We start from the raw sequence: 57,234 nt of genomic DNA, 5'->3' as shown, positions 1-57,234 counted from the left end.
ACGGGATCTGCTTCGACCAGGGCGGTGGCTGTCAGCCGCTGGTGATCGCCGACATCACCGGGGTGGAGCTGCGCTACGGCCGGCTGGTGATGGACAACGTCTACGGCAGCGAGAACCAGGCCCTGACCCTGCCGGTGCGGGCGGAGTACTACGACGGTACGGCGTTCCGTCAGAACCGGCTGGACAACTGCACCGACTACACCGCCACCGACGTCACCCTGAGCGCCACCGGGGCCGGCCTGAGCGGCGGCGGTGTGCTGGCGGACGGTGCCGGCAGCCTGACCCTGGCCCCACCGGCCTCACCGCTGGACGCGCTGGCGGAGTACCAGCTGCTGTTTCCCCACTACATCCAGTGGTACTGGCAGCGGGATCGGTCCCAGGATGCCGTGGGTCGGCAGTGTTTCGACAGCGACGACACCACCCAACGGCTCTGTAACCCAAAAGCTCGGGTCACATTTGGTCGCTATCGGGGACATGACAAGGTCATTTATCGGAGAGAAATTCTTTCTGAATGAACGATCTCGGTGGCGACTTTACCCACCGGGGAGGAAGCGGAAAAACTTTGGCGGAACGCCAACTTCCTGACGCTTTCCCCAATAAGGCGATCCGCCCCGCAAGCCAGAGTAGATGCGGCTTGTGGATGGGCGAGGGCATTGGTAAAGTTAGCTGATTTTCCGCATCTCCCACTGAATTCACTTACGGGTCTGGTACATGTTTAAAAAAGTTCGTGGTCTGTTTTCCAACGACCTCTCCATCGACCTGGGTACGGCCAACACCCTGATTTACGTAAAAGAACAGGGGATTGTTCTGAATGAGCCCTCCGTGGTCGCCATCCGCCAGGAGCGTGCCTCCGGGCCCAAGAGCGTGGCTGCCGTAGGGCATGAAGCGAAGCAGATGCTGGGCCGGACTCCCGGCAACATCACCGCCATTCGGCCGATGAAGGATGGGGTGATCGCCGATTTCTACGTCACCGAAAAAATGCTGCAGCACTTCATCAAGCAGGTGCACAACAACGGTGTCTTCCGCCCCAGCCCCCGAGTGCTGGTGTGCGTGCCCTGCGGTTCCACCCAGGTGGAGCGCCGGGCCATCCGCGAATCCGCCATGGGCGCCGGCGCCCGTGAGGTGTACCTGATTGACGAGCCCATGGCCGCCGCCATCGGTGCCGGCCTGCCGGTCTCCGAAGCCACAGGTTCCATGGTGGTGGACATCGGTGGCGGGACCACCGAGGTGGCCATCATCTCCCTGAACGGCGTGGTCTACTCCTCCTCCGTGCGGGTGGGTGGTGACAAGTTCGACGAAGCGATCATCAACTACGTGCGCCGCAACTACGGTTCCCTGATCGGGGAAGCCACCGCCGAGCGCATCAAGCACGAGATCGGCTCCGCCTACCCCGGTGACGAGGTGCGTGAGCTGGAAGTGCGTGGCCGCAACCTGGCCGAAGGGGTGCCGCGCAGCTTCACCCTCAACTCCAACGAAATTCTCGAAGCCCTGCAGGAGCCCCTGTCCGGCATCGTCAGCGCGGTGATGACCGCCCTGGAGCAGTCTCCGCCGGAACTGGCCTCCGACATCTCCGAGCGCGGCATGGTGCTGACCGGCGGTGGCGCCCTGGTCAAGGACCTGGATCGCCTGCTGCAGGAAGAGACCGGGATCCCGGTGGTGGTGGCCGACGATCCGCTGACCTGCGTGGCCCGCGGTGGCGGCAAGGCACTGGAGATGATCGACATGCACGGTGGTGATCTGTTCTCTGACGAGTAACGGATTGCCCCGCCGATGAAGCCCTTTTTCCTCCGTGGCCTCTCTCTACAGTACCGCCTGCTCTGGGCGGTACTGTTTTGCTTGGCGCTGGTGCTGCTGAACGACAAGCTGGCTCCCGCCCGCGCCACCCTGACCACCCTGGTCAGCCCCATCCAGTACCTGGCGGCGATGCCGTCGCTGCTGCTGGACAACCTCTCCCGCAACCTGGCCTCCCGAGACTCCCTGCTGGCGGAAAACGACGCCCTGCATCAGCAGCAGCTGCTGATCAGTGAGCGCTTGCAGCGCCTGGAGCACCTGGAGCAGGAGAACCAGCGGCTGCGTACCCTGCTCGACTCCCCCTCCCGCTACGACTCCCGCCGCATGGTGGCCGAGGTGATGAGCGTGGACCAGGACCCCTTCAAGCACCTGGTGCTGATCGACAAGGGCAGTCGCCAGGGGGTGTACCAGGGCCAGCCGGTGCTGGACGGCAAGGGCGTGGTGGGGCAGGTGATCGAGGTAGGGCAAACCACCGCCCGGGTGCTGCTGATCTCCGATCTAACCCACGCCATCCCGGTGCGGGTGGCCCGCAACGATGTGCGGGCCGTGGCCCACGGCTCCGGCCGCAGCGACACCCTGGAGCTGTCCCACGTGGCGATGAACATCGACATCCAGGTGGGGGATTGGCTCAACACCTCGGGGCTGGGGGGCCGCTTCCCGGAGGGCTACCCGGTGGCCCAGGTGACCGAGGTGGAGCGCACCGAGGGGCAGACCTTCGCCCTGGTGCGGGCCGAGCCCAGCGCGGATCTGGACCGGCTTCGCTATCTGCTGCTGTTGTGGACCGAGGAGGCCCCCGATGAGTCCTGAGCGCGCCTCCGGTCGCCTGTTCCTCTGGCTGACCATATTGATCGCCCTGCTGCTGCAGGTGATGCCGCTGCCGCCGGCGGTGGCCGCCGCCCGGCCGGACTGGGTGCTGCTGACCGTGATCTACTGGGTCCTGGCCCTGCCGCACCGCTTCAATATCTTCTCCGCCTGCCTGGTGGGGGTGGTGCTGGACATCCTGGTGGGGGGCACCCTGGGGGTGCGGGGCCTGGCCCTGTCCATCGTCGCCTACCTGGTGGCGCTGCAGTACCAGAAGCTGCGCCACTTCGCCCTGATCCAGCAGCTGCTGGTGGTCGGTTCCCTCTCGCTGCTGCTGCACATGCTGGTGTACTGGGCCGAATACCTGGGCAACCCCGCCATCACCATCGACTGGGTGTACCTGCAGCCGGTGCTGATCACCCCGCTGCTCTGGCCCTGGGTGTTCTGGCTGCTGCGTCGGACCCGTCGCCGACTCAAGATCCGCTGACATGACCCAACTCTACCTGGCCTCCTCGTCCCCCCGCCGCCGCCAGTTGCTGGCCCAGCTGGGGTACGAGTTCGAGGTCCTGACCCCTGAGATCGACGAAACCCCCTGGCCCGGCGAGGCCCCCCAGGATCTGGTGGAACGCCTGGCTCGGGAAAAGGCCGAAGCGGGATTGGCCCTGGCAAAAGCCCCGCTGTCGGTACTGGGGTCTGATACCATAGTGGTACTTGATAACCGGATCCTCGGTAAACCCCGGGATCGCGCTGACGCCCTGGCCACCCTGGCAGCCCTGTCGGACCGCGAGCACCAGGTGATGACGGCGGTGGCCCTGGCCACGGCCCAGGGCACCCGGGCGACCTTGGTCACCACCCAGGTGCGCTTCTGCGCCCTGACAGCAGAGCAGATCCAGGCCTACTGGAACAGTGGCGAGCCGGCGGACAAGGCCGGCAGCTACGGGATCCAGGGGCTGGGGGGCAATTTTGTCCGCGCCATCCAAGGCAGCTATTCGGCGGTGGTGGGCCTGCCGTTGGTGGAGACCCGGGAACTGATTGAATCCAACTGAACCCCATGGGCATGGGCGGAAGAGTGTTTGGGGAGGCATGGTGCCATCACAAGGAGCCGCAGCGGAGCTGCTGATCAACGTAACCCCCACCGAGAGCCGGGTGGCTCTGGTGGAGCATGGCATGCTGCAGGAAGTGCACCTGGAGCGCCGCAGCCGCCGCGGCATCGTCGGCAACATCTACCGGGGTAAGGTGACCCGGGTGTTGCCCGGGATGCAGGCGGCGTTCGTCGATATTGGCCAGGAGCGGGCCGCCTTCCTGCACGCCTCGGACATCGTCCCCCACACCGAGTGTGTCGATGAGGAGGACGCCCGTGCCTTCCGCGCCGAGGACATCGTCTCCCTGGTGCGCCAGGGCCAGGACATCATGGTCCAGGTGGTCAAGGACCCCCTGGGCACCAAGGGCGCCCGCCTGACCACCGACATCACCCTGCCCTCCCGCTACCTGGTATTTATGCCCGGCTCCGCCCACGTGGGGGTGTCCCAGCGGGTGGAGGACCCGGCGGAGCGCGAACGCCTCAAGTCCATCGTTGGCCAGTTCGTCGACAAGGACGGTGGCTTCATCATCCGTACCGCCTCCGAGGGGGTGTCGGAGCTGGAGCTGGCCCAGGACGCCGCCTTCCTGCGCCGGGTGTGGCGCAAGGTGACGGAGCGACGCAAGCGCCCGGGCAAGTCGGTGTCCCTGCTCTACGAAGAGCCCTCCCTGCCCCTGCGCATCGTCCGCGATCTGGCCACCCGCACCCTGGATCGGGTCCAGGTGGACTCCGGGATCAGCTACGAGGCGCTCAAGGAGTTCGTGGCGGAGTTCATGCCCGAGGTCAGCGCTGTGGTGGAGCACTACCGGGGCAAGGCCCCCATTTTCGACCTGTTTGACGTGGAGAACGAGATCCAGCGGGCGCTGCAGCGCAAGGTGGAGCTCAAGTCCGGTGGCTACCTGATCATCGATCAAACCGAGGCGATGACCACCATCGACATCAACACCGGCGCCTTCGTCGGCCACCGCAACCTGGAAGAGACCATCTTCAACACCAACCTGGAAGCCACCCAGGCCATCGCCCGCCAGCTGCGCCTGCGCAACCTCGGTGGCATCATCATCATCGACTTTATCGACATGGTTTCCGAGGAGCACAAGAACCGGGTGCTCCACAGCCTGGAGCTGGCCCTGGGCCAGGACCGGGTGAAGACCAGCATCAGTGGCCTGTCCCAGCTGGGGCTGGTGGAGATGACCCGCAAGCGCACCCGGGAGAGCCTGGAGCACGTGCTGTGCGGCGAGTGCCCGGTGTGCCGGGGCACCGGCCAGCTGAAAACCGTGGAGACTGTCTGCTACGAGCTCTACCGGGAGATCATCCGGGTCGACCGCGCCTACGACGCCGACGAGTTTGTCGCCTACGTGGCCCCGGCGGTGCAGGAGATCCTCGAGGGCGATGAGGCCCACAGTCTGGCGGAGCTGGAGGTTTACCTGGGCAAGCGGGTGCGGATCAAACCCGAGCCCCTCTACGCCCAGGACAAGTTCGACGTGGTGATGATGTGACCCTGACGCGACTGGGGCACGGCATCGGCAAATGGTGCTGGTACAGTCTGGCCGCGGCGCTGGTGACCCTGGCGCTGCTGGTCAGCCTGGTGCGTACCCTGCTGCCGGAGCTGGACACCGTGCGTCAGCAGCTGATCGACACCATCGAGCAGCGCTACGGCATCGAGCTGGATATCGCCCGCCTCGGCGCCGGCTGGGAAGCCAGCGGCCCCCAGTTGACCATCTACGGCCTGCGTCTGGCGCCCCAGCCGGATCTGCCCATCTCCCTGACCATCGCCGAAGCCCAGTTGCAGCTGGACTTCTGGCCCAGCCTGCTGAACCTCTCCCCCTACCTGGACCGGGTCGCCATCGACGGCGTGGAGCTGGGGATCAACCTGCAGGAGCGCCCGGACCGGGACGACCCCGGCCGGCTCACCCCCCTTGAGGATCTGCTGCTCAAGCAACTGGGCCGGCTCTCCATCGAGGATCTCACCGCCCGGGTGCTGGTGGGGGATCAGGCCCTGGCCCCGGTCTACCTGGCCAGCCTCAACTGGAAGAACCAGGGCGGTCGTCACCTCGGTGAGGGGCGGATCTACCTGGACGAGGCCAAGCGGGAGGACGAGACCCTCACCCTGGCCCTGGAGCTCAACCGTCACTTCGACGGCCGCCTGTTTGGTCGGGCCTACCTCAAGGCGGCCCAACTGGACATCGGCGACTGGCTGGCCCGCCAATTGAACGACAACCCCTACGCCTACAGCGGCGTGCTCAACCTGGAGGCCTGGGCCAGCCTGGATCACCAGGGGCTGCGCAACGCCATGGTGCAGTTTGGCCACAGCGCCCTGAGCTGGCAGCACCAGGGGGAGCAGACCCTGGCACTGGAAAGCGGCACCCTGCAGTGGCAACCGCACAGCGCCGGCCATGGCTTTGCCGGAGAGCTGGTGGCCCAGGATCTGGCCATCGCCAGTAATGGCGAGCCCTGGGCCCCCCTGGGGCTCTGGCTGCGCCATCAGGGGGAGCAGTGGGATCTCTGGATGGACGCGCTGCCCGCCGGCGGCCTGGAGCCGCTGTTCGGGCTCATCCCCGGGGTCAGCGAAACCAAGCTGACCGAACTGCTGGCCCTGAATCCCTCAGGCACCCTGGGGCCCCTTCGGGTGCAGCAGGACCAGGGCCGGCTGCAGGCGCGTCTGCCTTTCGAGCAGCTGGCCTGGCACGCCGCCGGCAGCCTGCCCGGGCTGACGGCCCTGGACGGGGTGGCCCAGTGGCAGGGCGACTGGGGCTGGCTCAGTCTGCCGGAGCAGCCGGTCACCCTGGATTGGCCCGAGCAATTCAAAGCCCCCATCGCCCTGGACCGCCTGGCTCTGACCGCTGAGTGGCTGCCGGGAACCGACGGGGGCCAGTTGCGTCTGCCGGAACTGGCGCTGGAAAACCCGGATCTGGCCCTCAGCCTGCGGGCCGCCCTGGGCCTGCCCCGGGAGGGGGACGCCCGGTTGCAGCTGTACAGTGACCTGGACCTGAAACGGGCCGGGCAGGCGGACAACTACTTCCCCCGCAAGGCCATGGGCGCCGGCTTGTCCGACTACCTGGGTAAAGCGCTCAAGCAGGGCCACAGCGATAACGCCCAGGTGCTCTGGCACGGGGCGCTCAAGCAGTTTCCCTACGCTCAGCAGCAGGGGGTGTTCCAGGCCCGCTTCGACATGCAGGATCTGGAGTTCGATTTTCTCAAGGACTGGCCGGCGGTCAGCGAGGGGCTGCTGGAGGCCCAGTTCGAGAACGCCCGCATGGACCTGTGGTTGCACCAGGGGCAGTTGGGGCCGGTGGCGGCCCAGGGGGCCCACGTGGCGATCCCCAGCCTCAGCAGCCAGGCGGTGCTGGAGATCGCCGCCAGTGTGATGGCCAACGGCCCGGACGCCATCGAGGTGATGGCGGACACCAATCTGGCCGGCAGCGTGGGGGCCACCCTGGAGGTGGTGAAGATCCCCGAGCGGGTGCCGGTGGCCCTGGACATGAGCTTCCCCCTGGGCACCAAGGCCAAGGAGACCCAGATTCAATCCGTGCGCGGCCGGGTGGCGTTCTGGGACAGCGCCATCGAGATCGCCCCCCTGGCCCTGACCCTGGCCCAGACCCGGGGTGAACTGCGCTTCCACAACAGCGACATCCAGGTGCACGGCCTGCAGACCCGGCTCTACAACCAGCCCTCCGAGCTCTCCATTGTTGGCGGCAAGGCGGACGGGGCTTACGCCGTGGACATCGACCTGGCCACCCGTTGGCAGATGTCCCGGGTGCCCGAGGCGCTCAGCACCCCGGTGGATCCCTTCCTGATTGGCGGCGCTCCCCTGGGGGGGGAGATCGCCCTGCGCTTCGGCGAAGAGGGCCTGCAGTACCAGGCGGAGTTGCGCTCCAACCTGGTGGGCCTGGCGATGGAGCTGCCGGCCCCCCTGGGTAAAGAGGTGGAAACCGAGCGGGATCTGCGCCTGGCGGTGACCGGTGACACCCGTCAGGCCGAGGTGCTGGCGCGGCTCGGCGGCCAACTGGAGTTCCACGGCGACATGCAGCTGGAGCGGGGCGGCGGCTTTCGCGCCTACCAGGTGGCCATGGGCACCCCGGCAGCCCTGCCCACCCTGGATGGCGGCTACCTGGAGTGGCTGAGCCCCGAGGTGGCCCTGGACGACTGGGAGCCCCTGGTGTCCGCCTTTGCCAACTTCACTGGTCGGGCCAAGCGGGAGACCACCTGGTTCCCACCCCTCAAGCAGGTGGCCGTGCAGAGCGACAAGATGACCCTCTACGGCCTGGACCTGGGCCAGGGGCAGCTGCAGGGTGCCCCGGGGGAAGCGGGCTGGCAGCTGCAGGTGGACAGCGACAACCTGGCCGGCCAGGTGCAGTTCAGTGGGGATCTCCGGGAGCAAGGGATCCGCATCGACGCCGAGCACTTCAGCCTGGCCAAGCCCGAGGGGCGGGGTGAGGGCAGTCAGCCCGCAGCGCCTAAGGGCTGGATCCAGCGCATGCCCCGGCTGGAGATGGACATTGCCAAGCTGACGGTGGCCGAGATGCCCCTGGGACGGGCGGAGCTGACCGCCCGGCCGGATGGCGACAGCTACTTTGTGGAGCGACTCAACCTGACCCAGGGTGGCCACAGCCTGCGGCTCACCGGTCGCTGGTCGCCGGAGCACGAGCTGAGCCGTTCCCAGTTCCAGGGCCAGATCCGAAGCCCCGACGTGGGGGATCTCTCCCAGCGGCTGGGGATCACCCAGAGCGTCAAGGACTCGGATCTGCGCATGGGGTTTGAACTGGCCTGGCCGGGGGCGCCCTGGGAGCTGGAGCTGGCGGAACTGGACGGCCAGCTGGATTACCGGCTGGGCAAGGGCCACCTGGATCAGATGTCCGATAAAGGCGCCCGGTTGCTCTCCATCTTCAGCCTGGAGTCCCTGCTGCGCAAACTGTCGCTGGATTTCTCCGATGTGTTCGGCAGCGGCCTGCACTACAACCGCTTTGCCGGCTCCATCCAGATCGACGATGGTGTGGTGCAGACCGACGACAGCGTGATGGACGCCGTGGCCGGCACGGTGCGGGTCACCGGCTGGACCAACCTGACCAACCGGGAGCTGGATTACCACATCGCCTTCTCCCCGGCCTTGACCTCCAGTGTGCCGGCGGTGGTCTTTATGAGCACCGGGGCCTGGACCATCGGGCTGGGGGCCTTTGCCGTCAGCAAGATGCTGGAGCCGGTGCTGGAGGTGATCACCCAGGTGCGTTACCACCTGACCGGCACCCTGGACGAGCCCGTATTGAACGAGGTGGATCGCACCAAGCGGGCGATCCCCCTGCCTGAGCAGCAGGAGGCCCCCACCGAGGCGGAGGTCGAAGCGCTGCAGGAGGCGATCCTCAAAGCCCTGGACGAGCCGGAAGCCGTCCCCGCCGACCCGGTCGGCAGTGAACCCGAAGGAGCCGTGGACCATGACCTGTCACCTGATCCAGATGACCAGCCAGCCCAGCCCGAGGGCCAACCTGAGCCGCCTGCGTCAGCTGCTGGCGCCGCTCAAGGGGCGGGCTGAGCCCCAACTGGTGGTGCTGCCGGAGTGCGCCCTGTGCTTTGGCACCGAAGGCGGGTGGGCGGCCCTGGCGGAACCCTGGCAGCCGGATGAGCCGGAGCGGGCGCCGATGCAGCAGGCGTTGTCCCAGCTGGCCCGGGAGCACGGCGTTCACCTGGTGGCCGGCACGGTGCCCATCACTGCCGAGGACGGTCGGGCCTACGCGGCGTCTTTGGTGTTCGGTCCGGACGGCGCCTGTCTGGGCCGCTACGACAAGATCCACCTGTTCGATGTCGACGTTGAAGACGACACCGGTCGCTACCGGGAGAGCACTCACACCCACCCGGGCCAGGGGCTGACCCTGGTCGACACGCCCCTGGGCCGTTTGGGCCTGGCGGTGTGTTACGATGTTCGCTTCCCGGAGCTGTTCCGGGCCCTGGCCGAACGGGGGGCGGAGATGATCGCTCTGCCTGCGGCCTTTACCGAGCCCACCGGCCAGGCCCATTGGGACACCCTGGTGCGGGCCCGGGCCATCGAGAATCAATGCTTCCTGCTGGCCGCCGGTCAGCAGGGGCAACACGCCAACGGTCGGCGCACCTGGGGACACTCGATGATCGTCGATCCCTGGGGCCGAGTACTGGCCCAGTTACCCCACGGCGAGGGTCTGGTTTCGGCCGAGCTGGACCGGGCCGAACTGGCCCGGATCCGGGCCAAGCTGCCCGCGCTGTCCCATCGTCGCTTGCCACTCGGCTCGGCGAACCTTGGAGAATGAATACGTGAGTTACGATACCGTTGCCGCCGCCCTGCTGAGCCCCTCCGGACTGGATGAGGGCGCCCTGAATCAGGCGCTGGCCCAGCTGCACCACCACCGTCTGGACTACGCCGACATCTACCTGCAGGCCAGTCGCCACGAGTCCTGGGTGCTGGAGGACGGCATCGTCAAAGAGGGCAGCTTCAACATCGAAACCGGTCTTGGGGTGCGCGCCATCAGTGGCGAGAAGACCGGCTTTGCCTACGCCGATGAGATCAGCCCCCTGGCCCTGGAACAGTCCGCCCAGGCGGCCCGGGGCATCGCCGCCGCCGGCGGCGAGGGCCGGGTTAAGGCCCTGGCGAAGCGACATGCCGAGGCCCGCTATCCGGCGGTGGACCCCCTTTCCAGCTTGGGCTCGGACGCCAAGCTCAAGCTGCTGCAGGAGATGGACCAGTACGCTCGTGGCCTGGATCCCCGGGTCAGCCAGGTGATCGCCAGCCTCAGCGGCGTCTACGAAGAGGTGCTGGTGGCGGCGTCCGACGGCACCCTGGCCAGTGACATCCGCCCCCTGGTGCGCCTGAACTGCTCGGTGATCATGAGCGAAGGGGATCGCCGGGAGCGCGGCTCCGCCGGCATGGGCGGCCGCTACGGCTATGACGCCCTGCTGGCCCTGGACAGCGACGGCAAGCTCAAGGCGTTCGAGCTGTGCCGCGAGGCGGTGCGTCAGGGCAGCGTCAACCTGGAGGCCGGTGAGGCCCCCGCCGGCGAGATGCCGGTGGTGCTCGGGCCGGGCTGGCCCGGGGTGCTGCTGCACGAGGCGGTGGGCCACGGCCTGGAGGGGGACTTCAACCGCAAGGGCTCCAGCCTCTTTGCCGGGCGCATCGGCGAGCAGGTCGCCTCCGAGCACTGTACCGTGGTGGACGACGGCACCCTGAGCGGCCGTCGTGGCAGCCTCAGCGTCGACGACGAGGGCACCCCGGGGCAGTACAACGTGCTGATCGAAAACGGCATCCTCAAGGGCTACATGCAGGACAAGCACAACGCCCGACTGATGGGGGTGGCCCCCACCGGCAACGGCCGCCGGGAGTCCTACGCTCATCTGCCGATGCCGCGGATGACCAACACCTACCTGTTGGCCGGGGAGCACGAGCCGGAGGCGATCATCGGTTCCGTGAAGCGGGGGATCTACGCCCCCAACTTCGGCGGCGGCCAGGTGGACATCACCAGCGGCAAGTTCGTGTTTTCCGCCTCGGAAGCCTACCTTATTGAAAACGGCAAGCTGATCCGGCCGGTCAAGGGGGCCACCCTGATCGGCAACGGACCCGAGGCGATGAAGACCATCTCCATGGTGGGCAACGACCTCTCCCTGGACAAGGGGGTGGGGATCTGCGGCAAGGAGGGCCAGAGTGTCCCCGTTGGCGTGGGCCAGCCCACCCTGAAGCTGGACCGCCTCACCGTCGGCGGCACCCAGTAACCCCTCAGGGATCCAAATCGAAAAGCGAGCCAGCCGGCTCGCTTTTTTTGTTGTAAGTTCAATATTGTAGGAGTCGGTTGTTGCGCCGGATCCCGGGATCCGGATAATGAGTTAGAGTAAATGCTCTAGTTTCGCATGCAAGGAGTCCCCATTGAGACTGTCGATGATGCTGGTGTGGCTGCTGGCCTCGGGGATCGGCGCGGCCCAGGCGGCCCCCCTGACCCTGTCCGATGCCTGGCAGCGACTGCAATCCGCCAGTGATCTGCTTAAGGCCGAGCAGCTGGCCACCGATAGGGCCCGTTCCGAGCGCGAGGTGGCCGGTGCCCTGGGGCACCCCCAGTTGGCGCTGTCCGGCACCTATGCCTACCTGGACGACCCCATCGCCCTGGATCTCAACCCGGCGCTGCCCGGGTTTCCCATCCCCATCCCCACATTGCCGTTGACCGAACGGGACATCTACCGGGCCTCGCTGGTGGGCAGTTGGCCCATCTACGCCGGCGGGCGGATCCAGGCGGCCCAGGCGGTCAAGCAGGCGGAGCTGGAGGTGCGCCTGCAGGAGCAGGAGATCCAGCGCCGTGAACGCTTTACCGTGCTGGTGGAGCGCTACTTCGGCCTGCAGCTGGCCAGCCAGAACCTGGCGCTGCACCAGAGCCAGGTGGCCGCCCTGGAGCGCCACCTGACTAACGCCGAGAAACTGGAGGGCCAGGGGCAGATCGCCTCGGTGGAGCGGATGAACGCCGCGGTGGCGGTGGATCAGGCCCGCATCGCCCGTGCCCAGGCCGAACGTCAGCACAGCCTGGCCCAACGCGCCCTGGACAGCCTGCTGCAGCTGTCCCAGGTGGCACCGGCCACCCGGGATGCCATCCCCGACGCGCCCCCCACCCTGGCTCAACTGCAGCAGGGGATGGCCCGCAGCCACCCGGCTCTGGCGCTGTTCGACGCCAAGACCCGCCAGGCCCAGGGCAGCATCGCCGCCGAGCGGGGACGCTACAAGCCGGAGGTGGGGCTGTTCGGCAGCTACACCCTGGCGGAGGACAACAGCATCCTGTCGGAGCTGGAGCCGGAGTGGCTGGTGGGGGTCCGGGTCCGGGTGCCCCTGTTCAGCAACGACGGTCGGGGGGACCGGGTGCGGGCCGCCAAGAGCGCCGAGCTGGAAGCCCGCCATCGCAAGGCCCAGACCGAGCAGGACCTGGAACTGCTGCTGGCCTCCCAGTACGCCAACCTGGAGCAGGCCCGTTACGAACTCAACGCCCTGGACAGCGCCGAGCGCCTGGCCCGGGAGAACCGCCGCCTGCGTGAACTGGCCTTCCGCCAGGGGCTGGGGACCTCCCTGGAGCAGGTGGACGCCGATCAGCGCCTGATGGAGGTGCAGCTGGGCAAGGCCCGGGCCCGCTACCAGTACCTGGTGGCCCTGGCCCAGGTCACCACCCTGGGTGGCGATCTCGAGCAGATGATCAACTGGATGGAACCCCAATGAAGAAGACCACACTTCCCCTGGCGGGCGCGGCAGTGCTGCTGGCGGCCCTGAGTGGCTGGGCCATGTATCAGGCCTACCAACCCGTGCCCTACCGACTGCAGGGGCAGATCGAGGCCCGTCAGTACCACGTCTCCTCCAAGGTGCCCGGCCGGGTGGCGGATCTCCAGGTGCGCCGTGGCGATCCGGTGTCGGCCGGGGATCTGCTGTTCTCCCTGGAGAGCCCGGAGCTGGAGGCCCGCCTGCAGCAGGCCCGGGCCGGGGTGAGGGCGGCAGAGGCGATGGCGGCGGAAGCCGATGCCGGGGCGCGGACCCAGCAGATCCAGGCCGCCCGGGACGATTGGCAACGGGCCCTGGCGGCGGCCAACCTGCACCAGGCCACCTACGAGCGGGTCCAGGCGCTGTTCGATGACGGTGTGGTGGCGCGGCAGAAGCGGGATGAGGCCTACGCCCAGTGGCAGGCTTCCCAGTACCAGGCCAGCGCCGCCGAGGCCCTCTACCGGATGGCCGAGGAGGGCGCGCGCACCGAGACCCGCCAGGCCGCCGAGGGGCAGGCGGATGCGGCCCGTGGCCAGCTGGCGGAGGTGCAGGCGGTGCTGGCGGACAGCCAGATGCGGGCCCCCCGAAGCGGCGAGATCGCCCAGGTGCTGTTGCAGGAGGGGGAACTGGCCCCCCAGGGCTTCCCGGTGGTGACCCTGGTGGACATGACCGACGCCTGGGCGCTGTTCCAGGTGCGGGAGGATCGCCTGGCCGACTTCCCCGAGGGGGAGCGACTGATGCTGACCATCCCGGCGCTGGCGGCTGCCTATCCCTTCGAGGTGGTGTACCGGGCGGTGCAGGGGGAGTTCGCCACCTGGCGGGCCACCGAGAGTGGTGCCGATTTCGACATGCGCACCTTCGAGGTGGAGCTGCGTCCCGAGGCGCCGATCCCGGGACTCAGAGCCGGGATGACCGTGCTGCTGGGGGAGTAAGCCTTGGCCACGCTGCTCCAATGGCTGCGCCGCGACCCCTGGCAGGGGGGCCTGCTGCTGGTGGCCCCCTGGCTGCTGGGGGGGCTTTTGTACGCCATCTTCAGCGCCCGGTCGCCGGTGGAGCTGCCGGTGGCCTGGGTGGACCTGGACCACAGTGCCCTCTCCCGTGAGCTGGGCCGCAAGCTGGTGGCGGCTCCGGCGGTGAACCTGGTGGCCCAGGCGGACTCGGCCGAGGCAGCCCGGGCCCTGCGCCGGGGCGAGGTCTACGCCCAGGTGTTGATCCCCGCCGGCTTTGCCGCCGATCTCCACCACGGCCTGACTCCCACCCTGGATGTGCGCTACAACGGCCAGTATCTGTTGATGGGCAAGCGGCTCAAGGCCCCCATCCAGCTGGCGCTGGCGGACGCCTTACAGGCCCAGGGGGCCCTGTCGGTGCTGGCCCAGGGGCTGCCGGCCCAGGCGGTCGGTGCCCAGGTGGCCCCGGTGGCGATCCAGCTGACGGCGCTGAACAACCGGGGCATGGACTACGCCGCGTTCCTGCTGCCCGGGCTGTGCCTGGCGATCTGGCAGATCCTGGTGCTGTTCTCGGTGCTGAATCTCTATTTCTCGCCGCCGGGACCCCATCCCGGCCGCTACCTGGCCTGGGTGCTGCTGATCCAGTGGGGCTGGGCCGGGGTGGGCATTGTTCTGATGCGCGCCCTGCTGATGGTGCCCGAGGAGGCGCCCCTGTGGCCCCTTTGGTTGGCGCTGCTGCCGCTGATGGTGCCCCTGGCCACCCTGGCGCTGGTGCTGGTGCGCACCGGCCGGGAGTCGGCCCAGTTGGTCAGCAGCGGCGCGGCCCTGCTGACCCCGGCGTTCACCTATATGGGCCTGACCATGCCCAGTGCCAGCATGCCCACCCTGGCCCAGTGGTGGGCGGACATCATCCCCTCCAGCCACTACCTGCCCCTGCTGCAAAGCTACCGTGGCCTGGGCACCGCCCCCTGGCTGGATCTCTGGCCGCTGCTGTTGCCCCTGCCCCTGGCCTGGTGGTTGTGGAGGAGATTGCCATGAGTGACTGGCGCGCCCTGTGGTGGCACGAGTTTCGCCAGCTGTGGCGGGACAAGGCGCTGCTCATCACCTTCTTTGCCGGGCTGGGACTCTACCTGGTGCTCTACCCGGCGCCCTACCTGCATGAGGTCACCACCGAGCAGCCAGTGGTGGTGTGGGATCAGGACCAGTCGGTGGCCAGTCGCGCCCTGGTGCGTGCCGTGGGCGCCACCCCCGGGGTGGCCATTGTCGAACGGGTGGGCTCCCTGGCCCAGGCCCGGACCCAGGTGCTGGCGGGCGAGGCGGCGGGCATGATCTGGCTGCCGGAGGGGTTCGAGTCCGAGCTGCGTCGCGGCCTGCAGGCCCAGGTGGTGGTGGCGGCCAACGCCAACCACTTCCTGCCCTACGGCACCATCGCCGAGTCGGTGGCCGAGGCCAGCACCGTGCTCTCCGGCCAGGTGCGCCTGGTGCGTCAGGTGCTGCTGGGGGACGGCTTTGCGCTGCAGAAAAGCCGGTTGGGGGGCGTTGAACTGAACGTGGTGCCCGCCAGCAACCCGGGGCTGGGCTACCTGGATTACGTTCTGCCGGGGCTGTTCGTGCTGATCCTGCACCAACTGATGCTGATCTGCGCCGCCCTGGTGGGCACCGGCCGCTGGGGACGATCGGGGCCCTGGCGCCGGGCCTCCGGGATGGGGCTCTACGGCCTGGACCTGGCGCTGCTGGTGCCCCCCTTTGCCCTGGCGGCCTGCTGGTACCTGGGGCCGGCGCTTAAGTTCTACGGCGTGGCCCTGCTGGGCCCGCTCTGGGCCCTGTGGAGCCTGCTGCTGCCCTTCCTGCTGGCCACCGCCTCGCTGGGGGTGGCCCTGGCCAGCCTGGTGACCCGCCGGGACTTGCTCAGCCAGGTGCTGGTGCTCAGCTCCATGCCGCTGCTCTTTATCGCCGGCTTTGTCTGGCCGGTGGAGGCGTTGCCGCTGCCGCTGGTCGCCCTGTGGGGGCTGGTGCCGGCGGAGCCGATGATGCAGGGGATGATCCGCCTGAACCAGCTGGGGGCCGCCCCCTCGGATCTCTGGCCCCAGTTGGTGACCCTGTGGGGCCAGGCGCTGGCGTATGGTGTGCTGGCGGTGTTGGGGCTGCGCCGCCGCCTGACGATCGCCGGCGAGCCACGATGAGGAGGGGCGCCGCAGCGCCCCGAGGGGTCAAACTTCGAGAGCGCTGCGCAGCAGTTTGAATAGCTCCCGGGCGGACTTGGGCGGCTTGTTCTCTTTCTGCTCCTTGGCGGCCTGGCGGATCAGCTGGCGCAGCCGCTGCATCTCCTCGGCCAGGGCCGGGTGCTCGGCCAGCGCCGCCTGCAGGGCATCGTTGCCGCCGGTAAGCAGCTGGTCCCGCAACTGCTCCAGCTTGTGGAACTCGGCGGTGGCCTGATTGTGCTTGTTGCGGATCCGGTCCAGGGCCTCCTGCAGCGGCTCGGGATCCCGGCTGCGCATCAGCTTGCCGATGTACTGGACCTGGCGGCGGTACGCCTCGTGCTTGCCCTTGATCTTGTGGGCCAGGGCGAAGGCGTACTCCAGATCCTCATCCATCGGGATCTTGGCCAGCTCCGCCTTGGTCAGCCCCAGCAGGTCCTGTCCCAGCTGCTGCAGCGCTTCCGCCTCCCGCTTCAGTTGAGTCTTGCTGACGAAATCGTCGTCGTAGTTGTCGTCGTAATCGACCATGGTGCACTCCGGGGGGCGGTAAAAACCGTCATTTTACCAGAAGGTCGCGGCCGGGGCGGGGGAATGTTGCCGGGCCGGGACGCCGCTGTCGCACTTTGCTATCCTGTCCGCTTCATGACTAGATGAGCATTCCAATCGATGAGCGAGCCGTTAGCGCAACAGAAAACGATCCTGGAGCAGGCGGTGGCCTGTGCCCTGGACGCCGCCAAGGGGCTGGGGCTGGATGGCGCCGAGGTGGCGATCCACAAGCAGCAGGGCCTGTCGGTCTCCACCCGCATGGGTGAAGTGGAAACCGTGGAGTTCAACAAGGACGGTGCCCTGGGGATCTCGGTGTTTCGTAACGGCGCCAAGGGCAACGCTTCCACCTCGGATCTCTCCACCGAGGCGATCAAGGCGGCGGTAAGCGCCGCGGCCACCATCGCCGCCCAGACCACCGCCGACCCCCACAATGGCCTGGCGGATCCGGCGCGGATGCCGACGGCGCTGCCGGAGTTGGATCTCTACCACCCCGAAGCCTTCACCCCGGAGCAGGCCGCCGAGATGGCGATTCGTTGCGAGCAGGCGGCCCTGGCCAGCGACCCCCGCATCGTCAACTCCGACGGCGCCAGCTTCAACAGCCACGAGGGGATCAAGGTCTACGGCAACAGCCACGGGTTTATCGGCAGCTACGCCAGCTCCCGCCACAGCCTCTCCTGCGTGGTGATTGGCCAGGATGAGCAGGGGATGGAGCGGGACTACGATTACACCGTGGCCCGCCGCTTCGCCGATCTGGCCGGCCCGGAGCAGGTGGGTCGCCAGGCGGGGGTGGACACCGCCGCGCGCCTGTCGGCCCGCAAGATCGACACCTGCGAAGTGCCGGTGCTGTTCAGCGCCGATCAGGCCAGCGGCCTGCTGGGCCACCTGGTTGGGGCGATCTCCGGCTCCAGCCTCTACCGTGACGCCAGCTTCCTTAAGGACAGTCTGGGCACCCAAATCTTCCCCGACTGGCTGTCCATCGAGGAGAACCCTCATCTGCGCCAGGGCCTGGCCTCCGCCCCCTTCGATGGCGAAGGGGTGGCCACTGAGCGCCGAGACATCGTGCGGGACGGGGTGCTCGGCAGCTACCTGCTGACCGCCTACTCGGCGCGCCGCCTGGGCCTGACCAACACCGGTCATGCCGGGGGGATCTACAACTGGCGGGTCAGCCCCAACGGTGGCGATCTGGCGGCCATGCTGAAACAGCTGGGCACCGGTCTCTATGTCACCGAACTGATGGGTCAGGGGGTCAACGGGGTCACCGGCGACTACTCCCGAGGCGCGGCCGGCTTCTGGGTGGAGAACGGCGTCATCCAGTACCCGGTGCACGAGATCACCATCGCCGGCAATCTGCGGCAGATGTACCGCAACCTGGTGTCGGTGGGTTCCGAGCTGGACCCCCGACACAGCCTGCAGAGCGGCCCCATCCTGCTCGAAGCGATGAAGATCGCCGGCAACTGAGCCTGGCTGTACACCGTCCGCGCCGCCCTCGAGGCGGCGCGGTTGTATCTGGCCCCCGGGTTCGCTAGCGTGACGGAGTGGGGCCGGCTAGGGCCCAACTGACACCGCACTCAAGGAGGGAACTCGTGCGACGCCTTATCTTGTTGTTCAGCCACCTGGCGGCCCTAGGAGCCGGGGTGGCCCTGGGGATCTATCTGCTGCCCATCCTGGCGGCCCCGGTCGGGCCGGCCCCGTCGGAGCTGGCCCAGGTGGAACGCCGCTACCAGGGCAGCTTCGACCGTGACCGCCAGGACAGCGACGCCCTGCACTGGGGCGAGGGAGCTATCTGGCTGGATGAGCACCAGGTGGCGTTCCAGGGGGCGATGGCCCCGGGACCGGCCTACCGACTCTACCTGTCGCCGCAGTTTGTCGAAACCGAGGTGGACTTCCTCCACCTGCGCGACGAGATGGCCTACGTCGGTGAGATCCGCAGCTTCGACGCCTTTATGCTGGACCTGCCCCAAGGGGTGGACCCGGCCGACTACGGCACCGCGGTGATCTGGTGCGAAGCCTTCGACCAGTTCATCTCCTCCGCCCGCTACCAGTGAGCTGGGCTATGCTTTAGCGCGGTATCGCTAAGGAGCCCAGACTCATGACCCCCTCCCTCTATGACCGGCTCGGCGGCAGCGACGGCATCCGAGCCATCTGCCGGGACCTGGTGGCCCTGCATCGGGCCAACCCCCGCATCGCCCCCCGCTTTGCCGAGGTCGACCCGGACGCCCTGGGTGAGAGTGCCGCCCGCTTCTTTATCACCGGCAGCGGCGGCCCGGCCCTCTACGAGGGGCCGGACATGGTGGCGGTGCACCAGGGGATGAACATCGACGGCGAGGAGTTCCTGGCGGTGCTGGACGACGCCCTCCAGGCGCTGAATCAGCAAGGGGTGGGCCAGCGGGAGCAGGAGGAGGTGTTGTTCATCCTCTACAGCCTAAAGCCCCAGGTGATGATGCTCTAAACCCCAAGGTGCCCTCTGGTGTCCATGGTGAACCCCGCTCCCCGCCGCCTGGGCTGGCTGACGGTGGTCCTGCCCCTGCTCACCACCCATCTGTGTTATCTGGTCAGCCTGTGGGAGGGGTGGATCCCCCCCTGTAACCCCTACTGGTCCGATTGCGTCAGCATCAGCAGCACCGGGCGCAACGGCAGCGCCTACCTATTGTTCAAATCCGGCATGCTGCCCACCTGTCTGCTGCTGTTCCTGTTCTGGCGCCACACCCTGCGCTGGCTGGCGGCCCTGGCCGCCCCCCGCCACCGAGCCTGGCTGGTGCTGGCGCTGCTGGCCTCCCTGGCCCTGGCCACCTACACCCTGACCCTGGGCCACGGCACCGGCTACTTCCCGGTGATCCGGCGCACCGGGGTGGCCCTGTTCATCCTCGGCACCTTTCTGCTGCAGGTGTCGGTGGGGGACGCCCTCTACGGCAGTGACCGACTGGCGGAACGGGGGCAGCGGCTGCTGGCCATGAGTACCCTGATCCTGGCGATTGCCCTGCTGACCCTGGTGTTGGATCTCTGGCTGGGGCCGGGCTATGACCGCTGGGAGAACGCCTTCGAATGGTGGCTGTTTTTGCTGCTGAATCTGCACCTGCTGGGGATCCTTCGTGCCTGGCAGGTCGATCCCGGGGAGCCATCGGACAAAGTGAGGGTCTAAGATCCCCATTGGGGGAGCGCCCGTAGAAAGGGCAGCCACACTCCCTCGGAGGGCGCAGTATGTTTACCCTGTTTCTGAGCCTGATCGGCCGCATCATCGGCGCGGTGATCCTGGCCACCACCATGACCCTGACACCCCACCTCAGCCAGGCAGACCCCTTGTCGGCCCTGCGCTGGCACCACAGAGCCCTGCTGGTCTTTGCGCCGACCCATTCCGACCCCGAGTTCGTCACCCAGGGGGACTGGCTGTCCCAGATGGAGCGGGGCCTGAGGGAGCGGGATCTGCTGGTGTTCCGTGTGGTGGGGGAGTCAGTGGAGATGGAGGGGCGCCTGCTGAGCGAACCCAAGGCTCACCTGTGGCGGGAGGATTTCATCATCCCCCGGGACGAGTTCACCGTGGTGCTGATCGGCAAGGACGGTCAAGTGAAACTGCACCAGGACAGTCCCACCAGCGAGGAGCAGCTGTTCCGGCTGATCGATGCCATGCCGCTGCGTCAGCAAGAGATGGGGATGGGACGACTCTGAGCGTCACTCCGCTTCGTCGAAGCGGGACTCGATAAGCTGACAGACCGCCGCCAGGGCGGGCTCGGCCTGGGGGCCGGTGGCACGGATCACCACCTCTTTGCCCTGGCAGCTTTGCAGCAGCAACAGGCCCAGGACGCTGTCGGCTCGGGCTTCCTGTTCGTCCAGATGGAGGGTGAGGGTGGCCTCAAACCCCCGGGCCAGCTGCGCCAGCCGGGTGGCGGCGCGGGCGTGCAGGCCCAGCTTGTTGACGATGGTGACCCGACGTTCGATCACGCGCCGGCCTTCCGGTCCAACTCCCGATGGTTGACCTGCACCTGACCCCGATAGCCGGCAAAGCGTTTGGCCAGGGCCTCGGCAATGTAGACGCTGCGGTGCTGGCCGCCGGTGCAGCCGATGGCCACCGTCAGGTAGGCGCGGTTGTTGCGCTCCAGCATCGGCAGCCAGTTGAGCAGGAAGCGCTCGGTGTGGTCGATAAAGCGGGTCACGCTGTCGTGGCGGCGGAAGTAGCGCTGCACCGGCTTGTCCAGCCCGGTCAGCACCCTCAGCTCCGGATCCCAGTGGGGGTTGGGCAGAAAGCGCACATCGAACAGGTAGTCCGCCTGCTTGGGCATGCCGTGCTTGAAGCCGAAGGACTCAAACACCAGCATCATCTCCCCCTCCGGCTTGCCCAGCAGCAGCTCCCGCAGCTTGTCCGCCAACTGGTGCACCGACAGATCGTCGGTGCGGATGTGGTGATCGCACTCCTTGGCCAGGGGGGTCAGCAGCAGGCGCTCTTCGGCAATCGCTTCGGCCAGGGTGTGGCCGCCCCGGGAGAGGGGGTGCAGGCGGCGGGTTTCGCTGTAGCGGCGCAGCAGGTGCTCGTCGGAAGCGTCGAGGAAGAACAGCTGGGTCTCGATGTCCGGGTCCAGCCGCTGTTTGAGGCGGGGGATGTCCAGGGACTCCAGCGGCAGGTTGCGGATGTCCAGGCTCACCGCCACCCGGTCGGTGTGGGCCTTCTGGCTCTTGAGCAGCTGGGGCATCAGCTCCAGCGGCAGGTTGTCGACGCAGTAGTAGCCCAGGTCCTCCAGGACCCGCAGGGCGACGGATTTACCGGCACCGGAACGGCCCGAGAGGATGATGAGCTTCACTGGCTGATGACCTCGTACAGGGTGTGGTTGTCGTTGGCTTTGCGCATCGCCCGGCAGATCTCTTTCTGGCTGAGCTTGCGGGCCACCTCCGCCAGGGTGGCCAGGTGCTGCTGATGGGCCTCCTCGGGGACGAAGAGGGCGAACAGCAGGTCCACCGGCTTGCTGTCGATGGCGTCAAAGGGGATGGGTTCGTCGCATTTGATCAGCACGCCGATGGGGCGGGTGATGCGTCCCAGCCGGCCGTGGGGCAAAGCGATGCCGTTGCCGATGCCGGTGCTGCCCATCTTCTCCCTGGCCAACAGACTTTCGAACAGTTCGTGCTTGGGTAAGTCGGGGCATTGTTCTGCAGCCAGCTCGCTGATGAGCTCCAGTACCCTCTTTTTGCTTAGCCCCGGAGCGGCGCACTGGGTCCGCTCCGGGGATAACAGCTCGGTGATCTCCATCAGTGCCGGGACAGTTTCTCTTTATGCTTAATTACTTGCCGATCGAGCTTATCGATCAGCCCATCGATGGCCGCGTACATGTTTTCGTGTTCGTGCGTGGCAAACACCTCGCCCCCGTTGACGTGCAGCTTGGCTTCGGCGATCTGCTGCAGCTTCTGGACGTTCAACACCACATGGACGTTATTGATGTGGTCGAAGTGGCGTTCCAATTTGCCGAACTTGCTGTGCACGTAATCTCGCAGGGAGTCGGTGATCTCGATGTGATGCCCGGTAAGATTGATCTGCATAGGGTGTCCTCCAGAGTGTCACGTCGCTACAGGCTTTTGCGCTGATTGGACGGGGGAATGGAGAGGGCTTCCCGGTATTTCGCCACGGTTCGTCGGGCGACCTGGATCCCCTGCTCCGCGAGAAGCTGCGCCATCTTGCTGTCGCTTAATGGTTTCTTGGGATTTTCCGCCGCCACCAGCTTCTTGATCAAGGCGCGGATGGCGGTTGAGGAACACTCTCCGCCACTGTCGGTACTGACGTGGCTGGAGAAGAAATATTTCAGCTCGTAGATGCCCCGGGGGGTGTGGATGTACTTCTGGGTGGTGACCCGGGAGATGGTGGACTCGTGCATGTCCACGGCTTCGGCGACGTCGTTGAGCACCATGGGCTTCATCGCCTCGTCGCCGTACTCCAAAAAGCCCTGCTGGTACTGAACGATGCAGTTGGCCACCTTCATCAGGGTATCGTTGCGGCTCTCCAGGCTCTTGATGAACCACTTGGCCTCCTGAAGGTGACCGCGAACGAACTGGCTGTCGGAGGCGTTGCGGGCGCCACGGGAGAGGGCCGCGTACTGCTCGTTGACCCGGATCTTGGGGGTGGCATCGGGGTTGAGCTCCACCACCCAGCGACCCTGCTTCTTGGTGACAGAAACATCGGGAATGACGTACTGGTCTTCGGCGGAAGTGATGCTGCTGCCCGGTCGGGGATTGAGGGACTGGATCAGTTGCATGGCGGCCCTTAACTCATCTTCTTTGAGTTTAGTGCGCCGGATCAAAGTCCGAAAGTCGCGGTTGGCCAGCAGGTCCATATGGTCGGTCAAAAGGGCGCAGGCCTGGGCTTTCCAGGGGGTGTCGTCGGCGTACTGGGCCAGCTGGATCAGCAGGCATTCCGCCAGGTCGCGGGAGGCGGAGCCGATGGGATCGAACTGCTGCACCCGCTTGAGCACCGCCACCACCTCGTCCAGCTCCAGCTCGGGATCCCCCTGGGCCTCGAGGATCTCCTCCAGGCTGACGGTCAGGTAACCGTGCTCGTCCACCGCATCGATGATGGTGGTGGCGATGGCGCGGTCGGTGTCGGTCATGGGGGTGAGCTCCATCTGCCAGAGCAGATGGCTGTGCAGGTCGTCGCTGGTCTCCCCCTGGTAGAGGTTGTCGTCGTCCCGGCTGATGCCGGCGCTGGCGGCCGGGGCGGCGCTGTAGACGTCGTCCCAGGTGCTGTCCACCGGCAGCTCATCGGGCATCTCGGTCTGGGTGAGGGCGTCGGAGGTTTCCAGCTCGGCGTGGTCGGTGGGTTCGGCCTGGGGTTCGTCGACGCCCTCCTGGTTCAGCTCCCGGTCCAGCTCCTCCGCCGTTTCCAGCAGCGGGTTGGACTCCAGCGCCTGCTGGATCTCCTGCTGCAGATCCAACGTGGACAGCTGCAACAGGCGGATGGCCTGCTGCAGTTGCGGCGTCATGGTCAGTTGCTGGCCCAGTTTGAGCTGAAGCGAGGTCTTCATCAACGAGCTTGGATCCTTAAAACCTGATGCCTCCGTGGCACCGTCGATGGTCTATGTCGGGTGCCCCGGGGAGACGGGATAAACCCTTGTCCCTTATGGGGGAAGTAACTATAACCTGAACTGATCGCCCAAGTACACGGAGCGCACCAGCTTGTTGTCCAGCACCTCCTGAGGGGCACCACGGGCGATCATTTCACCGTGACTCACGATGTAAGCGTACTCACAAACGTCCAGGGTTTCCCGCACATTGTGGTCGGTGATCAGCACCCCAAGACCGCGCTCCTTGAGCTGCTGGATGATCTTCTTGATGTCGATCACCGAGATGGGGTCCACCCCGGCGAAGGGCTCGTCCAGCAGAATGAACTTGGGATCCGCCGCCAGGGCCCGGGCGATCTCCACCCGGCGACGCTCACCGCCGGACAGGCTCATGCCGAGGCTGTCGCGGATGTGGGTGATGTTGAACTCCTCCAGTAGCTGCTCCAGCTTCTCCTCCCGCTCGCGCTTGGACAGCTCCTTGCGGATCTGCAGCACCGCCATCAGGTTGTCGTACACCGACAGCTTGCGGAAGATGGAGGACTCCTGGGGCAGGTAGCCGATCCCCTGGCGGGCGCGGCTGTGCATCGGCAGCAGGGTGATGTCCTCGCCGTCGATGGTGATGCGACCCTTGTCGTTCTGCACCAGCCCCACCACCATGTAGAAGGTGGTGGTCTTGCCGGCGCCGTTGGGGCCCAGCAAGCCAACGATCTGGCCGGTCTGCACCTCCAGTCCCACGCTCTTGACCACCTGGCGGCCGTTGTAGCTCTTGGCCAGCTGCTCCGCTTTGAGGATGGACGCGCTCATGGCTGGGGCTCCGCTTCCGGCTCTTCCGGAGTCTCTTCGTTTTCCAGGTCCGCCGGCAGGAAGATGGTGGTGATCTGCTCATCCTCCTTGCCCTCGGCGATCAGCTGCTGCTTCTCGACGTTGTAGCTGATGGTGTTGCCCCGCATCAGGCTGCCGGCCTGGCTCAGCTCGGCGTCGCCGCTGAGGGTGATCTGACGGGTGCGCACCTCGTAGCGGATCTCCTGGGCCTTGGCTTCCGCCGGCAGGCCGTTGTCCATCATCTGGGTGTAGGTGGCGGGGTCGCCGGTGGCGATCATCACTTCGTTGCCCTGCTCGGCGCTGGACACCACCTTGAGCTCCTCGGCCTGGATCTCCAGCGAGCCCTGGACGATGCGCACGTTACCCGAGTAGATCAGGGTGTAGTTGTTGATGTCCGCGCTGGAGGTGTCGGAGGTCACCTTGATGGGCTGGCGGTAGTCGTCTTCCAGCGCCCAGCCGGGGGTGGCCAACAGGGCACCGGACAGGGCCAGCATCAGGATCTTAAGGCACTTCATAGGAGGCGCTTACCTTACTGTTGAGGTTGATTTGATTCAGGTTGAGATCCGCCCAGAGGCCCACGGCGTCCACCTCGAAGGTCTCCCCATGGGCGCGCAGGGGGCGGTCGGTGGTGAGGATCATGGTTTCCAGATCCAGCTCGAGAAATTCGGTCCGTATGGTGCGCAGCGGTTCGTTGGGCTCGATGGCGGTAATGATAACATCCTTTTCCAGCTCCACGTGGCGGGCGTCCATCAGCCGGCCCTGCTCGGAGCGCACCTTCCAGATCCCCTGGCTGCCCTCCGGGTAGATGAGGTAGACGGGGTCGCGAAACTCGGTACGGCCCTCCTCCTGGAAGTGGACCATGCTCTCGGCGGCGATCTGCGCCGCCAGGCGACCGTTCTCGTCGTAGCTGCGGGTGCGCAGGCTGCGGGCCACAAAGTCCGGCTCCGCCTCGGCGCGGGCCTGGGGCGTCTGCTGCTCCAACTGCACGGTGCGCCAATAGAGCGCTCCCGCCGCCACCAGCAGCAGCAAGCCGGCCAGCATCTCCCGCTTCATACGGACATCCCCTTGGCCTGGTCGAGCTTGCCCTGGGACTGCAGCAGCAGGTCACACAGCTCGCGCACGGCTCCGAAGCCGCCGCGGATCCGGGTGCGGTAGTGGGCGTGGGGCAGCAGGGCCGGGTGGGCGTCTTCCACCGCCACCGCCAGGCCCACCTGCTTCATCACCGCCAGATCCACCAGGTCGTCGCCGATGTAGGCGCACTGCTCGGGCAGCAGCTCCAGGGTCTGGCGCAGGTGTTCGTAGGCGGCGATCTTGTCTTCGCAGCCCTGGTGGATGTGGGCCACCCCAAGGGCGGTCATGCGGCGGTTGACGATGGCGGAGCTGCGCCCGGTGATCACCGCCACCTGGATGCCGGCGTGCTGAATCGCCTTGATGCCGAAACCGTCCCGGGTGTGGAACGCCTTGAGCTCTTCACCGTCGTTGCCCAGGTAGATGCGGCCGTCGGAGAACACGCCGTCGACGTCGCAGATCAGCAGCTTCACCTTGCTGGCGCGGTCGATGACCGCATCGGCCACCGGGCCGTAGAGGGTTTCGGCCATCTCAGATCACCCCCGCCTTGAGCATGTCCATCATGTTGAGGGCCCCCTGGGGGCGGCCCTGGTCGTCGACGATCACCAGGCCGTTGATCTTGCGCTCCTCCATCAACTTGAGCGCTTCGGCGGCCAGCAGCTGACCGGACACGGTAACCGGGTTTCGGGTCATTACGGTGCCGATGCTGGTGTCGTGGATGTCGATGCGGGCGTCCAGCACCCGGCGCAGGTCGCCGTCGGTGAACAGCCCGGTCATCACTCCCTGTGCGTCGATGACGGCGGTCATCCCCAACCCCTTGGCGGAGATCTCCAGCAGGGCGTCGGAGACGGTGACCGCTTCGGCCACCTGGGGCAGGCGCTCGCCGCTGTGCATCAGGTCGGAGACCCGCAGCAGCAGTTTTCGGCCCAGGGCGCCACCGGGGTGGGAGAGGGCAAAATCGTCGGCGGTGAAGCCGCGGGCCTGGAGCAGGGCCACCGCCAGGGCGTCCCCCAGCACCAAGGTGGCGGTGGTGGAGGAGGTGGGGGCCAGCCCCAGGGGGCAGGCTTCCTCTTGGACGGCGATGCAGAGGTGGTGTTGGGCCACCTGGGCCAGGCTGGACTCCGGTTTGCCGGTCATGGCGATCACCGGCACCCCCCAGCGGCGGATCACCGGCATCAGGGTCATGATCTCCGACGCTTCGCCGGAGTTGGAGATGGCGATCACCACGTCCTGTTTGGACAGCATGCCCAGGTCGCCGTGGCTGGCTTCCCCGGGGTGCATAAAGAAGGCCGGGGTGCCGGTGCTGGCCAGGGTGGCGGCGATCTTGTTGCCGATGTGGCCGGATTTGCCCATCCCCATCACCACCACCTTGCCGGTGCAGGCCAGCAGGGTCTGGCACGCAGACACGAAGTCGTCATCGATAAACCGGCTCAAATCCCTGACCGCACGGGTTTCGATCTCAATGACCTCCTGGCCCCACTGGCGCAGCTGTGAATCTAACGACATCTTGATTCCCCGGTATTAACCCGCCTGAGTGAACAGGCTGAATTGGTATGCAATAAAACAGACAAGCAGCAGGGCCCCTTCAACCCGGCCGATGGTGCGGCTGCGTTTGAGCCAGAGTAGCAGCAGCGGTGCCAGGCTGGTACCCAGCATCACGTAGAAGTCCCGGCCGGCGGCCAGTTCACTGATGGGCCCCCCGGCGATCAGCGCCGGCAGGGCCAACACCGCCAGAATGTTAAACAGGTTGGAGCCCACCACGTTGCCGATCACCAGGTCGTCCTCGTTCTTGAGCACCCCGGCGACGCAGGCGGCCAGCTCCGGCAGGCTGGTGCCGACGGCGATGATGGTCAGGCCGATCACCAGGTCGGACAAACCGAACCACTTGGCGATGTAGACCGCACCATCCACCATCAGGTTCGATGCCAGGGGCAGCAGCGCCATCCCCACCAGCAGCCAGAGCACGGCGTGCAGCATGGGCACATCGTCCGGCACCTCGGCCTCGGACTCGGCCACCATGGGGTCGCTCTCTCGGCTGCGCCAGGCGGCCCAGGTCAGGGTGCCGATCACCATCAGGAAGGTGATCATCAGGATCACGCCGTCGGTGAAATCCAGGAATAGGTCCTGCATCAGGTAGCCGGCCAGCACGGTACCGGCCAGCATCAGCGGCATCTCTTTCATCAAGGTGGAGCTACCTACCACCAGCGGACGCAGCAGGGCGGTGGCCCCCAGGATCAGGGTGATGTTGGCGATGTTGGAGCCCACCACGTTGCCCACGGCGGTGTCCAGATAGCCGCCCATGGCGGCGGTGGTGGCCACCATGGCTTCGGGGGCGGAGGAGCCCATGGAGACGATGGTCAGGCCGATGATCAGCGGCGGCAACCCCAGGTTGCGGGCCACGGCCGCGGCCCCGTAGACAAAGCGGTCGGCGCTCCAGACCAGCAACATCAGGCCGCCCAGCAGCATCAACAGGTTCAGTAACATGACAGTCAGGGGTAAAAAATAATCCGCGCATTGTCCCCCGAAGCGTGGGAAAAGAAAAGAGCAGCAGATTGTTAAGCTGTTGTTTGGGATTTAGAATGGATACTTCGCCTTCCGAGCATAAGGAGATCCAGGGGGCTACGGGTTACCCGGTGTGATTATGGAGAACGCATCACTCAGTGCCGGCGCCGATCTGGTCAAGGTGGAACACCTGACCTTTTACCGCGGCGAACGGGCCATCTTTCGCGACCTGAACCTGACCATCCCGCGGGGCAAGGTCACCGCCATCATGGGCCCCAGCGGCATCGGCAAGACCACCCTGCTCAAACTGATGGGGGCCCAACTGCGGCCGGATCAGGGGCAGGTGCATTTCGATGGCCAGGACCTGCATGCCCTGTCCCGTCCGGCCCTCTACCGGGCGCGGCGGCGGATCAGCATGCTGTTCCAGTCCGGGGCCCTCTTTACCGACATGTCGGTCTACGACAACGTCGCCTTCCCCCTGCGCGAGCACACCCAGCTGTCCGAAACCCTGATCCGCCGTCTGGTGCTGATGAAGCTTGAAGCGGTGGGCTTACGCGGGGCCGCCACCTTGATGCCCGCAGAGCTCTCCGGCGGCATGCAGCGCCGCGCCGCCCTGGCCCGGGCCATCGCCCTGGAGCCGGAGCTGATCCTCTACGATGAACCCTTTGCCGGTCAGGACCCCATCTCCATGGGGGTGCTGGTCAAGCTGATCCGCGAACTGGGGGAAGCCCTGGCCCTGACCTCGGTGGTGGTGTCTCACGACGTGGAGGAGGTGCTGAGCATCGCCGACCAGGTCTACGTCATCGCCGATGGACAGGTGATCGGCGCCGGCACACCGGAGGCGATCCGCCAACTGGACACCCCCCAACTGCGCCAGTTTCTCGATGGCGCCCCGGATGGCCCGGTGCGCTTCCACCACCCGGCCCCCGCCTACCTTGAGGAGTTGTTGAAGCCATGATGATGGAACGTGTGGCCCGCCTGGGACGGAGTGGGGTGGACTGGCTGGCGGGCATGGGGCGAGCCGGGCTGATGCTGACCGGGGCCCTGGTGCGCCGTCCCCAGCCGGGCAAGATGCTGCCGCTGCTGGTCAAGCAGATCTACCAGGTTGGCGTGCTCTCCATGGTGATCATCCTGGTCTCCGGCCTCTTTATCGGCATGGTGCTGGGGCTGCAGGGCTACATCATCCTGGTGGACTTCGGCACCGAGGAGAGCCTGGGGCCCATGGTGGCCCTCTCCCTGTTGCGGGAGCTGGGCCCGGTGGTGACCGCACTGCTGTTTGCCGGCCGGGCCGGCTCGGCCCTGACCGCGGAGATCGGCCTGATGAAAGCCACCGAGCAGCTGGCCAGCATGGAGATGATGGCCGTCGATCCCCTGCAGCGGGTGGTGGCGCCGCGGTTCTGGGCCGGGGTGATCTCCATGCCTCTGCTGGCGCTGATGTTCAGCGCCATCGGGATCTGGGGCGGGCACCTGGTTGGGGTCGATTGGAAGGGGATCGACGCCGGGGCCTTCTGGTCCATCCTTACCGCCAGCGTGGAGTGGGAGAAGGACATCCTTAACTGCATTATCAAGAGCCTGGTGTTTGCCTTCGTGGTCACCTGGATCGCGCTGTTCAAAGGCTATGACGCCATCCCCACCGCCGAGGGGATCAGCCGGGCCACCACCGAGACCGTGGTCCACTCTTCGCTGGCCGTACTGGCCCTGGATTTCGTCCTCACTGCGGTGATGTTTGGGAAATGATTATGACGAGAAAGATAGAACTGGCCGTTGGCGGCTTCCTGTTGGCGGGCCTGCTGGCCTTTCTGATCCTGATCTTCAAGGTGGCCAACATCGATCCCCGGGGTAACGGCCCCAGCTACACCCTGACGGCGCAGTTCGACAACATTGGCGGCCTCAAGGTGCGCTCACCGGTCAAGGTGGGCGGTGTGGTGGTGGGCCGGGTGACCGCCATCCGGTTGGACCCGGAGATGCTGATCCCGGAGGTGGAGCTGGCGATGGATGCCCGCTACGACCAGTTTCCGGAAACCAGCAGCCTGTCTATCCTCACCTCAGGGCTGCTGGGTGAGCAGTACGTTGGGCTGTCGCCGGGGTTTGTGGATGAGGACGTGGCGATCCTGGGGAACGGCGACGTGATCGAGGACACCCGCAGTGCCATGGTGTTGGAGGAGCTGATCGGTCAGTTTCTCTACAGCATGGGTGAGGGAGAGTAAGGAGAGTGACGATGTTTAAGCGTATGGCGTTTGCCCTGATGCTGGTGTTGGCCTGGCCCCTTCAGGCGGAGGATCTGTCGGATCCCTACCAGGTGGTGCAGGTGGTGGCGGAGCGCACCTTCGAGCGGTTTGCCGCAGATAAGCCCCTGATCCAGGAGAATTTGGACCACCTCAAGGTGATCGTGGAAGAGGAGCTGATGCCCTATGTCGATCACAAGTACGCCGCCTACAAGGTGATGGGACCGGCGCTGAAGAAAACCACACCGGAACAGCGAGAGAGGTTCACGGAGGAGTTCCGGCGGTATATGATTGCCACCTTTGCTCAGGCGTTCACCGAATACCGTGACCAAACGGTGGAGTTCGCGCCCCCCCGTCCCTTCGAAGGCAAGAACATCGTGACCGTTGGGGTCACCGTGGTCGAACCGGGGCGTCCACCGATTTCAGTCCAGTTCAAAGCCCGTCGCAACAAGAAGACGGGAGAGTGGCGCGCCTTCGATCTGGTGGCCGAGGGGATCAGCCTGCTGGCCTCCAAAGAGAAAGAGATCGGTGGCCTGATCCGTCGCAACGGCATCGACGCGGTGACCGACATGCTGGCGGAGAAGAACGCCGCCCGCCTGGTGGCCGACGAGGCCGCTTCGTGACCGCCTCGGACGCGTCCTGCCTGGTGCTGGATGGGGCACTGACCCAGGAGCGGGTGCCCGAATTGTGGCAACAGCGGGGTCAGTGGCAGGCGGTGCGCCAGCTCGATCTGTCCGCCGTGACCGCGGTGGACAGCGCCGGACTGGCGATGCTGCTGGAGCTGGAAACCCAGGCCCGGCAGCAGGGCACGCCGCTGAGTTGGCTGCATTGCCCGCCGGCTTTGAATCGCCTGATGCAACTGTATGATCTGGAACTGGTCGAGGACCGCCTGACCGGCGCCTAGGCCACAGCGAGGAGTCCACCGTGGAACCGAAAGAGATTGAAGCCCGCCTGCAAGAGGCCATGACATTGAGCGAAGTGCGGGTGACCGCCGACGGCAGCCATTACAACATTCTGGCGGTCGGCGAGTGCTTTGACGGCCTGTCCAAGGTACGACGCCAGCAAGCCATCTACGCCCCGTTGATGGAAAAGATTACCGACGGAACCCTGCACGCCTTGTCCATCAAGGCCTTCACGCCAGCGGAGTGGCAGCGCGAAAAGATTTTCAACAGCTGAGCCCGCGGAGCACAAGTGGATAAACTACAAGTTCGGGCCGCTGGCCCGCTGGCCGGAGAGGTGACCATCTCCGGCGCCAAGAACGCGGCTCTGCCGATCCTGATGGCCGCCGTGCTGGCGGAAGACGAGATGCGCATCGGCAACGTGCCGGCCCTGCGCGACGTCAACACCACCATCGCCCTGCTGCGCCAACTGGGCGCCGAGGTCAGCGACCTGTCCGGTTCCGCCCTGACTATCAACCCCGCCACCATCAATCACTGCGTGGCCTCCTACGACCTGGTGAAGACCATGCGCGCCTCCATCCTGGTGCTGGGCCCGCTGGTAGCCAAGTACGGTGAGGCCGACGTCTCCCTGCCCGGCGGCTGCGCCATTGGCGCCCGCCCGGTCAACCTGCATATCCAGGGCCTCCAGGCCATGGGCGCCGAGGTGGTGGTGGAAGAGGGCTACGTTAAGGCCCGGGTGGAGGGGCGCCTGAAAGGGGCCACCATCCTGATGGACACCGTGTCGGTAACCGGCACCGAGAACCTGATGATGGCCGCCACCCTGGCCGAGGGGGTCACCCTCATCGAGAACGCCGCCCGGGAGCCAGAGGTGGTGGACCTGGCCAACTGCCTGAACGCCATGGGCGCCAAGATCACCGGCGCCGGCACCGACGTTATCCGCATCGAAGGGGTGGAGCGCCTGTCCGGCATCCACTACGACGTGATGCCGGATCGCATCGAGACCGGCACCTACCTGGTGGCTGCCGCCGCCACCCGGGGTCAGGTGACCTGCCGCAAGGCCGCCCCCGCCACCCTGGAGCCTGTGCTGCTCAAACTGGAGGAGGCCGGCGCCAAGATTGAGCGTGGTGAGGATTGGATCAGTCTGGACATGGAGGGCCGCCAGGCCAAGCCGGTGTCCATCAAGACCGCCCCGCACCCGGCGTTCCCCACCGACATGCAGGCCCAGTTCTGCACCCTCAACGCCCTGGCGGAAGGGACGGGGCACGTGACCGAAACCATCTTCGAGAACCGCTTTATGCATGTGCCCGAGCTGCAGCGCATGGGCGCCAAGATGGAGTTGGAGGGCAACACCTGCATCATCACCGGCATCGAGCGTCTGCAGGGGGCCCAGGTGATGGCCACCGACCTGCGGGCTTCCGCCTGCCTGGTGATCGCCGGCCTGATGGCCGAGGGCACCACCGTGGTGGATCGCATCTACCACCTGGACCGCGGCTATGAGCAGATTGAACACAAACTCTCGGGTTTGGGTGCTGACGTGACTCGGCTGACAAGCTGACCACCGCTCAGCGCAGAAAAAACGCCCCCGACATCGGGGGCGTTTTTTTTAGCTTTTGAGCCAGTCCAGCAGGGTGTGCCAGGTGTCCGGGTCCTCGTTCACCGGCAGGCCCAGGTGGTCATCGTAGGCGCTGCGGTAGGCGGCCCGATCCGGCAAGCGCGCCAGCAGGGGGATCTTCAGGTGGTTCAAGAAGCGCTCCAGCAGTTCGGTCTGCTGAGCCGGAGGCAGCTGCGGCGGTACCCGGTTGGCGATCACCCCCAGTTTGGGCTGGCGGGCCCGGAAGCGGGGATGAAACAGCAGGGCGGGCAGGAAGTGGCCCAGGGCCCGGATGTCCACCGGGCTGACCTGGCAGGGCATCAGGATGCGGTCGGCGTAGCTCAGCAGCCGGGCCAGCAGGGCGGGGTCCAGGTTGGCGGGGGAGTCCATCACCACCTGGGTGGCGTCCACGGGCACCCGCAGACGCATCGACTCCAGCCGGGCCCGGCGGGGATCGTCATCGGCGGTCCAGATCCCGCCCCGCTGGGTGGCCCACTGAATGCTGGAGCCCTGGGGGTCGAAGTCCACCAGGGCCGGGCGCTGTCCAGAGTCGATAAGTTGGCTGAGCAGCTGGGTGGTGATGGTGGACTTGCCGACGCCGCCCTTGTTGTTCAGCATCAGGATCCGCGGGCCGGTGTAGGAGCTGAGGCTGACCAGTGCCTGGGGCTGCAGGTGGCTGGCCAGGGGCGACAGGCCGGGAACGTCGGTCGGGCAGGCGGAGAACATAAGCGGGATCCTGAAGGGGTGTTACCCGTTATTAAGCGACGGTGGATCCCGGCAAATGAAGCTAGCGGCCAGGCGGGGGCGGCGCCGCCGGCTTCTCTCCGATGGTGACCGGCACGCTGTAGTACTGGCCCCGACGCACCAGGGTGAGATTGACCTCGGTGCCCGGCGGGGTCTCCGCCACGCTGTCCATCAGCATGTCGGCCCCGGTGATGGTTTCGCCGTTGAACGCCACCAGCACGTCATCCGGACGCAGCCCGGCCCGGGCCGCCGGCCCATTGGGGTCCACCTCGGTGACGTGCACTCCCAGCAGTTGCTGCAGGCGCAGCAGGCGGGCGGTGGTCTGGGTCACCGGCTGACCGGTCAGGCCCAGGTGGCCGCGGATCACTCGGCCGTCCTTGATCAGCTTGTTCATGATCTTGTAGGCCAGCTCGATGGGGATGGCGAAGTTCAGCCCCACACCGCTCTCCCCCAGCCACTGGTAGTTGGCGGTGTTGACCCCCACCAGCACCCCGTCGGCGTCCACCAGGGCGCCACCGGAGTTGCCCTGGTTGATGGCGGCGTCGGTCTGGATGAAATCCTGATAGCTGGAGGAGAGGCCGTTGCGCCCGGTGGCGCTGATGATCCCCTGGGTGATGGTTTGCCCCAGGTTGTAGGGGTTGCCGATGGCCAGCACCATGTCGCCCACCTGGGCCTGGCGATCCGGGTCCAGTGGGATGGTGGGCAGGTTCTCCAGGCCGATCTGCAGTACCGCCAGATCGGTCCAGGGATCGGAGCCGATCATCTCGGCATTGGCCCAGCGACCGTCCTGCAGGGCGACGTAGACCTGATCGGCGGAGCTGACCACATGGTAGTTGGTCAGCACGATGCCGTCGGGGCGCATGATGATGCCACTGCCCAGCCCCTGGGGGGTCAGCTGGCTGCCGGCTCGGCCCCGCTGCTGGCGCTGTGAGTAAACGTTCACTACGGCAGGCGCCGCGGCTCTTACCGCCTTGGCAAAGCTGTTGCGTTCCACCTGGCTTACCTGTCCCCCGAGCCTGGGCAACTGGTCGCGCAGGTTGGGGTTGAGCAGCACAATGAGCGCCGCCAGTGCCAGTCCGGCCAGCACGGGTTTCATCAGGTATCGCAACAACGCAGTGAATTTCATGGGGATTCCAACTTGGCAATTGGCTAAAGGCTACCGTGCCTCCGGCGAGGCGACAAGCGAAAGCGGGCGCGTCCTAAGACGCGCCCGCGGCTGGGTTGGGGACGACGGGGCTAGCGCAGGATCACCTGACGGGTGACGCCATCGCGAACGATGGTGGCCGCGAAGACCCCCTGGTAATCCTGGAACAGCTCCCGCAGCTGACCCAGATCCCGCACCTTGCTGCGCCCCTGGTTGAGCAGGTTCACCGCGACAATGATGTCGCCCTCGGCCAGACCCTGGGCGGCGGCGGGGGAGCGCTCGCTCACCTCGCTGATGATCACCCCTTTGATGTTGTCCTCGTCGTAGCTGGAGAGCTTGGCGCCCTCCAGGGCCGGGTGGATGACGCTGGCCTGGACGTTCTCGCCCGGGGCCTCGTTCAGGGTCACCTTGTAGGTGTCCAGATCGCCATCTCGGATCACCCCCAGCTTGACGGTGGCTCCGGCGCCCTTGGTGGCCACCTTGGCCCGCAGCTCCTGGAAGGATTTGATCTTCTTGCCATCGACGCTGACGATGACGTCCCCGGCCTTGAGCCCGGCGGCGTCGGCGGCGGAGTCCGGGAACACCTGGCTGACGTAGGCGCCGTGGGTGGTCTCCAGGCCAAACAGCTTGGCGGTCTCGCTGGTCAGCTCGCCACCGAGGATCCCGAGCACGCCCCGGCGCACTTCGCCGAACTCCAAAATCTGGTCGGTCAGGGCCCGCACCATGTTGACCGGGATGGCGAAGCCGATGCCGACGTTGCCGCCGCTCGGCGCGATGATGGCGGTGTTGATGCCGATCAGTTCACCGTTGAGGTTCACCAGGGCGCCACCGGAGTTGCCGCTGTTGATGGCGGCGTCGGTCTGAATGAAGTTTTCCAGCGCCTCGCCGTTGCCCAGGCCGCTGCGGCCCAGGGCACTGACGATGCCGGAGGTGACGGTCTGGCCCAGACCGAAGGGGTTGCCGATGGCGACGGTGAAGTCGCCCACCCGCAGGGTGTCGGAGTCCGCCACCTTGACGGCGGTCAGGTCGTCCGCTTCGATCTTCAGCACCGCCACGTCGGTGGCGGGATCGGAGCCGATCAGCTTGGCCTCGAACTCTCGGCCGTCATTGAGGTTGACCAGAATTTTGTCGGCGTTGTTGATCACGTGATGGTTGGTGATCACATGGCCCTTGTCGGCGTCGACGATCACCCCGGAGCCCAGACCGCGGAAGGGGCGTACCTGCTCCCGCTCGCGGCCGAAGAAGTGGCGGAAGGGCTCGGGAATGTTCTGCCGGGCCACCTGGGTGCCCTCCACGGAGACGGACACCACGGCGGGGGAGACCGCCTCCACCATGGGCGCCAGGCTTGGCAGTTGTTGGCCATTCACCGACTGGGGCCAGGCGGCCTGGGCGGGAAGGGTAACGGCGGTCATGCCCACGCTGAGCAGCGCAGCAGACACCAGGGTCATGGTTTTTTTCATGCGTGATCAATCTCCTGACATCATTGTCCAATCGCAGTAACCAATGCGACCCATAGTGGGCGGGGAAAGTTCCCGGGTCAGCTGTTGGCGGCTTTTTCCTGGTTGCCGATGATCCCGTGGGAGCCCTGAACGTAGTCCTTGGGCGGGAACTCCTCCAGCCCCTCCAGCTGCGGCTGAGACGGGGTGATGGGCATCACCTGGCCGTCACCCAGCATCCCCTGGGCAGACTCGTTCCAAAACTTGTTGGCTTTATCCAGGCTCTGGCCCAGCTGCATCATCAGCTCGCGGGACTGCTCGAAGTAGTCCGCCACCTCTTGGCGCTGCTGGTCCAGGTCGAAACGGGCCTGCTCCAGCTCGCGACGCAGCTGCTGGCTGTCGTCCCCGTTGCCTTTGAACCGCCAGTGCAGCAGGTAGCCCACACCGGTCCCTGCAAAAAACAGCAAAATGCCTAACGCCCAGTTCATAGCAACTCCTTCAACACGATTTTGGTCTTAGCCTAATTTAGTCTACTGATCTGGCATCAATATACCTCGGCACCTGGCGACATGATACACTTCGGCGCCGTGCAAACAGGTCCAAGCTTTGATCCAAGGATGATCCCATGGCCACTCCCATCGCGCGCTACCGCGCCGATCTCGAACGCGACGATTTCCAGTACGACGCCGCCCAGGAGCAGGCGGTTACCCACCTGCAAAGGTTGTACGAGGATCTGGTGGCCCGGGATCGCCGGGCACCGGGATTGGGTGAGCGGCTGCGAGGCTGGCTGGGCAAGGCGCCAACGCCATCGGCGGTGACCGGCCTCTATTTCTGGGGCGGGGTGGGCCGAGGCAAGACCTACCTGGTGGACACCTTCTACGAGTGTCTGCCCATGGAGCGCAAGATGCGCATCCACTTCCACCGCTTTATGCATCGGGTGCACCAGGAGCTCAATGGCCTCAAGGGCCAGGTGGACCCACTGATCACCGTGGCCGATACCCTGGCCGAAGAGGCCCAGGTGATCTGCTTCGACGAATTTTTTGTCTCTGACATCACCGACGCCATGCTGCTCGGCGGCCTGTTCGAGCTGCTGTTTGCCCGCGGTGTGGTGCTGGTGGCCACCTCCAACATTCCGCCGGATGAGCTGTACCGCAACGGCCTGCAGCGAGCCCGATTCCTGCCCGCCATCGAACTGATCAAGACCCACTGCACCGTGGTGAACGTCGACAGTGGGGTGGATTACCGGTTGCGGACCCTGGAGCAGGCGGAGATCTACCATCACCCCCTGGACCCGGCTGCCCACGCCAACCTGGAGCGCTATTTTCAGCAGCTGGCGCCGGAACCGGGCCAGGTGGGTGGCGCCATTGAGGTACTGGGCCGGGCGATCCCGGTAGAGCGCCACGCCGACGGGGTGCTGTTGCTGACCTTCCCGGCGCTGTGCGACGGACCCCGCAGCCAGAGCGATTACATGGAACTGGCCCGGCTCTACCACACGGTGCTGCTCAGCGGCGTGACCCAGATGGGGGCCCAGAGCACCGGCGATGACATCGCCCGGCGCTTTATCGCCATGGTGGACGAGTTCTACGAGCGGGGCGTGAAGCTCATCATCTCCGCCGAGGTGCCCCTGGAGGCGCTCTACACCGAGGGGTTGGTGCGCTTCGAGTTCAACCGCTGTCTGAGCCGGCTTACCGAGATGCAGAGCCACGACTACCTGTCCCGTCCCCACCTGCCCTGAGCGGGGCCAAGGGGGTAAAAAAGCAGGTGATTTTTGCATCGCACTGCTCTATAATTCGCGCCCTGCCCACGTTACAGGTGGTCGCAAGATCACCAAAACCAAGGTCTTGACGCGTTCGAAGGGACGGGTGGGAGGCCAGGAGAGGTCGTTCTGTCGGCCCCGACAGGGCGCTTTTGTAACAGCTAATTTGGGTTTTTAGTGTAATGAAAACTTTTACTGCTAAGCCAGAGTCCGTACAACGCGACTGGTTTATCATCGATGCCGAGGGTAAAACCCTGGGTCGCCTGGCTACCGAAGTTGCTCGCCGCCTGCGTGGCAAGCACAAGCCTGAGTACACTCCTCACGTTGATACCGGTGACAACATCATCATCATCAACGCCGAGAAAGTGACCGTGACCGGTAACAAGGCCGCTGCCAAGATGTACTACCGTCACTCCGGTTACCCGGGTGGCATCAAGGAAATCAACTTCGCTGATCTGCAGGCTCGCAAGCCTGAGATGATCATCGAAAAAGCGGTTAAGGGCATGCTGCCGAAAGGTCCTCTGGGTCGCGCCATGTTCCGTAAGCTGAAAGTGTACGCTGGTGCCGAGCACAAGCACGCTGCACAGCAGCCTCAGGTTCTGGACATCTAAGGGGATATAGGCAATGACTCAATACTACGGTACCGGCCGCCGCAAGACCTCTACTGCTCGTGTATTCATCAAGCAGGGCAGCGGCAACATCACTGTAAACAAGCGCTCTCTGGAGCAGTTCTTCGGCCGCGAAACCTCCCGCATGGTGGTTCGTCAGCCGCTGGAGCTGGTTGAGATGCTGGACAAGCTGGACATCTACGTCACCGTATCCGGTGGTGGTATCACTGGTCAATCCGGTGCTATCCGTCACGGCATCACCCGTGCCCTGATGCAGTACGATGAGTCCCTGCGTCCTGCTCTGCGTGAAGCTGGCTTCGTGACTCGTGACGCCCGTGAGGTTGAGCGTAAGAAAGTTGGTCTGCGCAAAGCACGTCGTCGTCCTCAGTTCTCCAAGCGTTAATTCGCTCGGACACTGTTTCGACACAGAAAAAACCCGGCCGCAAGGTCGGGTTTTTCTTTGGAATATCGTCTATTTTTTGTCGTTTTTGGCGATAAGAATCTTCAAGTCCCTGTTCTGACTCCCCCTCATCCCTTTGTGCGCCGTGATTTGGTTCAATTGTGCTTGTGAAAGTATGACCTGTGTCGGGTTTTTGGATATAATGGGCGCGCTTCGAAACCGCTATGCTGCTAAAAATGGCGGTTTTGATTAGAAAGCCACCAAATTAAACCAGAAAAAGCAGAACCCCTACGGGAGATAAGTGGATGAGCAATGCGCCTGTCGATACTGGACGTCGCAGATTCCTGACCGTCGCCACAGCTGTGGTGGGCGGTGCTGGCGCTGCTGCTGTTGCGGTTCCCTTTATTAAGTCTTGGAACCCGAGCGCTAAGGCGAAAGCCGCTGGCGCACCAGTAGAAGTGAACATCGGCAAACTGGAACCCGGTCAGATGCTGCGCGTCGAATGGCGTGGCAAGCCGGTGTGGATCGTTCGTCGAACCGATCAAGTGTTGCAAAACCTGGACGCCATCGGCGGCCAGCTGCGCGACCCCAACTCAGAAGAGCCGCAACAGCCGGCCTACGCCCAGAACCCCTACCGCTCCATCAAGGATGAGTACTTCATCGCGGTCGGCCTCTGTACCCACCTGGGGTGCTCGCCGACCTACCTGCCCAAGGCCTTCGAACAGCAGGTCTCTGGCGTGGAGTCCGGTTTCTTCTGCCCCTGTCACGGCTCCAAGTTCGATATGGCCGGACGGGTCTTCGCCGGCGTGCCGGCCCCGCTGAACCTGGTGATCCCGCCCCACAGCTATGTGGACGATAGCACCGTGCTGATCGGCGTTGACGAGGGAGCGGCCTGATCATGAAAAAGATTGTCGATTGGATTGACGCCCGGATCCCGATGACGGCGACCTACAACAAGCACGTAGGTCAGTATCCGGCTCCGAAAAACTTCAACTTCTGGTACTTCTTCGGCTCCCTGGCCATGCTGGTGCTGGTCAACCAGATCCTGACCGGGATCTGGCTGACCATGAACTACGTGCCCACCGCCGAAGGGGCCTTCGCCTCCATCGAGTACATCATGCGCGATGTGGAGTACGGCTGGTTGCTGCGCTACATGCACTCCACCGGTGCCTCCGCCTTCTTCGTGGTGATCTACCTGCACATGTTCCGCGGCCTCATCTACGGCTCCTACCAGAAGCCCCGTGAGCTGCTGTGGATCTTCGGCATGCTGATCTTCCTGGTGCTGATGGCGGAAGCCTTTATGGGCTACCTGCTGCCCTGGGGTCAGATGTCCTACTGGGGTGCCCAGGTGATCATCTCGCTGTTCGGGGCCATCCCGGTGATCGGCGACGACCTGACCCTGTGGATCCGCGGCGACTACGTGGTCTCCGGTGCGACCCTGAACCGCTTCTTCGCCCTGCACGTGATTGCCCTGCCGCTGGTGCTGGTGGTGCTGGTGTTCCTGCACATCATCGCCCTGCACGAAGTGGGGTCCAACAACCCCGACGGCATCGAAGTGAAGAAGAACAAGGGCCCAGACGGCTGGCCGCTGGACGCCATCCCCTTCCACCCCTACTACACCGTCAAGGACATCGTGGGCGTGGCCGGCTTCCTGATCATCTTCTGCTACGTGATCTTCTTTATGCCGGAGGGTGGAGGCTACTTCCTGGAGCCGCCGAACTTCGAAGCGGCCAACCCGCTGAAGACCCCTGAGCACATCGCTCCGGTGTGGTACTTCACCCCCTTCTACGCCATCCTGCGCGCCGTGCCGGACAAGCTGATGGGCGTGGTTGCCATGGGTGCCGCCATCGCCGTGCTGTTCGTGCTGCCCTGGCTGGATCGCTGCAAGGTGAAGTCCATCCGCTACCGCAGCGGCATTCACAAGCTGAACATCGCCCAGTTCGTGGTCTGCTTTATCGCCCTGGGTATCCTGGGGGCCTTGCCGGCCACTCCGACCTACACCCTGCTGGCTCGGATCTTCTCCCTGGGTTACTTCGGCTTCTTCGTCCTGCTGTTCGTCTACAGCAAGAACGAGAATTGCAAACCGGTTCCGGAAAGGGTGACAGGCTAATGAAGAAGTTCATCATCGCAATCATCGCCGCCCTGCCGGTTCTGACCTACGCGGCCGGGGGCAACAACGAACACGTAACCAAGGCCAACATCGACCTGGCGGACCAGGCGTCCCTGCAGCGCGGTGCCGTGGCCTTTATGGAGAACTGCTCCGGCTGTCACAGCACCCAGTACCAGCGGTACGAGCGGGTGGCCACCGACCTGGGCTTCAGCAACGAGGAGATCAGCGCGCTGATCTACTCCGACGCCAAGGTGGGTGATCTGATGGTCAACGCCATCCCCGAGGCCGACGCTGCCAAGTGGTTTGGGGCGGCGCCGCCGGACCTGACCATGGTGGCCCGGGTGCGGGGCTCCGACTGGGTTTACTCCTACCTCAAGACCTTCTACGCGGATCCGGAGCGCCCCTTCGGCGTGAACAACCTGGTGTTCCCCTCCGTGGGCATGCCCCACGTGCTGGAGAGCTACCAGGGCGTTCCGACCCTCGTCAAGGAAGATGATGGCACGACCACCATCGTCGCCACCGGCGGCACCATGAACGCCGAGGAGTATGACCAACTGGTGCTCGACATCACCAACTTCCTGACCTACTCCGCCGACCCGGTGAAGCTGGAGCGGGAGCGCATGGGTGTCTGGGTGCTCGGCTTCCTGGTGATCTTCTTTATCCTGTCCTACCTGCTCAAGCGGGAGTACTGGCGAGATGTACACTAATCGCCGATAAAAGGTTACAATCTGTCCTTTACGCAACTGGGGGCCCCGTGCCCCCCGTTGCTGTTTCTGCTATCTGAACTTTTTCGGAGGGTATCAATGGCTGTCGCTGCCAACAAACGCTCTGTCATGGCCCTGTATTCCGGTGCCAGTGACCTTTACAGCCACCAGGTTCGCATTGTCTTGGCGGAGAAAGGGGTGGGCGTCGAAGTGGTCCAGGTGGACCCGGACCAACTGCCGCAGGATCTGGCTGAACTGAACCCCTACAACAGCGTACCCACGTTGGTGGATCGGGAGCTGGTGCTCTACAACGCACGCATCATCATGGAGTACCTGGATGAGCGTTTCCCCCACCCGCCGCTGATGCCCGTTTACCCGGTTTCCCGTGGCCAGAGCCGTCTGATGATGCACCGCATCGAGCACGACTGGTACAGCCTGGCGGAGCGGATCCAGAACAACGATGGCGCCCCGGCCGCCCGCAAGGAGCTGACTGAGAGCATCCTGGCTCTGGGCCCGATCTTTGCCGAAGCTCCGTACTTCATGAGCGAAGAGTTCACCCTGGTGGATTGCTACCTGGCACCGCTGTTCTGGCGCCTGCCGATGCTGGGCATCGAGCTGAACGGCCGTGGCAGTGCCGAGGTGAAGGCCTACATGACCCGCATCTTCGAGCGTGAGTCCTTCAAGGCGTCCCTGACCGAAGTTGAGCGCGAGCTGCGCATCGGCGTATGAGCAAGGCGTTGACTCCCAGTCGTCCCTATCTGCTGAGGGCGTTTTACGACTGGTTGCTGGACAACGATCTGACCCCCCACCTGGTGGTGGAAGCGGACCTGCCCGGTGTGCAAGTGCCGCGGCAGTTCGTCGAGGACGGCCAGATCGTGCTCAACATTGCCCCCCATGCGGTGGGCAATCTGCAGCTGGGCAACGATGAGGTCACCTTCAACGCCCGCTTCGGGGGCCAGCCCCATGCGCTGATGATCCCCATGTACGCGGTGGCGGCGATCTACGCCCGGGAGAACGGTGCCGGCACCGTGTTCCAGGCCGAGCCCGCCTACGAGTCCGCCACGGACAGCGAAGCGGCCGAGCCTGCCCCGGCCCCCGAGCCCGAGTCGGAGCGGCCCAAGGGGCGGCCCACCCTGAAGGTGATCAAATAAGCCGCCGTAATGAGCAAACTAGAGCGACCCCAGGGTCGCTTTTTTTGTGCCTGACTATGCACTGGAACCAATGGGCCACCGGAATTGATGTGCAGGTGAATGGAGTCGGACGCACTTGTCGGAGTCTTGACGTAAAGGGACTCGGCTTTTTGGGTGATAAGTTCAATGCATTTAAATAATGCCGAATGGTAAATTAACTGCGAGACTGAATTAATTTAAATTCAATAAATCAACGCTCTGATTAATAACCGAATGTCGGTGGTTTAGTTTAACCAACTTTGTGCAAGTACCTGCTGTGCATGGTGCTGATGTGCCAGAACTATCAGGGGTTGGCGTAACAAGGAATAGAGACTGACTGTTTAAAGTTGATATTATTGCAGGCTATCAATTTGATGAAAATAATGTGTTTGAACAATTTTTCCGCCTTGTGAAATATAAGCGTGACGAAGTGTTAGAGACTTCGGAAAGCAATAAGAACAGGGAGAGAAGTTGTGAAAATACAATCCGTCGCCATGGTGGTGGCCAGTGCGCTGTACAGCGCCGGCACCCTGGCCGGAGCGCAGGGGGCCGATCACCCGGGCCCCTGGACCATCGATGTGATGGCGCTCTATCAAAGCCAAAAAGACGCGCAAGCCAATAAGAACGAACAGGGGCTGACCCCCCTGCGCCGGGACGGCCTGGCCAACATTCCGCTCAGGCCCACCACCGCCGATCAGAAGTTCACCCCCGAGGCGGGACTCAAGGGCCCTCAAATCTACATTGTGCAACTGCACGACCAGCCGGTGGCCACTTATGACGGTGGGGTGCCGGGCCTGGCGGCCACCAAGGCGGCCTCGGTACGCGGCGCCCGCGGGGGCAAGCTGTTCAGCGCCGGGCAGCCCCGGCAAAACAGCGGTGCCGTTGATGCCTACACCCAGCACCTGCTGGGCGCCCAGCAGCAGGTCATCCAACAAAGCCGCGGCACAGTGCGCCGTCAGTTCACCACCGCCCTGAACGGCTTCTCCATGGAGATGACCCAGGATGAGGCGATGCGCCTGGCCCTGCTGCCCGAAGTGGCGCACATCCAGCGCTCCCGCAACTTCGAGCTGCACACCGATGTGGGCCCCGAGCACGTGGGCGCCGGCGGGATCTGGGACGGCTCAACCTCCCACGACGGTGGCCAGTACACCGGCGCCGGCATGTTGGTGGGGATCATCGACACCGGCATCAATACCGCCCATCCGGCCTTTGCCGCCGTGGGTGGCGACGGGTTTGAGCACACCAACCCCCTGGGCAGCGGCCGCTACCTGGGGGATTGCGCCCAGGCCGATTTCGCCGATCGCTGTAACGACAAGCTGATCGGGGTCTACACCCACGCCTCCATCACCGGGGAGTACGGCAACACCCCCGGGGCCGAAGCGTTCGGTGAGGACTACAACGGGCACGGCTCCCATGTGGCCAGTACCGTCGCGGGCAACGTGCTCTACGACGTTGAGGTGGTGGCCCCCGAGTTTGGCGGTGGCTCCGGTGTGCCCATGGGGGTCCAGATGCCGCGGATCTCCGGTGTGGCCCCCCACGCCAACCTCATCTCCTATCAGGTGTGCCACCCGGTGGGCGGCTGTCCTGGCGAGGCGATGCTGTTCGCCATCGAACAGGCGATCCAGGATGGGGTGGACGTGATCAACATGTCCATCGGCGGCAGCGAAAGCTTCCCCTGGGACGACGCCTTCGAGCTGGCCTTCCTCTCCGCCCGTGAAGCGGGGGTGGCGGTGGCGCTCTCAGCCGGCAACGCCGGGGAATCGAGAGGCACCGATTCCATCTACACCGTGGATCACACCTCCCCCTGGGTGCTCAACGTGGCCGCCACCACCCACGCCCGCAGCATCACCATCAGCGGCAAAGCCCTGGAGGGCTTCAGCGGCGGCGACGCTGGCTTGAACCCCGGCAGCATTGAGGGGGCGGGCAACTCCCCGGCATTCACCGGCGAGTTTGTGATGGCCGCCGATTACGGCGACGGCCGCTGCAACGCCCCCTTCGCGCCCGGCACCTTCGACGCCGGCCACATCGTGGTGTGTGAGCGGGGCGACATCGCCCGGGTGCAAAAAGCGGTTAACGTGCAGGCCGGCGGCGCCGGCGGCTTCATCCTGTACAACACCTGGAACGAGGGTGATCAGGTGGTGGACGACACCTACGTCATCCCCGGCATCCATCTGACCGCCGAGCAGTATTACGGCGATTGGAACACCCCGGGTCTGTTGCCCTGGCTGCAATCCGGCACCGGCCTGACCGGCACCATCACCGCTTCCCAGGTGGAGCGGGTGGTGGATCCTCAGCAGGCCGACTGGCTGGCGAACTTCTCCTCACGGGGGCCCTCGAGCACCGTCGACGAGCTGTTCAGCCCTGGCATCGCGGCCCCCGGGGTGGACATCTTTGCCGCCTGGACCGAGACCAACCCCTTCGATCCCTTCGGCGACACCCGGGCCTACAACGCCATCAGCGGCACCTCCATGGCCAGCCCCCATGTGGCCGGGATGATGACCCTGATCCGTCAGGCCAACCCGGACTGGAGCGCCGCCGAGGTGCAATCCGCCTTGCAGATGACCGCCGACAGTCAGGCGATCAAAACGCCTCATCCCATCTACGGGGATACCAAGGTGGCGGGCGTGTTCCGGGCCGGTCACGGCCTGGCCAACGTGGAGCGAGCGCTCAACGCCGGCCTGGTGATGGACGAGTCCGCGCAGAACTTCCGCCGGGCCAACCCCCATAACGGTGGCCGGGTGCGGGATCTCAACCTGCCCCAGATGATCAACAACGACTGCGGCCGCACCTGTGGCTGGGTGCGCACCGTGCGCGCCACCCGGGACGGCAGCTGGCAGGTGGACGCGGTGTCCGGTCAGGAGCACCCGCTGTTCTGGGAGTACGCCCTGGACCCCAGTGCCCAGGTCACCATCACCCCCAGCCAGTTCAGCCTCAAAGCCGGGGAGTCCATCGACCTGACCGTCTCCGTGGCCTTCTCCGACATCGATATGGCCTGGTATGACGGCGCCTACCATCACGCCTTTGGTGAGATCCAGTTCACCAGCACCGACGGCGTCAGCCCGGACGCTTACTGGCCCTACCTGGCCAGCTACGCCGGCAAGGCGCTGCCCAACAGCCTGGAGGTGCACACCCACTCCGACACCGGCCAACAGGTGATCCCGGATGTGCCCCTGGGGGTGCCGGCCTCGGCGCTGACCGCCGTGGCTTACGAGCCGGTGGCCGCCGACGTGCAGCAGGTGACCCTGCCGAGACTGCAGTTCAATGTGCAAATGGTGGACAACGAGGGGTACTGGGACACTGACCTGGCCAACATCGAAGTGTTTGATGTGACCGTGGCCGAGGACACCGCGCTGTTGCGCGCCGAGGTATTTGGCCGGGTGAGCTCCAGCATTGATTCTCCCCTCAACACCTATGCCGATGCGGACATCTGGGTGTTCCGCGACTTCGATGGCGACGGTCGCCTGCATCTGTCCGAGGGGATCTGCGCCTCCCAACTGCCGCAAACCTCCAAGGGCGAGTACTGCGCCATCGAAAACCCGGAGGCCGGAGAGTACAAGGTGATGCTGGTCAACTACCTGCTCTACCCCTGGGAGAACGTCGATACCTACGAGTTTGGGATCGTAACCCTGGGCAAGACGCCGAGCAGCGCCCTGAGCGCCCGCTTTGACAGCAGTGCCGAGGCGCCCAAGAACAGCGACATCATCATCGAGTGGAGCCAGGCCCCTGCGCCGGGCGAAACCCTCTACAGCGCGGTTTCCGTGCAGGTGGACGGGGCAGAGGAAGGCTCGGTGATCATGATGCCGGTCAACCTGCACGGCGGCGAGCCGCTGGTGGCGGCCCACAGCTCTCAGAGCGCCGCCCGGGTGGGCGACATCCTGGATATGGCCGTGGTGGCCCAAGCCAACCGCAGTGGCGCGGATCGCCAGCTTGATCTGACCGTGACCCTGCCCGAGGGGCTGGCCCTGGTGCCCGGCACCCTGGCCGAGCGCGACGGCCTGGTGAGGACCGAGCGGGGCTTCCAGCTGACCACGTTGCAGGCCGACACCTCCGGGGTGCACGCCCGCTACGAGGTGAGCACCAACCTGGACAACCCCCAGTGTCGTACCCCCTGGGCCATCGACTACCCGGACGGCACGCCGCTGGACGGCAAGTACGTCGACCTGAGCCGGTTTGGCTTCGATCCCACCTGGGGCTCTTTCTTTGAGCAGAACGAGTGGGGCTGGGGCAACTGGGTTCACGATGTGGAGATCCCCACCATCCGGAATGACTTCCGGCCCTTCGACAACGGCGATTACTTCACCACGGACAAGGTGGTGATCAGCTCCCGTGGCTGGGTGCAGGCGGATTACCTGCAGTACAACGGTTGGGACATCGCCCTGCACAGCCAGCAGGTGCCGCTGCCCGGTGAGGAGTACGGCGTGCCGCCGGATTACGTGCTGGCGCCCTGGCACAACGCCCGGCAGGACCCCATGACCTGGGCCCAGGAGTGGACCCTGGCGATGTACGCCCCCCACTGGGACCCGGCGATGGCCAGCGGCGTCTACGTCGCCTACTACGACGACTACACCCTGGTCGAGTGGAAAGGCGCCCAGACCCACGACAAGTACTGGGATGAGAACTGGAATGAAGTGGTGGCCCCCCGGGACGATCGCTACGACTTCCAGATGTTCATGCGCGAAGGCACCAGCCACGACGCCGGCCAGTTCGAGGTGATCATGGCCTACGACAACCTGGACTTCGGCAGCCAGAGCGGCAATGGCGTCATCGGCCTGCGCGGCTACTGGGGCCCCCGGGCCGGGTTCAACCCGCTCTACGGTCACAGCGGTGTGGCCTTCGCCAAGGACAACCTCGCCGAGGCGTTAAGCGACGGCCTGGTGGTCTGTTACGAGATCGCCAACGACCTCAGCAGCCAGGTCAAGCTGGACTTCCAGGTGGAAGTCACCGACGCCGCCTACGGCAGCGTCCAGGTGGTGGAGACTCAGGCCGAGGTGGAGGGCGTAGGCAGCCTGGTACACCAGGCGCCGGTGACCGTGGCCGCCAACATCGAGGTCAAGGCCATTGCCGACCAGCAGGTGGCGGAGAACACCGCTTTGGAAGGGATCGCGGTGCACTTTACCGATGCCGACGGCGGGGTCTCCCCCAACACCATCAGCGTCAGTGGTGAGCACGTCAGTGCCGTGGTGCACGGTCACCACTCCGGCGCCCACTTCGACCTCATCCCCGAAGCCGACTGGCACGGGGTGACCGAGGTGACGGTGACGGTCAGTGACAACGTCACGCCTTCGGACAAGCACAGCGTTCGCTTCCAGCTGACCGTGCTCTCCGACGGGGTGGACCCGGCGCCGGAGCCGGGCCCGGAGCCCGAGCCGGAAGCGCCGAAAAAAGACAGCGGCAGTGTGGCCTGGTTGAGCCTGATGATGCTGGCCCTGCTGGCCTCTCGTCGACGCCGACTGAGCTGATTTTCGCGCACTAGACCCTCAGGGCCTTGCTTGGCAAGGCCCTGATTTTTGCTTTTCTAATAACGGCTTAACTCGCCTGCTTAATATCGAATTAATTTTCCCTTGGCCCCGATTACCGCTTCAATGGCGCCCTGTGCATGGCGGGAATGAGTCCCGGCTATGCGTCTCCCCCGATGCCAGGGACCGCGGCGACCGGGTTCATCCTGTCTGTCTATGAGGTTCCCATGCGCACCAACATGATCGAGATCCGCCACCTGCGCCACTTCCAGATGCTGTGCCGCAAGGGCAGCTTCCGGGGCGCCGCCGAGTTGCTGAGGATCAGCCAGCCCACCCTGACCCGCAGCATTCAGCGGATGGAGGAGATCCTGGAGGTCAAGCTGCTGGACCGGCGTCGCAGTGGGGTGGTGCTGACCCCTTACGGTGAGGCGGTGCTGCGCCATGGCGAGCGCATCGTCGGCGATATGCGCCAGCTCAGCCAGGAGCTGGAGTTCATCCACCAGAAGGACTGGGTGACCCTGACCCTGGGGGCCAGCCCGATCCCGGCGGAGACCCTAATCGGTCCCGTATTGGGCCAGCTGACCGACCGCTACCCGACGCTGAACCTGGAGCTGCGGGTGGATCACTGGGAGCGCTCTTTGCAGCAGCTCAAGTCCGGCGAACTGCACTACCTGGTGGAGGAGATCCAGGCCACCGGGCTGATCCACCGGGAGGAGCTCAGCATTCAGCCGCTGCCGCCCCAGCCGGTGGTGATCTGCTGCAGCCCCAAGCACCCGCTGCGGGCCCGCGCCCGGGTGTGGCTGGCGGATCTGCTGCAGTACCCACTGGCGCTGCCCCGCAATCTGCCACAGGGGTTCTGGCAGCAGCACTTTCCTGCCCTGGCCCAGGGCAGCCTGGTGGCCGGGCGGCGGATGGTGCGTTTCGATCACTTCCTGGCGGTGAAACCTGCCATCCGCGATGGCCAGCTGCTGGCCATGGCACCGCTGTCCAGCGTTCACCAGGAGGTGCGCGCCGGTCAGATGGCGCTGCTCACCGTGGCGGACATGGAGGCCATCTCGGCACACTACGGGATCCTCTCCCTGAAGGACCGTACCGCACCGCCCATCTCCCGTCAGTTGCTGGCGGCCATCGACGCCCAGGCCCACGCAGTGGTCAGCGAGGAAGCAGAGTTATACCCTTGTTAGGACACGGAATAGCAAAGGGATGACCGATGACAATGCGGATCGTAACCGGGGCGGGCTCGGGATTGGGTCGGGCCCTGGCCCGGGCCATGGTGGCCGAGGGTCACAAGGTGGTGTTGATGGGACGTCAGGCGGACAAGCTGTCGGCGCTGGCGGAGGAGCTGGGGGATGCGGTGCTGCCCATCGCCGTGGATCTCAGCCAGGCGGAGGCGGTGCGTCAGGCGTTCGATTTTGCCGAGGCCTGGGGCGGAGCGCCGGGTTGGGTGGTGCACTGTGCCGGGGTGGGGCAGTTTGGCCCCCTGGAGTCGCTGTCCGATGAGGCCATCGCATCGATGCTCAACAACAACCTGCTGAGCACCATCCTGGTGGCCCGGGAGGTGGTGCGTCGCTGGTCCGAGCGGGAGGGGGTGCTGGCCAACGTCCTCTCCACCGCCGCCCAGGTGGGCAAGGCGGAGGAGACGGTGTACTGCGCCAGCAAATGGGGCATGAAGGGCTTCCTTGAGTCGTTGCGCCTGGAGCTCAAGGGCGCGCCCATGCGTCTGGTGAACCTCTACCCGGCGGGGATCAACAGCGAGTTCTGGGCCCAGTCAGACCACGTGGATCCCAGCGGCTTTATGGCGCCGGAGGAGGTGGCCCAGTACATCCTGAACGCGCTTTCGGCCAAGCCCAGCTGCTACGTCACCGAGCTGAGCATCGGCCGTTACTGACCCACAGGCACAAAAAAACCGCCCCGAAGGGCGGTTGTACCAAGTTCGGCCTTAGCCGCGGCGACGCAGTGGCAACAGGGCCAACAGCATCAGGGCGAGGAAGCCCAGGGAACCACTGTCTTTCTTCGGCGGTGCCGGCGGCTCAACGGTCGGCGGCTCGGTGCCATCGGAGTTCACGGTCAGCAGGAACTGGGTGCTGGCCGCGTCCTGGGGGTTTCCGGCGTCGTAGACGGTGACGGTCACCACAGACTCACCGTGCCAGTGGGCGTCCGGCGTCAGGCTGAAGGTCATGCCGTCGATCTCGGCGCTGAGGTTATCCCCCTCCACCATCAGGGCCACGGCGCGGTTGCCGCTGTGCACGTAGTCCACGCTCAGCCCGCTCAGGGTGGCGTTCTCCTCCATCACCTGGTCGGCCAGGTCGAACACGGTGATGTTGCCGGCCACATCGAGGATGCGGCTGTCCACCACGGTGTTGCCCCCGTCCGCCTGGGCGGTGAGGGTCACCGGCAGGCTGCTGGCCACCGCCTCGGGGGTCACCAGGGCGGCGAAGCGAACCACAGCACGGGTGCTCTCCGGACCCTGGTAGTTGGCGCACACCAGCAGGTTGCTGGCCAGCTTCTCCGGTTCGTTCACCGCGTACTCGTCGTAGTGGTAACCGTTGACCGGGTAGTAGAAGCCGCGCACCCCTTCGTAGCCCTTCAGGCCCACGGTGTGCTCACCCAGGTTGCTGTCCATCTCACCGTAGGCGAAGTACAGCTCGTACACCCCCGGGGTGAAATCGATGACGCTGGAGGCCAGGGTCATGAAGTCGAAGTGGGTGCTCTTGTCCACCACCAGACCGCCCCAGGGACCGCCACTGGACTCGGCGTTGTACATCCGCTTCCACTGGGTGGCCATGTAGGCGCCCTGGTTCAGGGAGGCGGCGTACACACCGTACTCGTAGGGCGTGAAGGTGTCGAAATCGACGCCGGACTCGTTGATGGAGACCGCGTTGGCGCGCCAGAAAGGTGCCACCATCAGGTCACGCGCCCCGTCCGGGGCCAGGCTGTAGCCGGGCACGGAGAACAGCGCGTGCGCGTCGAAGCGCAGCAGGCCGTCACCCTGGATGGTCACGATGTTGGTGGTGTCCTTGGCCTGGACGCCGTACAGCGGGATGTGCGGGTAGTAGTTGTCCGCCCCGATGAAGTCCGGGATCTCGAACATCTGGTCCCACTCGTTGCTGAACGCCGGCAGCTGCGGCACCCCGATGCTCGGCAAGTCCACAAACTGCGGGAAGTTGCTGAACGGCAGGCGACACATGGGGTCGTCCAGGTTGGTGGTGTACTCGTAGGTCCGTGGCGCGTCCTTGGAGGAGACCTGGGTGGCGTCCAGCACCACGCGGTTGCCGTCAACGCTCAGGAGGTCGTTGGCAAACTCGTTGCCCCGGAGGCTCTCCTCGATGAGGGTCAGGCCGGTGGGCAGTTCCACGGTCAGGTTGATGTTGCGCTCGCTGCCAAACAGGTTGGCCTGCTGCACCACTTCAAACTCCACCACGTCACCGACGCGGGCGCCTTCGTGGCTGGCGCTGAACTGCACGTCCGCCTCGCCTCGCTCCAGGCGCACCGGCAGCATGCCGATGTCGGCGGGATTGAAGCCGTCGGAACCCAGCTCGACCACCGCGTGCAGGATGCTGCCCGGCTCGACGCCGTTGATGTCCCAGTTCAGCTGCAGCGGTTGCGCGCTGACGCCGTCACTGGTGATGGGGCTCAGGCTCAGGCGGTCGGTCACCTGGTCGCTGATGATGCTGACGTTGGTGACGATGCGGTGAGCCTCATCGTAGGGATCCCACCAGCCGGTGCCGATCTTCATGTTGCTGACCATGTACCAGTACACCCCGGGCTCCGGGTTGTTGATGGCACAGTAGTCCGCCAGGCGCCAGTCGGAGATGCAGATCGCCTCCTCGCCCCAGTTGATCAGGCCGTCGCCGTTGACGTCGCGACCCAGGTCGATGCGGCTGGAGAAGCGGGCCAGATCGTCCTCTTCGGCGATCTCCACCACCAGGCGCTTGGTGCCGGTGGGGACGGTGAACATCCGGTAGCCGATCTGGGAGTCATCGGAGGGCAGGGCGTCGACGATGTCCCAGGGCCACTGGGTGTTCATCTGCAGTCTGTACTCCTTGCTCTCGCCGCTGACCATGCCGTAGACGCTGGCCTCGATGGCGCTGGAGGGCGGCAGGATCACATTGGGGGTGAGCAGGTTGCCCTGGTCACGGCCCACTTCCGCCTGGACGATGACCGGCAGGGAAGCGCGGTCGTAGGCGGCGATCACCGGCAGGGTCTGCACCGGCTTGGCGGTGTCCGAGGGGGTCAGCATCAGTTTGCCGTAGAAGGTCGCCCCGTCGGTGTTGCCCGGGCCGATGGGGGCATCGGTCTGGAAGTCCACGTCCGGCAGGGTGGCGGTCACCATCACCCGCTGGCTTTCACCGGCGGCCAGGGTGAACTGGGCCGGCGTCACCTCCAGGTTCATCAGCGAGGCACCCAGGTTTTCCAGCTCTTCGGCGGTCACCGTCCAGCTGCCGCTTTCGGTGGCGGTGAAGGTCCGGAACCAGGTGCAGCTGCCCTGACAGTCGCGATCCACCAGGTAGGGGGTGTTGAGGGTGCGCACGTCGCCCCCGGCCTGGGGGTTGGCGGCCTCGTAGTTGGCGATGGTCTCATCCTGAACCAGGCTGGCCATCACGGCGCGATCCACGTTGATCACCCCGGCGCCGGCGTCGTCATAGCCCACCGGACCGGTATTGCCGTAGTCGTCCACGTGCACCGCGACTTTGCTGGCGGTGGTGGTCAGGGCGGACTGGATCTGGGCCGGCGTCCAATCGGGACGGGCGGCCTTGATCAGGGCCATGGCGCCAGCCACATGGGGCGAGGCCATGGAGGTGCCGCTGATCATCGCCCAGTTCATGCCGAAGCCGTCCAGGGTGAACAGACGATCGTTGGCGTAGGCGGCAAACACGTCCACCCCGGGTGCGGCCACGGTGGGGGCCATCACGTTCGGGTTGGTGGTGCTGGGACCGCGGGAGGAGAACATCGCCAGCTGGTCCGCGGCCCGTTCGGTGGTGAACAGGGAGCCGTCGGTCAGGCTGGCACGGTGACCGGTGCCGGTGGCCAGCCAGTCGAGGATCTTACCGCCGTCGTAGTTGCCGATGTGGGCGGAAGGCAGGGAGTAGTAGTCGTCCACCTTCTGGAAGCGGGAATCGCCGTACTCCCAGTCGGACTGGGTGTTGTAGAGGATCATCCCGCCGGCACCGCCCTCTTTGACGTTGTCGGACTTGGCCACTCGGGGCTGATCGCTGCGACCGCACACCACGATGGGGGCTTCGGCCAGCGGCGTGCCGTCGGGCAGCGCGGCAAAGGTGCCCGCCGGGAAGGGGCTGTCACAGCTGCCGTCGCCGTAGTCGGCGGCGGAGACCACGGGGCCGGTGTAGGGGCCGGTCAGGCTCTTGGCGCTCATGCCCCAGCTGGAGGGGTTGCTGTCGCCGCCCTCGAAGTTCTCCACCCGCTTCTCACCGGAGTCCAGCACCCGACCGTGGGTGGTGGCCGCGACGGAGGTCAGCCAGGGCGAGACGTGGTCCATCCAGGCGTAACCGGCGTTACCGGCGGAGGTGGCCACGGAGATACCCGCTTCACGAGCGGCCAGGAAGGCCAGCTCGGTGGGGGAGGCCCAGGGCAGGCGCTCGGCGCCGCCAACGGAGTAGTTGATCACGTCCACGCCATCACGGATGGCGTCTTCCACCGCCATCAGGGTTACCTCTTCGGGGCAACCGGCGTAGGGATCTTCCGGGCCACCGGCCCAGCACACCTGGTAGGAGATGAGGTTGGCGTGGGGGGCCACACCGGAGACCCGGGGGAACACCAGATCGGTGTCGCGGCCGGTGATGGTTTCGCCGTAGCCGGCTTCGCTCATCTGGTAGGGCACGTTGAACAGCACGTTGCCCGCCGCGGTGGAGGCGGTGTGGGAGCCGTGGCCGTTGTAGTCTTCGCCGTTGGCCGGGCGCGCCATCTCCCAGGGGGTGAGCGGGTGCATGCCGCGGAACACAGGATCACCGTAGGTGTCGGTGATCATGGGGTAGGAGCGCACGCCGATGAGTTTGTCGTTACACAGGGTGACAAACTCTTCCAGCTCACAATCCCCCACGTAGGTGCCGGTGCCCCAGGGGTTCTCGATGGCCACGCCATCGTCACCCATGGCGGCGAAGGCCGGGTGGGCGGTGTTGATGCCGGTGTCCAGGATCCCAACGATGATCCCTTTGCCGGTAAAGCCGGTGCCGGCGGTGGCGTTGCCGTTCCAGATCGCCTCGGCACCGATGTGCTGAGGACCAACATCGGTGTGCAGCTCCAGTACGGTGGAGCGGGTCACGGCGCGCACCCCGGCCATCTTGGCCACGCGGGCGGCCTGCTGCTGGGTCAGGGTCATGCTGATGCCGTTGAAGGCGTACTGGAACGACTGCTTCACCGGCTGGTGGGTGCGCAGGGTGCCGGTGATGGCACTGTGCACCTCGGCCTGGCGACTGGACAGGTACTGCAGGTAGCTGCGGCTGTCGCCGCTGTGGATGTTCAGCTTGCTGCCCTGGCCGAACGCCGCCGGGGCGCTGCCCGGTGCGGTGGCGTTCAGGCCGGCGATGCCACCACGGTAGGTGGCCAGCGGCTGATCATCCAGCTGGATGATGTAGGTGTGCTCGCCGCTGAGGCCATCCTCGTAGACGAAGGGCACTTTACCGGCTTGGCCGATGTGCTGGTTGGGACCGCTGGTCAGGCCCGGGCGGTTTTGCAGCCGCTGCTGGTGAGCCTGGATCTCGGCGTACTGTTCGGCGGTCATGTGGAACGGGTCCACGGTGATCTCGCCGGATGGGATGGGGCCCGCTTGGCCCGCTGCCGCCAGGCCTGCGGCGTAGAGCGCCGCGGACGTGGCTATGGCCAGATGCTTAATTTTCAACGTCATACCCTTAGCTGTCCCTAAGACAGCTCCCTGGTCTTAGTCCTGTCGCCGTTTCGAGGGCAGAGCCATCGCAACGGCGGTGATGGCGGCTGTAACCGCTCTGAGGCCATTCTGTTGCACTTTGGTTGCGGCGATCCAATGCGTTATACGATCTCAATGCATCATTATCATGCATAACATTCAATCGCGACTGAGTCTGAATCCACCAAAAACCAATAAAAACAGCTATTTATTTCAATTGTGACATTTTTATTGCATTGGCTTTTTGCATTCGAAAAATATTTTTAATTCACAAAAGGTATCAATGGTGGAGCGGGGAGGACGCGCGGGCAAAAAAAAACCACCCCCGAAGGGGTGGTTGGTTGGGCAGGCTTTGGGCCTTAGCCGCGGCGACGCAGCGGCAGCAGGGCCAGCAGCATCAGGGCCAGGAAGCCCAGGGAACCGCTGTCGCTGTCCCGGGTTTCCGGCTCCGGCTCGGGCGCCGGCGGCTGGGGCGCCGCTTCACCGTCGGAGACCACTTCCAGCATAAAGCTGGTGCTGGCGGCGTCGCTGGGGTTGGCCATGTCGTAGACGGTGACCGTGACCTCAGTGGTGCCGTACCAGTGGGCTTCCGGAGTGATGTCGAAGGTGGCGCCGGACTCACCGCCGTGCACCATGGCGCTGATGTGCTCACCGCTCACTTCGATGCCGTTGGTGGTGCCGCGGACGTCGTTGTACATCACGGAGATGCCTTCCAGGGTGGTGTTCTCATCCATCATCTGGTCGGCGATCTGGGCCACGGTGATGTTGCTGGGCACATCCAGGGCGTGGCTGACGGTCACCAGCTCGGAGTCGCTGTACTGGCTGTCCACGGTGATGGCACCGCTGGTGCCGGTGGCAGCGTTGTTGACTCGAACGGTGAACATCAGGTCCACGGCGGACTGCTCAGGACCGCGGTAGTCGGCACAAACCACGGTGCCGGCGCTGATCTTCTCATCCACATCATCGAAGGCGAAACCGTCGTTGTTGTAGCCGTAGGCCGGGCCGAAGGAGCCGCGCTCGCCCCAGTAGCCGTGCAGGCCCACCGAGCCGGCGTGGGCGTTGGCGGTCTCCATGGCGTTGTAGGCGAAGATCATCTCGTAATCACCAGGCTCGAACTGCAGGCCGGTGGAGATGATGGTCTGGATGTTGTAGTAGGCGTTCGGATCCGGCTCGTTACCGAGGAACCAGTGCATGTACTCCTCGCCCCCTTCCCACTGGAACAGGTAGTGCTTGCCGGTGATCCCGGCGTACACCACGTTGATCCAGCGCAGGCGATCCCAGTCAAAGCGCACCTGTTCGGGCATCATCACGTCGCCACGCCACAGCGGGGCAATGATGGTGTCCGGGAAGCTTTGGAAGTTGTCGGTGAACGGAATGTGCTGGTTCCAGAACTCCGGCATGGGATCGAACTGGACGTAACCGAAGGGCGAAATCGCCAGGACGTCCTGACCGTACATCTCCGGGTTACCGTACAGCGGCACATGAGGCAGGCCGTTGGCGGCGAGCGGGATGTGCAGGGGACGGTTGGAGTAGCCCGGAATGCTGGAGGCATCGAAGCCGGCCATCGCCATGTCGAAGAACGCCGGGTCATCACCGTAGGGCACGCGACACATGGGATCGTCGGCGTTGGTGGTGAACACGTAGTGGCGCGGCATGTCCATGGAGGAGGCCTGGGTACCGGCGATGGTGATGACGTTGCCGTCGATGCTCAGGGCATCGTCCGCCAGACCGACATTACCCAGGGTCACGCTGTCCTCAACCAGGGTGAACTGGCCGGGGATGGTGGTGGTCAGGGTAAAGTCGCGGTCCGCACCCAGCAGGTTCGGCGCCAGCTTGACGTGCACGTCCACCATGTCGCCGGCCTTGGCCGCGGTCTGGGACGCGCTGATCTCGGTGTCGCTGCCGATGTGCTGCAGTTTGACCGCGAAGTCGCCAATGTTGCTGTCGTTGTAGGCGTCGGAGCCCAGGGCGATCACGCCGTAGTAGGCGTCCCCTTCCATGGCGTCCGGCAGGTTGTAGTTCAGACGCAGCTGGTAGGGGGTCAGACCGTCGTTGCTGGCCGGGCCTTCCACCATCAGGTTGGCGTCGTC

At 65.3% G+C, this 57,234-nt stretch carries 54 protein-coding genes (2 of these 54 cut by a window edge); 36 read left to right on the top strand and 18 right to left on the bottom strand.

Annotated features, from left to right (window positions below; translation table 11 throughout):
- The 13 genes from KUV81_RS13515 to KUV81_RS13455 all read left to right on the top strand — a co-directional run.
- A protein-coding gene (locus tag KUV81_RS13515) for a DUF6701 domain-containing protein (RefSeq protein ID WP_222544410.1) crosses the window boundary here: on the top strand, positions 1 to 515 show its 3' end. The gene continues 3,781 nt to the left of window position 1, outside the view; only the last 515 of its 4,296 coding nucleotides appear in the window; the start codon falls outside the window, past its left edge; its stop codon occupies positions 513 to 515.
- A gap of 196 nt (positions 516 to 711) precedes the next feature.
- Entirely contained in the window at positions 712 to 1,755 is a 1,044-nt protein-coding gene (locus KUV81_RS13510) for a rod shape-determining protein (protein ID WP_222544409.1), read from the top strand.
- 15 nt (positions 1,756 to 1,770) lie between these two features.
- Positions 1,771 to 2,598 (top strand): rod shape-determining protein MreC, encoded by an 828-nt coding sequence (gene mreC, locus KUV81_RS13505; protein WP_222544408.1) that lies wholly within the window; start codon positions 1,771 to 1,773, stop codon positions 2,596 to 2,598.
- Positions 2,588 to 3,079, top strand: a complete 492-nt coding sequence (gene mreD, locus KUV81_RS13500; protein WP_222544407.1) for a rod shape-determining protein MreD — start codon at positions 2,588 to 2,590, stop codon at positions 3,077 to 3,079. Before mreC ends, mreD begins: the two co-directional genes overlap by 11 nt.
- Before the next feature lies 1 nt (position 3,080).
- Positions 3,081 to 3,638, top strand: a complete 558-nt coding sequence (locus KUV81_RS13495) for a Maf family protein (protein WP_222544406.1) — start codon at positions 3,081 to 3,083, stop codon at positions 3,636 to 3,638.
- A 40-nt stretch (positions 3,639 to 3,678) separates the two neighbouring features.
- A complete protein-coding gene (gene rng / locus KUV81_RS13490; protein ID WP_315900085.1) occupies positions 3,679 to 5,166 on the top strand; it encodes a ribonuclease G in 1,488 nt (495 codons plus the stop codon).
- The gene (locus KUV81_RS13485) at positions 5,163 to 9,194 is read left to right on the top strand and encodes a YhdP family protein (protein ID WP_222544404.1); all 4,032 of its coding nucleotides are present in this window, start codon (positions 5,163 to 5,165) and stop codon (positions 9,192 to 9,194) included. Before rng ends, KUV81_RS13485 begins: the two co-directional genes overlap by 4 nt.
- The gene (locus KUV81_RS13480) at positions 9,097 to 9,942 is read left to right on the top strand and encodes a carbon-nitrogen hydrolase family protein (RefSeq protein ID WP_222544403.1); all 846 of its coding nucleotides are present in this window, start codon (positions 9,097 to 9,099) and stop codon (positions 9,940 to 9,942) included. Before KUV81_RS13485 ends, KUV81_RS13480 begins: the two co-directional genes overlap by 98 nt.
- A gap of 4 nt (positions 9,943 to 9,946) precedes the next feature.
- A complete protein-coding gene (gene tldD, locus KUV81_RS13475; RefSeq protein WP_222544402.1) occupies positions 9,947 to 11,395 on the top strand; it encodes a metalloprotease TldD in 1,449 nt (482 codons plus the stop codon).
- Between the two features lie 151 nt (positions 11,396 to 11,546).
- Positions 11,547 to 12,872 (top strand): TolC family protein, encoded by a 1,326-nt coding sequence (locus tag KUV81_RS13470; protein ID WP_222544401.1) that lies wholly within the window; start codon positions 11,547 to 11,549, stop codon positions 12,870 to 12,872.
- On the top strand, positions 12,869 to 13,840 hold the full coding sequence (locus tag KUV81_RS13465; protein WP_222544400.1) for an HlyD family secretion protein: 972 nt from the start codon (positions 12,869 to 12,871) through the stop codon (positions 13,838 to 13,840). The genes KUV81_RS13470 and KUV81_RS13465 overlap by 4 nt, the downstream gene beginning before the upstream one ends.
- Positions 13,841 to 13,843: 3 nt before the next feature.
- Positions 13,844 to 14,893, top strand: coding sequence for an ABC transporter permease (locus tag KUV81_RS13460; RefSeq protein WP_222544399.1), 1,050 nt, complete (start codon positions 13,844 to 13,846; stop codon positions 14,891 to 14,893).
- The gene (locus KUV81_RS13455) at positions 14,890 to 16,038 is read left to right on the top strand and encodes an ABC transporter permease (RefSeq protein WP_222544398.1); all 1,149 of its coding nucleotides are present in this window, start codon (positions 14,890 to 14,892) and stop codon (positions 16,036 to 16,038) included. Before KUV81_RS13460 ends, KUV81_RS13455 begins: the two co-directional genes overlap by 4 nt.
- Positions 16,039 to 16,065: 27 nt before the next feature.
- Here KUV81_RS13455 and yjgA read toward each other — a convergent pair whose 3' ends face one another.
- Positions 16,066 to 16,581 (bottom strand): ribosome biogenesis factor YjgA, encoded by a 516-nt coding sequence (yjgA, locus tag KUV81_RS13450; RefSeq protein ID WP_222544397.1) that lies wholly within the window; start codon positions 16,579 to 16,581, stop codon positions 16,066 to 16,068.
- 138 nt (positions 16,582 to 16,719) lie between these two features.
- On the opposite strand from yjgA, the gene pmbA reads away from it, so the two are divergent.
- The 5 genes from pmbA to KUV81_RS13425 all read left to right on the top strand — a co-directional run bounded on the left by pmbA (position 16,720) and on the right by KUV81_RS13425 (position 20,262).
- Positions 16,720 to 18,057, top strand: a complete 1,338-nt coding sequence (pmbA, locus tag KUV81_RS13445) for a metalloprotease PmbA (protein WP_222544396.1) — start codon at positions 16,720 to 16,722, stop codon at positions 18,055 to 18,057.
- A 125-nt stretch (positions 18,058 to 18,182) separates the two neighbouring features.
- Positions 18,183 to 18,644: a DM13 domain-containing protein gene (locus KUV81_RS13440; RefSeq protein ID WP_222544395.1), complete on the top strand. Its 462-nt coding sequence runs from the start codon at positions 18,183 to 18,185 to the stop codon at positions 18,642 to 18,644.
- A 44-nt stretch (positions 18,645 to 18,688) separates the two neighbouring features.
- On the top strand, positions 18,689 to 19,048 hold the full coding sequence (locus KUV81_RS13435) for a group I truncated hemoglobin (RefSeq protein WP_222544394.1): 360 nt from the start codon (positions 18,689 to 18,691) through the stop codon (positions 19,046 to 19,048).
- 18 nt (positions 19,049 to 19,066) lie between these two features.
- Positions 19,067 to 19,738 carry a hypothetical protein gene (locus tag KUV81_RS13430; protein ID WP_222544393.1) on the top strand — a complete coding sequence of 224 codons (672 nt, stop codon included), beginning with the start codon at positions 19,067 to 19,069 and terminating at the stop codon, positions 19,736 to 19,738.
- Between the two features lie 59 nt (positions 19,739 to 19,797).
- On the top strand, positions 19,798 to 20,262 hold the full coding sequence (locus KUV81_RS13425; RefSeq protein WP_222544392.1) for a DUF4174 domain-containing protein: 465 nt from the start codon (positions 19,798 to 19,800) through the stop codon (positions 20,260 to 20,262).
- 3 nt (positions 20,263 to 20,265) lie between these two features.
- On the opposite strand, the gene KUV81_RS13420 is transcribed toward KUV81_RS13425, so the two are convergent.
- From KUV81_RS13420 to KUV81_RS13370, 11 genes are all read right to left on the bottom strand, one after another.
- Positions 20,266 to 20,535 (bottom strand): HPr family phosphocarrier protein, encoded by a 270-nt coding sequence (locus tag KUV81_RS13420; protein ID WP_222544391.1) that lies wholly within the window; start codon positions 20,533 to 20,535, stop codon positions 20,266 to 20,268.
- On the bottom strand, positions 20,532 to 21,389 hold the full coding sequence (gene rapZ / locus KUV81_RS13415; protein ID WP_222544390.1) for an RNase adapter RapZ: 858 nt from the start codon (positions 21,387 to 21,389) through the stop codon (positions 20,532 to 20,534). The genes KUV81_RS13420 and rapZ overlap by 4 nt, the downstream gene beginning before the upstream one ends.
- On the bottom strand, positions 21,386 to 21,832 hold the full coding sequence (gene ptsN, locus KUV81_RS13410; protein WP_222544389.1) for a PTS IIA-like nitrogen regulatory protein PtsN: 447 nt from the start codon (positions 21,830 to 21,832) through the stop codon (positions 21,386 to 21,388). Before ptsN ends, rapZ begins: the two co-directional genes overlap by 4 nt.
- Positions 21,832 to 22,119 (bottom strand): ribosome hibernation promoting factor, encoded by a 288-nt coding sequence (gene hpf, locus KUV81_RS13405; protein ID WP_222544388.1) that lies wholly within the window; start codon positions 22,117 to 22,119, stop codon positions 21,832 to 21,834. Before hpf ends, ptsN begins: the two co-directional genes overlap by 1 nt.
- Before the next feature lie 26 nt (positions 22,120 to 22,145).
- The gene (locus KUV81_RS13400; RefSeq protein ID WP_222544387.1) at positions 22,146 to 23,594 is read right to left on the bottom strand and encodes an RNA polymerase factor sigma-54; all 1,449 of its coding nucleotides are present in this window, start codon (positions 23,592 to 23,594) and stop codon (positions 22,146 to 22,148) included.
- 108 nt (positions 23,595 to 23,702) lie between these two features.
- Entirely contained in the window at positions 23,703 to 24,434 is a 732-nt protein-coding gene (gene lptB, locus KUV81_RS13395) for an LPS export ABC transporter ATP-binding protein (protein WP_222544386.1), read from the bottom strand.
- Positions 24,431 to 24,967 (bottom strand): lipopolysaccharide transport periplasmic protein LptA, encoded by a 537-nt coding sequence (lptA, locus tag KUV81_RS13390; protein ID WP_222544385.1) that lies wholly within the window; start codon positions 24,965 to 24,967, stop codon positions 24,431 to 24,433. The genes lptB and lptA overlap by 4 nt, the downstream gene beginning before the upstream one ends.
- Positions 24,954 to 25,505, bottom strand: a complete 552-nt coding sequence (gene lptC / locus KUV81_RS13385; RefSeq protein ID WP_222544384.1) for an LPS export ABC transporter periplasmic protein LptC — start codon at positions 25,503 to 25,505, stop codon at positions 24,954 to 24,956. Before lptC ends, lptA begins: the two co-directional genes overlap by 14 nt.
- A complete protein-coding gene (kdsC, locus tag KUV81_RS13380; RefSeq protein ID WP_222544383.1) occupies positions 25,502 to 26,050 on the bottom strand; it encodes a 3-deoxy-manno-octulosonate-8-phosphatase KdsC in 549 nt (182 codons plus the stop codon). The genes lptC and kdsC overlap by 4 nt, the downstream gene beginning before the upstream one ends.
- Before the next feature lies 1 nt (position 26,051).
- Positions 26,052 to 27,026: a KpsF/GutQ family sugar-phosphate isomerase gene (locus KUV81_RS13375; protein WP_222544382.1), complete on the bottom strand. Its 975-nt coding sequence runs from the start codon at positions 27,024 to 27,026 to the stop codon at positions 26,052 to 26,054.
- 15 nt (positions 27,027 to 27,041) lie between these two features.
- Positions 27,042 to 28,004, bottom strand: coding sequence for a calcium/sodium antiporter (locus tag KUV81_RS13370; protein WP_222544381.1), 963 nt, complete (start codon positions 28,002 to 28,004; stop codon positions 27,042 to 27,044).
- Positions 28,005 to 28,161: 157 nt separating this feature from the next.
- On the opposite strand from KUV81_RS13370, the gene KUV81_RS13365 reads away from it, so the two are divergent.
- From KUV81_RS13365 to murA, 7 genes are read left to right on the top strand one after another with little or no spacing between them, the layout of a single operon-like run.
- Complete coding sequence (locus KUV81_RS13365) at positions 28,162 to 28,980, top strand: ATP-binding cassette domain-containing protein (RefSeq protein WP_222544380.1); 819 nt, start codon at positions 28,162 to 28,164, stop codon at positions 28,978 to 28,980.
- Positions 28,977 to 29,759: a lipid asymmetry maintenance ABC transporter permease subunit MlaE gene (gene mlaE / locus KUV81_RS13360; RefSeq protein ID WP_222544379.1), complete on the top strand. Its 783-nt coding sequence runs from the start codon at positions 28,977 to 28,979 to the stop codon at positions 29,757 to 29,759. Before KUV81_RS13365 ends, mlaE begins: the two co-directional genes overlap by 4 nt.
- A complete protein-coding gene (gene mlaD, locus KUV81_RS13355; protein ID WP_222544701.1) occupies positions 29,759 to 30,229 on the top strand; it encodes an outer membrane lipid asymmetry maintenance protein MlaD in 471 nt (156 codons plus the stop codon). Before mlaE ends, mlaD begins: the two co-directional genes overlap by 1 nt.
- A gap of 11 nt (positions 30,230 to 30,240) precedes the next feature.
- A complete protein-coding gene (locus tag KUV81_RS13350) occupies positions 30,241 to 30,870 on the top strand; it encodes a phospholipid-binding protein MlaC (protein WP_222544378.1) in 630 nt (209 codons plus the stop codon).
- Positions 30,867 to 31,151 (top strand): lipid asymmetry maintenance protein MlaB, encoded by a 285-nt coding sequence (locus tag KUV81_RS13345; RefSeq protein WP_222544377.1) that lies wholly within the window; start codon positions 30,867 to 30,869, stop codon positions 31,149 to 31,151. Before KUV81_RS13350 ends, KUV81_RS13345 begins: the two co-directional genes overlap by 4 nt.
- 20 nt (positions 31,152 to 31,171) lie before the next feature.
- Positions 31,172 to 31,423, top strand: a complete 252-nt coding sequence (locus KUV81_RS13340; protein WP_222544376.1) for a BolA family protein — start codon at positions 31,172 to 31,174, stop codon at positions 31,421 to 31,423.
- 15 nt (positions 31,424 to 31,438) lie between these two features.
- A complete protein-coding gene (murA, locus tag KUV81_RS13335; protein WP_222544375.1) occupies positions 31,439 to 32,701 on the top strand; it encodes a UDP-N-acetylglucosamine 1-carboxyvinyltransferase in 1,263 nt (420 codons plus the stop codon).
- Between the two features lie 48 nt (positions 32,702 to 32,749).
- On the opposite strand, the gene KUV81_RS13330 is transcribed toward murA, so the two are convergent.
- From KUV81_RS13330 to KUV81_RS13315, 4 genes are all read right to left on the bottom strand, one after another.
- Positions 32,750 to 33,463, bottom strand: a complete 714-nt coding sequence (locus KUV81_RS13330; RefSeq protein ID WP_222544374.1) for an AAA family ATPase — start codon at positions 33,461 to 33,463, stop codon at positions 32,750 to 32,752.
- A 61-nt stretch (positions 33,464 to 33,524) separates the two neighbouring features.
- On the bottom strand, positions 33,525 to 34,607 hold the full coding sequence (degS, locus tag KUV81_RS13325) for an outer membrane-stress sensor serine endopeptidase DegS (RefSeq protein ID WP_222544373.1): 1,083 nt from the start codon (positions 34,605 to 34,607) through the stop codon (positions 33,525 to 33,527).
- Positions 34,608 to 34,717: 110 nt separating this feature from the next.
- Positions 34,718 to 36,085, bottom strand: coding sequence for a DegQ family serine endoprotease (locus KUV81_RS13320; RefSeq protein ID WP_222544372.1), 1,368 nt, complete (start codon positions 36,083 to 36,085; stop codon positions 34,718 to 34,720).
- 77 nt (positions 36,086 to 36,162) lie between these two features.
- Complete coding sequence (locus KUV81_RS13315) at positions 36,163 to 36,549, bottom strand: YhcB family protein (RefSeq protein WP_222544371.1); 387 nt, start codon at positions 36,547 to 36,549, stop codon at positions 36,163 to 36,165.
- Between the two features lie 137 nt (positions 36,550 to 36,686).
- Here KUV81_RS13315 and zapE point away from each other — a divergent pair, with 137 nt between their 5' ends.
- From zapE to KUV81_RS13260, 11 genes are all read left to right on the top strand, one after another.
- Entirely contained in the window at positions 36,687 to 37,796 is a 1,110-nt protein-coding gene (zapE, locus tag KUV81_RS13310; protein WP_222544370.1) for a cell division protein ZapE, read from the top strand.
- Between the two features lie 203 nt (positions 37,797 to 37,999).
- Entirely contained in the window at positions 38,000 to 38,428 is a 429-nt protein-coding gene (rplM, locus tag KUV81_RS13305; protein WP_222544369.1) for a 50S ribosomal protein L13, read from the top strand.
- Between the two features lie 13 nt (positions 38,429 to 38,441).
- Positions 38,442 to 38,828, top strand: coding sequence for a 30S ribosomal protein S9 (gene rpsI / locus KUV81_RS13300; protein ID WP_222544368.1), 387 nt, complete (start codon positions 38,442 to 38,444; stop codon positions 38,826 to 38,828).
- 302 nt (positions 38,829 to 39,130) lie between these two features.
- Positions 39,131 to 39,721 carry a ubiquinol-cytochrome c reductase iron-sulfur subunit gene (gene petA / locus KUV81_RS13295; protein ID WP_222544367.1) on the top strand — a complete coding sequence of 197 codons (591 nt, stop codon included), beginning with the start codon at positions 39,131 to 39,133 and terminating at the stop codon, positions 39,719 to 39,721.
- Positions 39,722 to 39,723: 2 nt separating this feature from the next.
- Positions 39,724 to 40,935, top strand: a complete 1,212-nt coding sequence (locus tag KUV81_RS13290) for a cytochrome b (RefSeq protein WP_261389405.1) — start codon at positions 39,724 to 39,726, stop codon at positions 40,933 to 40,935.
- Entirely contained in the window at positions 40,935 to 41,642 is a 708-nt protein-coding gene (locus tag KUV81_RS13285) for a cytochrome c1 (RefSeq protein WP_222544366.1), read from the top strand. Before KUV81_RS13290 ends, KUV81_RS13285 begins: the two co-directional genes overlap by 1 nt.
- A 96-nt stretch (positions 41,643 to 41,738) precedes the next feature.
- Complete coding sequence (gene sspA, locus KUV81_RS13280) at positions 41,739 to 42,368, top strand: stringent starvation protein SspA (protein ID WP_222544365.1); 630 nt, start codon at positions 41,739 to 41,741, stop codon at positions 42,366 to 42,368.
- Positions 42,365 to 42,790 carry a ClpXP protease specificity-enhancing factor gene (gene sspB, locus KUV81_RS13275; protein WP_222544364.1) on the top strand — a complete coding sequence of 142 codons (426 nt, stop codon included), beginning with the start codon at positions 42,365 to 42,367 and terminating at the stop codon, positions 42,788 to 42,790. Before sspA ends, sspB begins: the two co-directional genes overlap by 4 nt.
- Before the next feature lie 491 nt (positions 42,791 to 43,281).
- On the top strand, positions 43,282 to 48,267 hold the full coding sequence (locus KUV81_RS13270; RefSeq protein WP_315900084.1) for a S8 family serine peptidase: 4,986 nt from the start codon (positions 43,282 to 43,284) through the stop codon (positions 48,265 to 48,267).
- A gap of 224 nt (positions 48,268 to 48,491) precedes the next feature.
- Entirely contained in the window at positions 48,492 to 49,448 is a 957-nt protein-coding gene (locus KUV81_RS13265; protein ID WP_222544363.1) for a LysR family transcriptional regulator, read from the top strand.
- A 26-nt stretch (positions 49,449 to 49,474) separates the two neighbouring features.
- A complete protein-coding gene (locus KUV81_RS13260) occupies positions 49,475 to 50,152 on the top strand; it encodes an SDR family NAD(P)-dependent oxidoreductase (RefSeq protein ID WP_222544362.1) in 678 nt (225 codons plus the stop codon).
- 51 nt (positions 50,153 to 50,203) lie between these two features.
- Here KUV81_RS13260 and KUV81_RS13255 read toward each other — a convergent pair whose 3' ends face one another.
- Positions 50,204 to 55,126, bottom strand: coding sequence for a S8 family peptidase (locus tag KUV81_RS13255; protein ID WP_315900083.1), 4,923 nt, complete (start codon positions 55,124 to 55,126; stop codon positions 50,204 to 50,206).
- Between the two features lie 377 nt (positions 55,127 to 55,503).
- Positions 55,504 to 57,234: the 3' end of a S8 family serine peptidase gene (locus KUV81_RS13250; protein ID WP_222544361.1), read on the bottom strand. Its footprint extends 3,228 nt past the window's final position; 1,731 of the gene's 4,959 nt are visible here — the last part of the coding sequence; its start codon lies off the right edge, out of view; the stop codon is at positions 55,504 to 55,506.

Origin of the sequence: Ferrimonas balearica, from assembly GCF_019802085.1 — a bacterium.
GTDB classification, from domain to species: Bacteria; Pseudomonadota; Gammaproteobacteria; order Enterobacterales; family Shewanellaceae; genus Ferrimonas; species Ferrimonas balearica_B.
Note: the sequence above shows the minus strand (reverse complement) of the source record. Positions and strands in the feature narration are given on the sequence as shown.

Excerpts from the sequence above, each read along its gene's own strand:
- pmbA (WP_222544396.1), top strand. The coding sequence starts at position 16,720 with ATGAGCGAGCCGTTAGCGCAACAGAAAACGATCCTGGAGCAGGCGGTG.
- KUV81_RS13480 (WP_222544403.1), top strand. The coding sequence starts at position 9,097 with ATGACCTGTCACCTGATCCAGATGACCAGCCAGCCCAGCCCGAGGGCC.
- KUV81_RS13375 (WP_222544382.1), bottom strand. The coding sequence starts at position 27,026 with ATGTCGTTAGATTCACAGCTGCGCCAGTGGGGCCAGGAGGTCATTGAG.
- KUV81_RS13465 (WP_222544400.1), top strand. The coding sequence starts at position 12,869 with ATGAAGAAGACCACACTTCCCCTGGCGGGCGCGGCAGTGCTGCTGGCG.
- KUV81_RS13260 (WP_222544362.1), top strand. The coding sequence starts at position 49,475 with ATGACAATGCGGATCGTAACCGGGGCGGGCTCGGGATTGGGTCGGGCC.
- KUV81_RS13455 (WP_222544398.1), top strand. The coding sequence starts at position 14,890 with ATGAGTGACTGGCGCGCCCTGTGGTGGCACGAGTTTCGCCAGCTGTGG.
- KUV81_RS13315 (WP_222544371.1), bottom strand. The coding sequence starts at position 36,549 with ATGAACTGGGCGTTAGGCATTTTGCTGTTTTTTGCAGGGACCGGTGTG.
- KUV81_RS13290 (WP_261389405.1), top strand. The coding sequence starts at position 39,724 with ATGAAAAAGATTGTCGATTGGATTGACGCCCGGATCCCGATGACGGCG.
- lptB (WP_222544386.1), bottom strand. The coding sequence starts at position 24,434 with ATGAGCGCGTCCATCCTCAAAGCGGAGCAGCTGGCCAAGAGCTACAAC.
- KUV81_RS13510 (WP_222544409.1), top strand. The coding sequence starts at position 712 with ATGTTTAAAAAAGTTCGTGGTCTGTTTTCCAACGACCTCTCCATCGAC.
- KUV81_RS13320 (WP_222544372.1), bottom strand. The coding sequence starts at position 36,085 with ATGAAAAAAACCATGACCCTGGTGTCTGCTGCGCTGCTCAGCGTGGGC.
- KUV81_RS13495 (WP_222544406.1), top strand. The coding sequence starts at position 3,081 with ATGACCCAACTCTACCTGGCCTCCTCGTCCCCCCGCCGCCGCCAGTTG.
- zapE (WP_222544370.1), top strand. The coding sequence starts at position 36,687 with ATGGCCACTCCCATCGCGCGCTACCGCGCCGATCTCGAACGCGACGAT.
- degS (WP_222544373.1), bottom strand. The coding sequence starts at position 34,607 with ATGAAATTCACTGCGTTGTTGCGATACCTGATGAAACCCGTGCTGGCC.
- KUV81_RS13400 (WP_222544387.1), bottom strand. The coding sequence starts at position 23,594 with ATGAAGACCTCGCTTCAGCTCAAACTGGGCCAGCAACTGACCATGACG.
- KUV81_RS13350 (WP_222544378.1), top strand. The coding sequence starts at position 30,241 with ATGTTTAAGCGTATGGCGTTTGCCCTGATGCTGGTGTTGGCCTGGCCC.
- petA (WP_222544367.1), top strand. The coding sequence starts at position 39,131 with ATGAGCAATGCGCCTGTCGATACTGGACGTCGCAGATTCCTGACCGTC.
- KUV81_RS13265 (WP_222544363.1), top strand. The coding sequence starts at position 48,492 with ATGCGCACCAACATGATCGAGATCCGCCACCTGCGCCACTTCCAGATG.
- KUV81_RS13255 (WP_315900083.1), bottom strand. The coding sequence starts at position 55,126 with ATGACGTTGAAAATTAAGCATCTGGCCATAGCCACGTCCGCGGCGCTC.
- lptC (WP_222544384.1), bottom strand. The coding sequence starts at position 25,505 with ATGAAGCGGGAGATGCTGGCCGGCTTGCTGCTGCTGGTGGCGGCGGGA.
- KUV81_RS13330 (WP_222544374.1), bottom strand. The coding sequence starts at position 33,463 with ATGTTCTCCGCCTGCCCGACCGACGTTCCCGGCCTGTCGCCCCTGGCC.
- yjgA (WP_222544397.1), bottom strand. The coding sequence starts at position 16,581 with ATGGTCGATTACGACGACAACTACGACGACGATTTCGTCAGCAAGACT.
- mreC (WP_222544408.1), top strand. The coding sequence starts at position 1,771 with ATGAAGCCCTTTTTCCTCCGTGGCCTCTCTCTACAGTACCGCCTGCTC.
- rpsI (WP_222544368.1), top strand. The coding sequence starts at position 38,442 with ATGACTCAATACTACGGTACCGGCCGCCGCAAGACCTCTACTGCTCGT.
- sspA (WP_222544365.1), top strand. The coding sequence starts at position 41,739 with ATGGCTGTCGCTGCCAACAAACGCTCTGTCATGGCCCTGTATTCCGGT.
- KUV81_RS13365 (WP_222544380.1), top strand. The coding sequence starts at position 28,162 with ATGGAGAACGCATCACTCAGTGCCGGCGCCGATCTGGTCAAGGTGGAA.
- lptA (WP_222544385.1), bottom strand. The coding sequence starts at position 24,967 with ATGAAGTGCCTTAAGATCCTGATGCTGGCCCTGTCCGGTGCCCTGTTG.
- KUV81_RS13285 (WP_222544366.1), top strand. The coding sequence starts at position 40,935 with ATGAAGAAGTTCATCATCGCAATCATCGCCGCCCTGCCGGTTCTGACC.
- KUV81_RS13425 (WP_222544392.1), top strand. The coding sequence starts at position 19,798 with ATGTTTACCCTGTTTCTGAGCCTGATCGGCCGCATCATCGGCGCGGTG.
- rplM (WP_222544369.1), top strand. The coding sequence starts at position 38,000 with ATGAAAACTTTTACTGCTAAGCCAGAGTCCGTACAACGCGACTGGTTT.
- ptsN (WP_222544389.1), bottom strand. The coding sequence starts at position 21,832 with ATGGAGATCACCGAGCTGTTATCCCCGGAGCGGACCCAGTGCGCCGCT.
- KUV81_RS13370 (WP_222544381.1), bottom strand. The coding sequence starts at position 28,004 with ATGTTACTGAACCTGTTGATGCTGCTGGGCGGCCTGATGTTGCTGGTC.
- sspB (WP_222544364.1), top strand. The coding sequence starts at position 42,365 with ATGAGCAAGGCGTTGACTCCCAGTCGTCCCTATCTGCTGAGGGCGTTT.
- mlaE (WP_222544379.1), top strand. The coding sequence starts at position 28,977 with ATGATGATGGAACGTGTGGCCCGCCTGGGACGGAGTGGGGTGGACTGG.
- hpf (WP_222544388.1), bottom strand. The coding sequence starts at position 22,119 with ATGCAGATCAATCTTACCGGGCATCACATCGAGATCACCGACTCCCTG.
- mreD (WP_222544407.1), top strand. The coding sequence starts at position 2,588 with ATGAGTCCTGAGCGCGCCTCCGGTCGCCTGTTCCTCTGGCTGACCATA.
- kdsC (WP_222544383.1), bottom strand. The coding sequence starts at position 26,050 with ATGGCCGAAACCCTCTACGGCCCGGTGGCCGATGCGGTCATCGACCGC.
- KUV81_RS13435 (WP_222544394.1), top strand. The coding sequence starts at position 18,689 with ATGACCCCCTCCCTCTATGACCGGCTCGGCGGCAGCGACGGCATCCGA.